The sequence below is a fragment of the Pseudomonas bharatica CSV86 genome, from assembly GCF_000319305.2.
Taxonomy (GTDB): domain Bacteria; phylum Pseudomonadota; class Gammaproteobacteria; order Pseudomonadales; family Pseudomonadaceae; genus Aquipseudomonas; species Aquipseudomonas bharatica.
This window is the reverse complement of record NZ_AMWJ02000001.1, coordinates 1,147,612-1,205,282: the sequence shown is the minus strand read 5'-3', so window position 1 is coordinate 1,205,282 and position 57,671 is coordinate 1,147,612. Positions and strand designations below refer to the sequence as shown.

General features: G+C 55.6%; 46 protein-coding genes and 4 pseudogenes (1 of these 50 running past the window's edge). 20 read left to right on the top strand and 30 right to left on the bottom strand.

Annotation, left to right across the window (positions count from 1 at the left end; genetic code table 11):
* The 3 genes from CSV86_RS05330 to CSV86_RS05320 form a co-directional block, all read right to left on the bottom strand.
* Window positions 1–2,673, bottom strand: partial view of a CusA/CzcA family heavy metal efflux RND transporter gene (locus tag CSV86_RS05330; protein ID WP_009395913.1) — the 5' portion only. 489 nt of this gene lie to the left of the window's left edge; the window shows 2,673 of its 3,162 coding nt (coding positions 1–2,673); its start codon is at window positions 2,671–2,673; the stop codon falls past the left edge of the window.
* Window positions 2,674–2,697: 24 nt separating this feature from the next.
* Window positions 2,698–3,948, bottom strand: coding sequence for an efflux RND transporter periplasmic adaptor subunit (locus CSV86_RS05325; RefSeq protein ID WP_009395914.1), 1,251 nt, complete (start codon window positions 3,946–3,948; stop codon window positions 2,698–2,700).
* Window positions 3,949–4,016: 68 nt separating this feature from the next.
* On the bottom strand, window positions 4,017–5,288 hold the full coding sequence (locus tag CSV86_RS05320; protein WP_158487699.1) for a TolC family protein: 1,272 nt from the start codon (window positions 5,286–5,288) through the stop codon (window positions 4,017–4,019).
* A 403-nt stretch (window positions 5,289–5,691) separates the two neighbouring features.
* Here CSV86_RS05320 and CSV86_RS05315 point away from each other — a divergent pair, with 403 nt between their 5' ends.
* The 3 genes from CSV86_RS05315 to CSV86_RS05305 all read left to right on the top strand — a co-directional run bounded on the left by CSV86_RS05315 (window position 5,692) and on the right by CSV86_RS05305 (window position 8,781).
* Entirely contained in the window at window positions 5,692–7,035 is a 1,344-nt protein-coding gene (locus tag CSV86_RS05315) for an OprD family porin (protein ID WP_009395919.1), read from the top strand.
* 488 nt (window positions 7,036–7,523) lie between these two features.
* Window positions 7,524–8,198: a heavy metal response regulator transcription factor gene (locus tag CSV86_RS05310; protein ID WP_003253420.1), complete on the top strand. Its 675-nt coding sequence runs from the start codon at window positions 7,524–7,526 to the stop codon at window positions 8,196–8,198.
* A 49-nt stretch (window positions 8,199–8,247) separates the two neighbouring features.
* Window positions 8,248–8,781 (top strand): hypothetical protein, encoded by a 534-nt coding sequence (locus CSV86_RS05305; RefSeq protein ID WP_009395920.1) that lies wholly within the window; start codon window positions 8,248–8,250, stop codon window positions 8,779–8,781.
* Here CSV86_RS05305 and CSV86_RS31695 read toward each other — a convergent pair.
* The 9 genes from CSV86_RS31695 to CSV86_RS05270 all read right to left on the bottom strand — a co-directional run bounded on the left by CSV86_RS31695 (window position 8,774) and on the right by CSV86_RS05270 (window position 19,344).
* Window positions 8,774–9,670, bottom strand: coding sequence for an alpha/beta fold hydrolase (locus CSV86_RS31695; RefSeq protein WP_009395921.1), 897 nt, complete (start codon window positions 9,668–9,670; stop codon window positions 8,774–8,776). The genes CSV86_RS05305 and CSV86_RS31695 overlap by 8 nt on opposite strands.
* Window positions 9,667–10,041, bottom strand: coding sequence for a hypothetical protein (locus CSV86_RS31690; RefSeq protein WP_240160381.1), 375 nt, complete (start codon window positions 10,039–10,041; stop codon window positions 9,667–9,669). The genes CSV86_RS31695 and CSV86_RS31690 overlap by 4 nt, the downstream gene beginning before the upstream one ends.
* Window positions 10,007–11,044, bottom strand: a complete 1,038-nt coding sequence (locus tag CSV86_RS05290) for a hypothetical protein (protein ID WP_009395923.1) — start codon at window positions 11,042–11,044, stop codon at window positions 10,007–10,009. The genes CSV86_RS31690 and CSV86_RS05290 overlap by 35 nt, the downstream gene beginning before the upstream one ends.
* Before the next feature lie 446 nt (window positions 11,045–11,490).
* Window positions 11,491–13,851 carry a hypothetical protein gene (locus CSV86_RS31685; RefSeq protein WP_240160380.1) on the bottom strand — a complete coding sequence of 787 codons (2,361 nt, stop codon included), beginning with the start codon at window positions 13,849–13,851 and terminating at the stop codon, window positions 11,491–11,493.
* Entirely contained in the window at window positions 13,830–14,945 is a 1,116-nt protein-coding gene (locus CSV86_RS31680; protein ID WP_240160379.1) for a hypothetical protein, read from the bottom strand. The genes CSV86_RS31685 and CSV86_RS31680 overlap by 22 nt, the downstream gene beginning before the upstream one ends.
* 304 nt (window positions 14,946–15,249) lie before the next feature.
* Window positions 15,250–15,804, bottom strand: coding sequence for a hypothetical protein (locus tag CSV86_RS31675; RefSeq protein WP_240160378.1), 555 nt, complete (start codon window positions 15,802–15,804; stop codon window positions 15,250–15,252).
* 364 nt (window positions 15,805–16,168) lie between these two features.
* Window positions 16,169–17,008, bottom strand: a complete 840-nt coding sequence (locus CSV86_RS05280) for a KAP family P-loop NTPase fold protein (RefSeq protein ID WP_170394432.1) — start codon at window positions 17,006–17,008, stop codon at window positions 16,169–16,171.
* Entirely contained in the window at window positions 17,005–17,631 is a 627-nt protein-coding gene (locus CSV86_RS05275; RefSeq protein WP_170394429.1) for a P-loop NTPase fold protein, read from the bottom strand. The genes CSV86_RS05280 and CSV86_RS05275 overlap by 4 nt, the downstream gene beginning before the upstream one ends.
* Window positions 17,632–18,147: 516 nt before the next feature.
* On the bottom strand, window positions 18,148–19,344 hold the full coding sequence (locus tag CSV86_RS05270) for an IS256 family transposase (protein WP_009395869.1): 1,197 nt from the start codon (window positions 19,342–19,344) through the stop codon (window positions 18,148–18,150).
* A gap of 340 nt (window positions 19,345–19,684) precedes the next feature.
* Here CSV86_RS05270 and CSV86_RS33270 point away from each other — a divergent pair, with 340 nt between their 5' ends.
* Window positions 19,685–19,951, top strand: coding sequence for an antitoxin Xre/MbcA/ParS toxin-binding domain-containing protein (locus CSV86_RS33270; protein ID WP_080604703.1), 267 nt, complete (start codon window positions 19,685–19,687; stop codon window positions 19,949–19,951).
* A 174-nt stretch (window positions 19,952–20,125) separates the two neighbouring features.
* On the opposite strand, the gene CSV86_RS05260 is transcribed toward CSV86_RS33270, so the two are convergent.
* Window positions 20,126–20,761 (bottom strand): DUF6088 family protein, encoded by a 636-nt coding sequence (locus CSV86_RS05260; RefSeq protein ID WP_009394818.1) that lies wholly within the window; start codon window positions 20,759–20,761, stop codon window positions 20,126–20,128.
* 691 nt (window positions 20,762–21,452) lie between these two features.
* Between CSV86_RS05260 and CSV86_RS05255 the strand changes: the two genes are divergently transcribed.
* The 5 genes from CSV86_RS05255 to CSV86_RS05235 all read left to right on the top strand — a co-directional run bounded on the left by CSV86_RS05255 (window position 21,453) and on the right by CSV86_RS05235 (window position 29,279).
* On the top strand, window positions 21,453–22,715 hold the full coding sequence (locus CSV86_RS05255; protein WP_004574340.1) for a TolC family protein: 1,263 nt from the start codon (window positions 21,453–21,455) through the stop codon (window positions 22,713–22,715).
* Entirely contained in the window at window positions 22,712–24,172 is a 1,461-nt protein-coding gene (locus tag CSV86_RS05250) for an efflux RND transporter periplasmic adaptor subunit (protein WP_009394816.1), read from the top strand. The genes CSV86_RS05255 and CSV86_RS05250 overlap by 4 nt, the downstream gene beginning before the upstream one ends.
* Window positions 24,169–27,318, top strand: coding sequence for an efflux RND transporter permease subunit (locus CSV86_RS05245; protein ID WP_004374632.1), 3,150 nt, complete (start codon window positions 24,169–24,171; stop codon window positions 27,316–27,318). The genes CSV86_RS05250 and CSV86_RS05245 overlap by 4 nt, the downstream gene beginning before the upstream one ends.
* A gap of 145 nt (window positions 27,319–27,463) precedes the next feature.
* On the top strand, window positions 27,464–27,796 hold the full coding sequence (locus tag CSV86_RS05240) for a DUF2790 domain-containing protein (RefSeq protein WP_004574339.1): 333 nt from the start codon (window positions 27,464–27,466) through the stop codon (window positions 27,794–27,796).
* Window positions 27,797–27,953: 157 nt separating this feature from the next.
* Entirely contained in the window at window positions 27,954–29,279 is a 1,326-nt protein-coding gene (locus CSV86_RS05235; RefSeq protein WP_009394815.1) for an OprD family porin, read from the top strand.
* Between the two features lie 177 nt (window positions 29,280–29,456).
* Here the strand turns inward: CSV86_RS05235 and CSV86_RS05230 are convergent, their stop codons facing one another.
* The 8 genes from CSV86_RS05230 to CSV86_RS05195 all read right to left on the bottom strand — a co-directional run bounded on the left by CSV86_RS05230 (window position 29,457) and on the right by CSV86_RS05195 (window position 36,912).
* Window positions 29,457–29,900, bottom strand: coding sequence for a DUF411 domain-containing protein (locus CSV86_RS05230; RefSeq protein WP_004574337.1), 444 nt, complete (start codon window positions 29,898–29,900; stop codon window positions 29,457–29,459).
* On the bottom strand, window positions 29,890–30,732 hold the full coding sequence (locus tag CSV86_RS05225) for a c-type cytochrome (RefSeq protein ID WP_023662988.1): 843 nt from the start codon (window positions 30,730–30,732) through the stop codon (window positions 29,890–29,892). The genes CSV86_RS05230 and CSV86_RS05225 overlap by 11 nt, the downstream gene beginning before the upstream one ends.
* 9 nt (window positions 30,733–30,741) lie before the next feature.
* Window positions 30,742–31,833, bottom strand: coding sequence for a copper resistance protein B (locus CSV86_RS05220; protein ID WP_009394813.1), 1,092 nt, complete (start codon window positions 31,831–31,833; stop codon window positions 30,742–30,744).
* A complete protein-coding gene (locus CSV86_RS05215; protein ID WP_003246749.1) occupies window positions 31,823–32,134 on the bottom strand; it encodes a hypothetical protein in 312 nt (103 codons plus the stop codon). Before CSV86_RS05215 ends, CSV86_RS05220 begins: the two co-directional genes overlap by 11 nt.
* A gap of 12 nt (window positions 32,135–32,146) precedes the next feature.
* Window positions 32,147–33,961, bottom strand: coding sequence for a copper resistance system multicopper oxidase (locus CSV86_RS05210; protein ID WP_009394811.1), 1,815 nt, complete (start codon window positions 33,959–33,961; stop codon window positions 32,147–32,149).
* Window positions 33,962–34,154: 193 nt separating this feature from the next.
* A complete protein-coding gene (locus CSV86_RS05205) occupies window positions 34,155–34,361 on the bottom strand; it encodes a co-regulatory protein PtrA N-terminal domain-containing protein (RefSeq protein ID WP_003139535.1) in 207 nt (68 codons plus the stop codon).
* Between the two features lie 256 nt (window positions 34,362–34,617).
* Window positions 34,618–35,895 (bottom strand): ISL3 family transposase, encoded by a 1,278-nt coding sequence (locus tag CSV86_RS05200; RefSeq protein ID WP_000610830.1) that lies wholly within the window; start codon window positions 35,893–35,895, stop codon window positions 34,618–34,620.
* 12 nt (window positions 35,896–35,907) lie between these two features.
* The gene (locus CSV86_RS05195) at window positions 35,908–36,912 is read right to left on the bottom strand and encodes a permease (protein ID WP_040363373.1); all 1,005 of its coding nucleotides are present in this window, start codon (window positions 36,910–36,912) and stop codon (window positions 35,908–35,910) included.
* A 141-nt stretch (window positions 36,913–37,053) separates the two neighbouring features.
* On the opposite strand from CSV86_RS05195, the gene CSV86_RS05190 reads away from it, so the two are divergent.
* The 5 genes and pseudogenes from CSV86_RS05190 (at window position 37,054) to CSV86_RS05170 (ending at window position 39,938) form a co-directional block, all read left to right on the top strand.
* Entirely contained in the window at window positions 37,054–37,368 is a 315-nt protein-coding gene (locus CSV86_RS05190) for an ArsR/SmtB family transcription factor (protein WP_000349485.1), read from the top strand.
* Window positions 37,369–37,644: 276 nt separating this feature from the next.
* Window positions 37,645–37,905, top strand: coding sequence for a BufA2 family periplasmic bufferin-type metallophore (bufA2, locus tag CSV86_RS05185; protein ID WP_004577564.1), 261 nt, complete (start codon window positions 37,645–37,647; stop codon window positions 37,903–37,905).
* A gap of 44 nt (window positions 37,906–37,949) precedes the next feature.
* Entirely contained in the window at window positions 37,950–38,786 is an 837-nt protein-coding gene (bufB, locus tag CSV86_RS05180) for an MNIO family bufferin maturase (protein ID WP_003139536.1), read from the top strand.
* Window positions 38,783–39,573, top strand: a pseudogene (locus tag CSV86_RS05175) (HvfC/BufC family peptide modification chaperone). Before bufB ends, CSV86_RS05175 begins: the two are co-directional and overlap by 4 nt.
* Before the next feature lie 200 nt (window positions 39,574–39,773).
* Window positions 39,774–39,938 carry a hypothetical protein gene (locus tag CSV86_RS05170; protein WP_170394426.1) on the top strand — a complete coding sequence of 55 codons (165 nt, stop codon included), beginning with the start codon at window positions 39,774–39,776 and terminating at the stop codon, window positions 39,936–39,938.
* A 19-nt stretch (window positions 39,939–39,957) separates the two neighbouring features.
* On the opposite strand, the gene CSV86_RS05165 is transcribed toward CSV86_RS05170, so the two are convergent.
* The 8 genes and pseudogenes from CSV86_RS05165 to CSV86_RS05130 form a co-directional block, all read right to left on the bottom strand.
* Window positions 39,958–40,158, bottom strand: a complete 201-nt coding sequence (locus tag CSV86_RS05165; protein WP_003139539.1) for a heavy-metal-associated domain-containing protein — start codon at window positions 40,156–40,158, stop codon at window positions 39,958–39,960.
* 98 nt (window positions 40,159–40,256) lie between these two features.
* Window positions 40,257–41,684, bottom strand: a complete 1,428-nt coding sequence (locus CSV86_RS05160; protein ID WP_037058566.1) for a UvrD-helicase domain-containing protein — start codon at window positions 41,682–41,684, stop codon at window positions 40,257–40,259.
* Window positions 41,674–43,401 (bottom strand): annotated as a pseudogene (locus CSV86_RS05155) (ATP-dependent nuclease). Before CSV86_RS05155 ends, CSV86_RS05160 begins: the two are co-directional and overlap by 11 nt.
* 173 nt (window positions 43,402–43,574) lie before the next feature.
* The gene (locus tag CSV86_RS05150; protein ID WP_023662984.1) at window positions 43,575–45,935 is read right to left on the bottom strand and encodes a heavy metal translocating P-type ATPase; all 2,361 of its coding nucleotides are present in this window, start codon (window positions 45,933–45,935) and stop codon (window positions 43,575–43,577) included.
* A 5-nt stretch (window positions 45,936–45,940) separates the two neighbouring features.
* Complete coding sequence (locus CSV86_RS05145; protein ID WP_003246761.1) at window positions 45,941–46,189, bottom strand: DUF2933 domain-containing protein; 249 nt, start codon at window positions 46,187–46,189, stop codon at window positions 45,941–45,943.
* 79 nt (window positions 46,190–46,268) lie between these two features.
* Window positions 46,269–46,801 (bottom strand): annotated as a pseudogene (locus tag CSV86_RS05140) (cupredoxin domain-containing protein).
* Window positions 46,802–46,948: 147 nt separating this feature from the next.
* Window positions 46,949–47,506 (bottom strand): cupredoxin domain-containing protein, encoded by a 558-nt coding sequence (locus CSV86_RS05135; protein ID WP_004577570.1) that lies wholly within the window; start codon window positions 47,504–47,506, stop codon window positions 46,949–46,951.
* Window positions 47,507–47,673: 167 nt separating this feature from the next.
* The gene (locus CSV86_RS05130; protein WP_009394801.1) at window positions 47,674–48,033 is read right to left on the bottom strand and encodes a co-regulatory protein PtrA N-terminal domain-containing protein; all 360 of its coding nucleotides are present in this window, start codon (window positions 48,031–48,033) and stop codon (window positions 47,674–47,676) included.
* 207 nt (window positions 48,034–48,240) lie between these two features.
* Between CSV86_RS05130 and CSV86_RS05125 the strand changes: the two genes are divergently transcribed.
* Both CSV86_RS05125 and CSV86_RS05120 read left to right on the top strand, forming a co-directional pair.
* Window positions 48,241–48,918: a heavy metal response regulator transcription factor gene (locus CSV86_RS05125; RefSeq protein WP_004577572.1), complete on the top strand. Its 678-nt coding sequence runs from the start codon at window positions 48,241–48,243 to the stop codon at window positions 48,916–48,918.
* A gap of 2 nt (window positions 48,919–48,920) precedes the next feature.
* Window positions 48,921–50,296, top strand: a pseudogene (locus CSV86_RS05120) (heavy metal sensor histidine kinase).
* Between the two features lie 36 nt (window positions 50,297–50,332).
* On the opposite strand, the gene CSV86_RS05115 reads toward CSV86_RS05120, so the two are convergent.
* A complete protein-coding gene (locus tag CSV86_RS05115) occupies window positions 50,333–50,947 on the bottom strand; it encodes a DUF6088 family protein (protein ID WP_004374692.1) in 615 nt (204 codons plus the stop codon).
* A gap of 309 nt (window positions 50,948–51,256) precedes the next feature.
* On the opposite strand from CSV86_RS05115, the gene CSV86_RS05110 reads away from it, so the two are divergent.
* The 4 genes from CSV86_RS05110 to CSV86_RS05095 all read left to right on the top strand — a co-directional run bounded on the left by CSV86_RS05110 (window position 51,257) and on the right by CSV86_RS05095 (window position 54,748).
* A protein-coding gene (locus CSV86_RS05110) for an IS3 family transposase (RefSeq protein ID WP_100228077.1) occupies window positions 51,257–52,413 on the top strand; the annotation gives its coding sequence in 2 pieces (ribosomal slippage) (window positions 51,257–51,515 and window positions 51,515–52,413; 1,158 coding nt in all).
* Between the two features lie 55 nt (window positions 52,414–52,468).
* Complete coding sequence (locus tag CSV86_RS05105; protein WP_170394261.1) at window positions 52,469–52,873, top strand: beta-propeller fold lactonase family protein; 405 nt, start codon at window positions 52,469–52,471, stop codon at window positions 52,871–52,873.
* On the top strand, window positions 52,771–53,688 hold the full coding sequence (locus tag CSV86_RS05100) for a lactonase family protein (protein ID WP_311985787.1): 918 nt from the start codon (window positions 52,771–52,773) through the stop codon (window positions 53,686–53,688). The genes CSV86_RS05105 and CSV86_RS05100 overlap by 103 nt, the downstream gene beginning before the upstream one ends.
* An 802-nt stretch (window positions 53,689–54,490) precedes the next feature.
* Entirely contained in the window at window positions 54,491–54,748 is a 258-nt protein-coding gene (locus CSV86_RS05095) for a helix-turn-helix domain-containing protein (protein ID WP_310649543.1), read from the top strand.
* Window positions 54,749–57,671 lie beyond the last annotated feature (2,923 nt).

Genomic DNA, 57,671 nt, shown 5'->3' with positions numbered 1-57,671 from the left:
GGCGACTGGAACAACGATCTGCAGGCGTTTGGCAGCCGACTGCAGCTGCTCGAACTGGCCACCCCAAGTCGTCCAGTAGCCCGCAGGGATTTGCACCTTCTTGTCCAGCGAAGCGGTCGCCTCCTCAACGAAGGACCCCAGGTCGCGGCCTCGAACGTTGGCGCTGACGATTACCAGACGTTTGCCGTTCTCGCGGCTGATTTGGTTCGGGCCCAGTTGCAGGTCCAGATTAGCGACCTGGGACAGCGGGATGAAACCGATCTGATTGGCACCCTGAGCCGCATTGGCAGGTACTGGGATCAACAAGCTGGACATACCCGCTACGTCGGTGCGAACGGTCTCTGGCAGTCGCACTACCATGTCGAACCGACGGTCGCCCTCATACAGCGTGCCGGCCTGACGGCCACCCACGGCGATAGCGATCGAGTTCTGAACATCCGCGATGTTCAGGCCGTAGCGTGCTGCTTTTTCGCGATCGATGTTGATGGTCAGCACCGGCAGGCCGGATGTCTGCTCAACTTTCACTTCCGACGAGCCCGGTACCGCTTTGAGCGCTGCCGCGATCTTGTTGGCGGTGTTGTTGAGCACGTCCATGTCATCGCCGAAGACCTTCACAGCGACGTCACTACGCACGCCCGAAATCAGCTCGTTGAAACGCAGTTGGATTGGCTGCGACAACTCGTAGTTGCTTCCTGGAACACCCGCAGCGGCCTTCTGCACTTCAGCAATCAGCTCATCACGAGGTTTCTTGGGGTTAGGCCACTGATCCTGAGGCTTGAGCATGATGTAGGCGTCAGAGGCGTTCGGCGGCATCGGGTCAGATGCAATTTCTGCGGTACCCGAGCGTGCGAACATCCGCTCAACTTCAGGCACCTGCGCAATCACCGCTTTCTCCAGACGCTGCTGCATCTCGACGGACTGAGTGAGGCTCGTTCCAGGCACCCGCATGGCCTGCATCGCAAAGTCACCCTCACTGAGGCTTGGGATAAACTCGCTTCCCATACGACTTGCCAGCACACCACTGAGCACGACCAAAGCTACTGCGGCCGAGAAAGCGATGTTCCGATGTCCCAGCACCCATTGCAGAACAGGCTCGTAGCGCAGTCGAGCTGTGCGCATGACCACGCCTTCCTCTTCCTTCACCTTGCCAGTGACGAACATGGCAATAGCTGCAGGAACAAAGGTAACGGACAGGATCATTGCACCCAGCAGCGCCATCACAACGGTGAAGGCCATCGGATGGAACATTTTGCCTTCGACGCCGGTGAGGGCGAAGATCGGCAGGTACACCACCATGATGATCAGCTGACCGAAGATCAGCGGCCGGCGAGCTTCTCGCGCCGCGGCAAAGACCTCGTGGAAGCGTTCGGTTTTGGTGAGCATGCGGCCATGCTTGTGCTGCGCATGAGCCAGTCGACGGATCGCGTTTTCTACAATAACCACGGCACCGTCGACGATGATGCCGAAGTCGAGTGCCCCCAAACTCATTAAGTTGGCACTGACCTTGTTGTTGAACATGCCTGTGAAGGTGAACAGCATGGACAGCGGAATCACCATCGCGGTGATCAGTGCCGCACGGATGTTGCCGAGGAACAGGAACAGAATGGCGATTACCAGGATCGCGCCTTCCACCAGGTTCTTCTTCACCGTCGCGATGGCTTTTTCAACCAGGTTGGTACGATCGTAAACGGTCACAGCCACCACGCCCTTTGGCAGGGTGCGGTTGATGTCCGCCAGTTTGGCGGCGACAGCTTGAGACACGGTACGGCTGTTTTCACCAATCAGCATGAACACGGTACCGAGCACGACTTCGCGGCCGTTCTCAGTAGCAGCACCTGTACGGAGCTCTTTGCCGATGCTGACGTCAGCAACGCTGCTGATGCGAATCGGTGCACCATCCACGCTGGTGATCACGATGTTGGCGATGTCTTCGATGCTGCTTACCTGACCCGGCGCACGGATGAGCAACTGCTCACCATTACGCTCGATGTAGCCGGCGCCAACGTTGGCGTTGTTACTTTCCAACGCTGCGACCAGGTCATTAAGGGTCAGCTTGTAGGTAGCCAGGCGCTTTGGATCCGGCGCAACCAGGAACTGCTTGGCATAGCCGCCGATCGTATTGATCTCGGCCACACCCGGGACGTTGCGCAGCTGAGGCTTGATGATCCAGTCCTGGATCACGCGCAGGTCGGTCGGGGTGTACGGCGTACCGTCCTCTTTGACCGCGCCATCTTCGGCTTCAACAGTCCACAGGAAGATCTCGCCGAGGCCGGTAGATACCGGACCCATGACGGCCTCTACGCCTTCGGGCAGCTGTTCCTTCGCAACCTGCAGCCGCTCGTTGATCAACTGGCGGGCAAAGAAGATGTCAGTGCCATCCTTGAAGATCACGGTGACCTGAGACAGGCCAGAGCGAGACAGGGAACGGGTCTGCTGAAGGCCCGGGAGACCGGCCATGGCCGTTTCCACTGGAAACGTGATCCGTTGTTCGGCTTCCAAGGGCGAATAACCAGGCGCTGCAGTGTTGATCTGCACCTGGACGTTGGTGATATCGGGTACCGCATCGATGGGCAGCTTTTGATAGCTGTAGATACCAATACCCGCCATGATCAGAACAGCGATCATTACTACGATGCGCTGCTCGATGGCGAATCTGATGATACGTTCAAACATGAGAAATCATCCTGTCAGTTCGCATCAGTGACCGTGTTCGGCAGAAGCTTTGCCGAGCTCGGACTTGAGTGTGAAGCTGCCACTGGTTGCTACCTGGGCGCCGGCTTCAATACCGTCGATGATTTCCACGTACCCATTGTCGCGGCGACCCAGTTTTACTGGGCGGGTGTCAAAACCTTCTGGGGTGCGTACGAATACCGAGGGCTTGTCTTCAACGGTCTGCACGGCGTGCTCAGGGACCGCTACGGCAACGCGATCGGTTTGGGAAGTGACCGCAATGTTCACGAACAGGCCTGGACGCCAGGCGCCGTTGGGGTTGGTCAAGGTGACGCGGACAGTAGCTGCACGGTTTTGCTCGCCCAGCAGGCTGCCGACATAACCCACCTTCCCTTCGACCTCGACGTTCATGTCAGGCGAAGAGACTTTCACCGCACGACCAGTCGTGACCTTGCCCAGGTCTGTAGGCGGGACAGCGAAGGTTGCCCAGACCTGGTTCAGGTCGGAAAGGATGAAGGCGTTGGTTGCCTCGCTGACAACTTCGCCAACGGTCAGGTGTTTCTCCACTACCACGGCGTCGAAGGGAGCTCGGAGTTCATAACGATTACCGCCAACGGAGTTAACCGAGGCACCGATCGCGCCGACCTTCTGCTTGGCGTTGGCCAAGGAGATCTCCGCTTCTTGCAGCGCTTGGCGTGCTTGGAGGTAGTCTTGCTCTGCAGAGATCTTGTCCTGCCACAACTGTTTTTCGCGCTCGAAGGTCACACGCGCCAGTTCGACCCGACGCTGTGCGGCCTGTTGTTCGCTGCGCAGGTCAGAGATCTGCTGGCTCGCGATTACAGCGAGGACCTGACCTTTTTTGACCGTCTCACCCAGGTCGGCTTGGACAGTCTCGACAACGCCAGGAACACGAGGAACCACGTGGGCAGTACGGTCTTCATCGAAGCGGATTTCGCCCGGGAAGCTCACGACTGTACCCAAGTCACGGGGCGCTGCAGCTTCCAGGGCAACACCGGCTGCCTTGATCTGTTCAGCGCTGAGCGTCAGCTTGCCCTCTTCTTCACCGCCCTCCTCGCTGTGGCCTTCTTCACCATGGCCCTCATCACCTTCCTCTTTGGCGGCAGATGCGGCTTTCTTTTCGTCGCCATGGCCATCGTTAGCGCCATGCTCGGCGGTACTGGCGGCCTGCTGTCCGGAACTGTTGTTCCAGGCAAGGCTGCCAAATCCGAGGGCTGCCACAGCGGCTACCGCGAGGGCGATCTTGCGTTTGTTATCCATTGCTACTCCTGCTGATCGTAGGCACCGGCTTGTTCAAGGCTGTGTGCCGAAGAAAATGTTTGGCCCGTTCAGCGAGCGCCGGCAGTTGAGCCGACTTCGCCATAAACCCTTTCCACCTGCGCACGCGCATTGGTCGCCGCTGCCAACGATTCGAGGTATTGGCCACGAGCGACGATCAAGGTGCGCTGGGCATCCAGCACTTCGATGAAGCCGAATTTGCCCATCTCGAAGCCGCGGGTTGCGGTATCTACGGCTTGTTGGGCTGACGGCAGAATGGTCTTGTCGTAGGACTCGACCTCCTGCATGGCGGTGGACCACTGGTTCAACGCGGTTTGGGTTTCGGTGCGCAGGCGCAGCTCCACAGCATTGCGCTGGTCTCGGGCCTGATCTGCACGTCGAGAAGCGGAAAGAATGTTGCCCTGGTTACGATCGAACAGCGGCAAAGGCATAGACAGGCCCACAGTGTTGACTCGCTCGCGCACAGAGCGGTCGTACTGGCTACCTACGCTGACGGTAAGGTTCGGGATACGCTGAGCTTTCTCTGAACCGAGCGAGGCATCGCTCTTGTCGATCTGCACGACGGCCTGGCGCATTTCTGCGGTCTGATCGAGCTTTGCCAGCAGCACTTCTGTCTGCGGAGGAAGTCCCGGGGAGAGGGTTGGCGATTCGAGTCGATCAAAGACGGTGACCGAGCTCCCGGTAATTTGAGCGAGCTGCTGGTAAGCAGTCGTCTTTTCCGTCTCAGCACGTCGAACTTGCAGCTTGGCTTCGGCCAGTTGTACCTGGGCGCGGGTGGCCTCTACTGGGGACGATTTACCTGCGCGAACACGGCCATCGACGATACGGAGACCGCGCTCAGTCAGTTCGAGAGATTGCTTTGCCAGGTCAAGGCCTGTCTGGGCCCGCAATGCGGCGTAGAAGGCCTGCACGACGTCTGCACGCAGTCCGTTCACGCGACGGTCCAACTCCAGCTGTGCGGCGGTCTGCCCGTAAGTGGCGACGTCAACACGAGCTCCACGCTTACCACCCAGCTCCAGGGTCTGGCTAAGCGACACGGTCGTCGTGCTGGTGTTACGACGGGTGTCTTCCACGTCGTACGAAATAGTGGGGTTGGGGATGAGCCCGGCCTGCTTGCGAGCACCATCAGCGATCCCAATCTCTTGCCTGGCCGCGGCCAGGTCAGGGTTGGCATCCATGGCCGTCGAAAGCGCCTGGGGCAAGCTGATGCTTTGGGCAAGAGCTGCAGGTGCCATCAATCCAGAGATGACTGCACAGAGTGCAGCGATCTTCCAGGGCGAGACGGAGGTCTTGGATAAGACATTGCGGTTATACCGGGGCACTTTGATGGTCCTCGTGCACAAACTTCGATAAAGCTTGGCGAGAACGCCGAAACAGCTGCCAAGCCCCACTTGATTAGGTGATGGCACTCTAATGAGCGGTAGCTATCAGAGGGGTGGCTAGAAAATTACAATTTCGTAAGAAAGTCCTGTAATGCCCGTAAATACTGGGAAACCAACCCGATACGATGATTTCGTTACAAGCAATGGAGATGGCAAACACGCGGTGCGAAGGCACCGAATAACAGGTAGATGACGAAATTGTAATTGTCCTATCACCCTCCCGTTATCTTCGGCCTGCAAATATGAGCTCGCGCTACGCTAGGCGCGCCGCCGGGTCAGAACAATTAACGACACCCGCGCCGGTAAACATAATAAAAACTGCCGTGAATCAAAGGAGCATCGGATGAAAATCAAAGTACCACTGTATTTGGCGGCAGTTTCTGCGCTGTCTGGGAGCTATGCTATTTCGGCACAGGCTGAAGACAAGCCAGAAGGCTTCATTGAAGGCAGCAGCCTTACAGTGTTGAACCGTAACTTCTACTTCAACCGTGATAACCGCGACAGCACCGCCCCCACTTACAACAGTGGCAAGGGCAACACCAATGGCTACTCCGAAGCCTGGGCGCACGCGATCATCAGCAAATTCAACTCTGGGTTTACCCAGGGAACAGTTGGCTTTGGCGTTGATGCCTTCGCCATGATCGGCCTCAAGCTCGACACCGGTGATGGGCGCAACGGCGGCCGTAGCTCCTTCGACGTGCTACCCGTTGATAACAAGGGCGAAGCTCGCGACGAATACACCAAGGTCGGCGGCGCAGCCAAAGTCCGCTTGTTCGATACCATCGTGAAAGTGGGTGATGTTTTCCCATCGACCCCGGTGGTTGCATCCGGCGATTCTCGCCTGCTGCCAGAAAGCTTCCGCGGCGTGACCGTTGAGAACACCAGCATCCAAGGCCTCACCCTGCAGGGTGGTCGACTGCACGCCATGAGCCAGCCAGTCTCCAGTGACCTGAACGACAACTTCGTGACCTTCTACGGCGGCCCGGTCAACTCGCCATGGATCGGTTACGGTGGTGGTGACTACTCGATCAACGACAACTGGACTGTGAGCGTCTACGCCAGCCAGCTGAAAGACGTCTGGAATCAGTACTACGCCGGCACCAGCGTGGTTTACCCGCTGAGCGACGATCTGGCGCTGATCGGTGGCTTCAACTACTACAAAGCCGTAGATGAAGGTAAGAAGCGCCTGGGTGAATTCGACAACAACATCTGGAGTGCCAAGGTCGGCGTGCGTTACGGGGCCCACACCCTGGCCCTGTCGCACCAGCGCAACAACGGCGACGACGATTTCGACTACCTGCGTCAGTCGGACTCGATTTTCGTCGACAACTCCATCCAGTACAGCGACTTCAACTCTCCGAAAGAGCGTTCCTGGATGCTGCGCTATGACCTGAACTTCACCAGCTACGGCATTCCAGGCCTGACGTTCATGACCCGCTACGCCAGAGGCTCGGGCGCGGATTACTCGAACGCTAACCAGTTCTACATGCGCACCGACGACAACGGCAACCCGCTCGACAATCAGAAGCGTTGGGAGCGTGACGTCGAAGTCAAATACGTTGTACAAACCGGTCCGGCAAAAGACTTGTCCTTCCGGTTGCGCCAGGCAACCACGCGTGCCACTGCTTTCGAATCGGATCTGGATGAAACTCGTGTAATCATCGAGTACCCGCTTTCGATTCTGTAATTCGCTAATAGGACCAGTTATTCATTAGCTGGTCCTATTAGTAAAACGAGCATTACGAATTCACCTTGAGTGGCTTAAGTGCTCCTTTGGTAAAAGGTGGATATTTGGCGCCCATTGGGCGCCTTTTTTTTGCCTAGAATTCAAGTAGGCGTTCGATTGTACGCATCGCATGCCGGTGAAGTTCATGACTACACCAATGACCAGTTTCCTCAATGTGAGCAACCTCGCCGTCATCTGAGCGGAACGAAGCCAGCACAAAGAAGAAAATAACCCAGTACTTCATAAGGTCAAATCACCTACTGGAGAGAGGGCCCGCAACTGTCAAACCCAAACCGCGACAAGATATACCGCCAGACTATCAACTGTATTACCTAGAAATTACAAATCCGTCATTTGAGCCCCGGCACGCTCATTTTGATTTACCATCCCTTTCAATAATGCCGGCGCGCGTGCGCGGTTAATTGCTCAGTGATATCGAGACAAATCCCATGCGAATTCTGGTAATTGAGGATGAAGTAAAAACTGCGGAGTATGTGCGTCAAGGTCTGACGGAATGTGGCTATGTCGTAGATTGCGTCCACACCGGGTCAGATGGATTATTCTTGGCTAAGCAGCACGAATATGAGCTGATTATCCTGGATATAAATCTGCCAGAGATGGACGGTTGGCAGGTCCTTGAGTTGTTGCGTCGTAAAAACTGCCCTTCCCGTATCATGATGCTGACGGCGAGAAGCCGGCTGGCGGATAAGGTCCGGGGGCTGGAGAACGGCGCAGATGACTACCTAATCAAGCCATTTGAGTTTCCTGAGCTGCTGGCCCGGGTTCGCGCCTTGATGCGCAGGTCAGATCACCCTGCATCCGTAGAGGTCATTCGCGTCGCTGACCTGGAGCTTGATCAGAGCCGGCACAGGGCATTCAGGGATGGTCAGCGCATTGACCTGACCACGAAAGAATTCGCATTACTGCATTACCTGATGCGTAATACCGGTGTGGTGCTGAGCCGTACGCAAATTATCTCGCAGGTTTGGGATATGAACTTCGACTGCGACACAAACGTTGTAGAGGTGTCGATTCGAAGACTCAGAGCCAAGATAGATGACCCCTTCGAAACCAAACTGATACATACACTTAGAGGTGTAGGATATGTACTTGAAAAGCGTTAACTGCCAATAGACTGACGCTTGATTTATTTCTCAGCCAAGGAGAAATCTGATGATTTACGATTCTGAAGATTGGAAGAAGCCACTTCTTCGTACAGCTAATTGGCTTGAGAAAACTCGCATAAAAGAGTATTCTGCAGGGCGCATTTATGCGAAAGCAGAACGTGAAATTTTTGTCAGTTTTTATACAGTGCGCAAGCTAATCGAGACCTACAAGATCTCTGAATCAACGAAGAAAATTAAGCTCCATCTATCGTACTACCCCATCACCAGCGGCAAGACAGTAGACTACCTCAATCGGCACAATATATTGGAAAACTACCAAACTACTAAAGTTCAAAAAGAACTGCGGGATATGAATTTTGTCGCCAACCAGGTGATACACTCGTACGTATTCGAATTCGCGACCAGTGAGGAAGGACGGATTGACGGGGTATTTGTGGCCTCTGACAAAGCACGACATCAGCGACTCTATTACTACTCTATGACGCTAATGCTCAGTATTTTTAGGTCCGTAGGCTTGGATGTCGCCTCAGAGCAGCATTTGATACGAGACTCTGAAACTGGGCAATGGAAGATCAGGTGAGTAGCCACCAAGCCAAACCCGCTACAGCAGCTGTAATTAGCCCAACGGTTGCATAGAAGGCAGGCCTGCCGATCCAGGGGTGACACGCCATCATGATTCCCAGATGGGTCTTCGGCTTTTTGCTATCCCACTCAGACTCGACGATGGTCCCATCTAGTATATAAGGCTTCCAATATTTGACGATATGGTCCTTGTCGGGCTCAAAAAAATCGCTATGGCCATAATCGAAGTAACGGTCAGCAACGCGTGTATTTTTAAATCCGTTTCGACCAGTCCCGCCGTAGCCAACTGTCGAAAATGTAGCTAGTACGGGGTAAAAATCACGCGTACCGACATCGTTGACGATGTTGCCAGCAGCCATGTGCCGGGCATGCTTCTCCCAGGCATAATTGCCTTTTATTATGGAGCCGCAGAGAACAATTCTCTCAATGTTGATGTCAGTGTATTTTGCGAGGATCCGGCTAATGATATAAGTGCCAAAGCTGTGGGCAATGACCATGATGCGTGCAGTCGGCTCCATAAGCCGTGCGTCTCGGAAGTCATTTGCGATCTTATTGATTGGCGTGGATCGGAACGGGCAGGCAAGCTGCAGCGCGGTCACACAATGGTAGCCAAGACCCTTGACTCTGACATGAGCAACATCTCGGAAGGCCGCTTTTACCAGCTCGTGCCAAGAACCATCAGTTTGAATACCATGGACAAGCATGAGCGTGATGGCCTGAGCATCATCTTTGATACTAGAAATTTGCAAATCGACTAAAGAGTCAAATAGCTCCAGATGCTCGGCATCCAGAGTTGCCCTAATTGCCTGCAGCTGAGCCAGTCTTTTGGTCTCAATCGTATTTTCCCAAGTCGATCGAACAAGGGTAACAATATCAACAGGTTTCAATCGAGCACCAATCTATAGGTTGGTTCCACGTTGGCGGCAAGTACTTCAAATTCGGCATCCATTCCAGGATCACGAACAATCTCTGGGATATCGCCGTAAGATTGGAATGGGAGACCTTCGCCGCTGGGGCACCTAACAATAAGGAATCTCTTGATAATCTGGCCCGTTACCAAGATATTGATCAAGATTGCCAGGTGCGCGGAAGTACCGGCTTGCATAATATCGAACATGCGATTCGGGTTTAGCCGAATTCTTGGCAAAGCTTCGCCACCCTGGGATTCATAGCCCTGGATAAAACTAGCCAATCTTCGGAGGCCTTCTGCCTCGTCTGGATGGTTACGTATTAAAGGCGATAACTTTTCCGCGAACATATTCGTATTCTCCGGCGGAGCACGCTACGGTCACCGCAAACTCGTTTCTCTCACCCGAAATCAAAAGTCTCAGTTCACGGGGAGGATCACTGTCTGGTAGTTTAACGTAAATATTGGCTCCCGTCACTTCGCCATCACGTTCCAAGAAGCGATCCAATGCAGACATCGACCCCTCATCCGATGAAAGGTTTTCATCAACCGATGCGGAGGTAATCTGCATTTGGGCCCCGAATTCATTCCGAGCCGTTGAATTGCTATACCTGATTTCTTGGGAGAGGTTATCGCGCTCGCGCAGAATTTTATTCTTAGCGGGGCTAAGCGAAACTTCAGCGAACCCATCGTCCGGTAGAAATTTTCTTACTTTGTTTTTTAATACCCACAAGAGCTCGGAATATTTCTTTGCCTGATTATCTTGAGAGGCAATTCGAAACTCCAACAAACCTGTGTGATCCAAGTGAACAATATTCACCGCACGCTTTTTTGTGGTCGCATAGCGTCGAATCAGTTCGCCAGTGGCTGGATCCGTCTCCACAGCGCTGAGACGATTGATATCACGGCTTTCGACGACTTTGATCGTAAGCGAAACCGGTGTCTTCTGTGGGTCGGGACGGTACAGGCGGATGTCGACGATTGTGGCCTCGTCGGGCATCTCAAGATCCAGCGGGTGAGTAAACAGCCCCGAAAGGCCCTCAGCTGCTGCGATTGAAGCGATGCGAGCAGGAGACAGCAGACCGATTGCCCGCTCTTCAGTGCACTGGAAAAGGAACGAGTGCTGCTTGCCGAACTCCTCCACCTGCTGCAGTAGATCGCGGAGGTCTTTCAGTGCAAGCTTTTTATCCTTGAGGGCAGGCTCGATCCGCTTTTCATAGAGATCATCCCAGTTTTGCGCAGAAACGGGGATGCCCTTCGTCCGGAGAAATTCCTTGACGACGGCTTGGCTAGTCGCATTTTTCAGAAGGCCAAAAAGGATCTTGGCTAGCTTTTGGTCGTCGTCACTCAGCACATCACTCTCCACAAATTGGCATTAAGCTTAAAGGCTCGTGCGAGCCTTGGCTGTGGAGGCATGAAGCCGGTGACATCCTGCCACGAGAGCGCCGACCTGCGCGCATCATGCCTTCCATTGCGCGCGCATTCTCGCCTTTTTATCCAGCGGTACACAATGAGTGGAACAAGTCAAAATGCCATTAGCGATGTACGACCCCTTGCCCCCGTAGTGGGGGTTCGATCAGATTTTGCCGGAATGTTCAGCTTTTACGGGAAGATGGGTTGGAATTTCCAGCTTTTCTGTGAAACGCGGGCAATAGCCTGAGCCTTGCTGATCCGGGACCTAGCATCACAGTTGTTGGTGAAGCTGAAAGCTGTGGTGGCCCCGCTTGGGCCTAAAATCGAATTTGCTATGCAACACTGAATATGGAACATCAAAATCTGACGAAGCATCATGGAATGCCTCTATTTCAAGCACTTCAGCAGATTGCAACATTTGAGTTGACAACATAATGGCACTGAAGGTGCCACACGAGACGTTTCTGGATTGCCAAACATGCTGTAGGTCGTCTCCGCTACAAAATCGTCGCAGCGCCGCGGATAACGTCTTGCGACGAGCTCCAACCTAGACAAGGTTCTCTCCTCAGGTTCAACGAAGCCTGACCATGCGCCGTTCCGGATGTGTGCTTGCACAAGATACTTCCATGCTGAATTTAAGCCACTCAGCTTTCGTCGTGTCTCAAAGGCCAGATCCGACAGCGCAAAAACTCCGCGTCGGCGCCCTTCGTCAGATAGCAGTAAATCGTCGAGGGCAATCAGCAATTGCTGACCTTGACCAGCCTTCTCCCAGTGCTGGTACCAAGCACGAAGAACACGCTCTTGCTCGTGGTAGCTAGAACTGAGGCTATCGAGCAAGTCATCGAGTCTTGCCGGCTCGTACTTTGTGAAATCGTCCGTGTAGGGTTTGCTTTCTGTTTTGCTCCCAACCATTTCTGGTCGCATCAGAGAACCAAGGTCCCAGCCAGCGTGCTGTTCCAACACGGTAAGCCGTTCTACAGCGGTAGTTATGCCTTCTTGGTCAAGCTGTTTGATTGCCTGAGATATTTCAGGGTGGAGTCCGGTTCGCAGCACCGCATCCAAAGGCCAACTGTTTCTGATGCCCTCCATGATGTATTCCTTGAGACTATCCTCAGCCAGCGACCAGTCTCCAGCATGAATGTGCTCTTCGTACTTGATGACCAGTGCTGAAGGCTGCAGCTTAGCTAACAGGCGATCAGCAGAACTAAGAACATGCCTCGTGCCCTTCCCGTCGGTGTAATCCAATACATGATGGACTTGCGGTGCAACGAGGCTGAGTAGGCGGCGCGCGTCGTCCTGGGCAACATCCGCCAAGTAGCGGATAGCGTCCAAGGTGTTGTTGAGGGTGGGGTCTTTCCGATGTGCATAGCCAGTAGTCAACTCCCACGTCTGCTTGCACAACTCACGGGCACTGGAGATTACCCCATGCCGTAGTGCAATCGCGCACAATTCCAGAGGTGTTTGAAGATGAACGCTTGTCTCATGGCGCACTTCTGCATCGAGCACTTGGCGTTGATCCTGAACAAATGCCGCTGCCGCATCGGCATCCATCGTTGTAAGCAGCCCCGCCGCGTAATCTGTACGAAATGATCCACTTTCGAACCAAGCACACCGAGAGGCCTCAGTTAGCGTGGAGTGGGTCAGGGATACATTGATGCCTGATCCGTCCAGAAGTACGCTAACTGTACGAATATCGCACGCGACTTGGTGCAATGCCCTTCGAAAATCCTCAGCTGCAGCAGTCTCATGATAATCTTGCTTCAAAAACTTGAACTCAACGGTCTCAAGCCGCTTGTACAGTTCATGGAAATCTACAAACTGCCCCTCCCACCACAACTGCGCAATCTCATCTGCAACCAGAGCGAGCTCGCTGAGGAATGCAGTAATGTTCGTTCTGTCTTTGAACACTAGGGCCGGGATGAACTCAAAAGCGGTAGCACCGGCCGCGAGCATGCTTAGGCCCAGGTGAACTGAGGAGAAAAACCAGTGGTGGACCAGCCTCGCCAAGTTGTCTTTATGCTCGTAATACTCCCCACTAAGCCATTTGATGGGAATAGGCTTGATCAATAGGCTGGCTGTGCGTGTCCAAGCTACTTCCAAAGTTGCAACCAAAGGCGTCTTGCTCAGGCAATGAAAATCCGTGCGCTCGAGGATACTCGCTCCTGCACCTGCAGCAGCGCGAACACAGGCGTCGCTGACGAGATCCTTGCTGTGGTTGTCCGGAAGAAGGGCTGCCACCTGCATCAACTCGTCCAAATTGGCTTTTTCAACCAAAAGCTGAACCCGCGGCAACCAGACAATGGGAGTGTTTTCCGTTACAAGCCGAGCCAGCGAGTCGGCAGTGGCTCCAATAATGCCAAGCCGTGCGAACATATCTACCAAGAACTTGAACTCGTCTGCGCCGCTGGTGGAGGAATAACGATTAGAGAATCGACTCAATCCTCTGAACCGGCGAAACGCTTCCTCCGCGCATATCTCTGCCTGAACCGGGTCACCCCGGGTTTGCAGCGCCAAGCCGAGCGCCGCAAGATGTAGAACATCCGCTTCGTGCCTAGAAGCAACAGCTTCACGCACTACACTCTCCTCCCCGGTCAGAGCCAAGGTGTAGGAGATTAGGCGCGCGATGTCGTCGCCCTGCATCTGGTACTGACTGCCGCCCACCATGCGATCTTTCAGGTGCGCCAATCTATAAGATTCGGCGAATTGCTTCGTCGTCAAGGCGGCTATCAGTGCATCGGACAACAACATGTCAAAGAGCGACTCCGGGTATCCCTCCTCCAACCGCGACATGATCCAGTCACGTGTGAGGCCGCTGATAAGATTTTGGGGGCACCTAATCGAGCCTGGACTGTCCAAAGCCAGTTGACACGCAGAGAGTTGGGGGCATCGCTCTCCAGCCAACTCGCCACTATCGGCATTAACTCAGTAATGCGAAGCATGTAGTCCGTAGTCGACCGTACAAAAACGGCCAAGCTTTCGTGAAAGACTTTCAAGCCAGCTGGAGAGGAGTGAAGCAAATGCCCGACTTTAGGGACGTCAGGTTCTGCTGAACCTACTCTACGGGCGATCTCAACAAAGGCGGTTTTAGGCCAAAAAAATGGAAAAGCACAAACTAGCCTCAACGTATCCTTCAGGCTAGGAGGAAGCCGTTCCCACAGCGATGCGTAATAAAATCTCGCATCGCGACCGAGATCTCCTTTTAGCTGGTCTACGTCGCTCTTGGAAAGCATGCCGCCCGCGTGTTCAAGCTCGGCAACGGCGTAGATTACATGCAGCGGATGGCCATTGGTTTTCGTCCGAAGCGCGGATGCGGCTTCTTGTAGTTGTCGCTCAATCTCGTGCTCATCATCAAAACCAGTTGCGAGCCTCCCTTCCTGATACACCTTCCGCAGGTGCGAAAGGACAGCATTCTCAGACATCGCGGGTAGCGTACGCCATTCCTCCTTGGGCACATAAGCGAGCAGATCTGTCGGCAACTGGGCGTCGTCGACGGGCTGGGTACCAACAAGCAGCACCATGTTCTCAGGACAGGGTATTACTTGAGAAAAAAGGTCATCCAGAGGCCGCTTATCTTCAGCGTTGTCGCGCCATACATGATCCAGCCCGTCGAGGACAACAACGAATGGCTTTCCAAGATCCTTGTAGTATGTGGCGCAGGCCTCCAGGATTGAGCGCAGATCACCTCCTCCAAACGATACGTCAGGATGGAATCGCTTCACTTGATCTTCAATCGATTGCACCACCGCATAGCTGTTGACTCGGTCACGCCCTCGCTCAGTGACAGAAAGGAAGTAATGATGCCTAACCGTAGGTATCCCCTGCTCAGCGAGGGCGTCACACAAGGCGCTCAAGTAAGTGCTTTTCCCCCGACCTGGAGGCCCAGTTAGCACCATCGCCTGCCCCGTAGTCGAAACGGCATCACGGAGAAAAGCTTCGTGAAATGTCTCATCGGGACTTCGTAGCCCTCGGGCACGACGAAGTCTTCTGGTAACGGAGTAGGTGGCGTGGAGCGAAGGATCGCCTGTATTTGCTCTAACTTTATCCAACCGTCCGGAGGCGGAGAATTCAGTCGAGTTGCCCAATTCAGAGCAAGATTTTTAAGAGTGGCAATACCTTCGCCAGTACCGTGCTTACGCAAGCGCGCATCTATCTCGTGTTCAAGGTTGTCGAACCCTTTGTCACTATGTATGACCTGAAGATGACTGAAAAATGCCTCGCACTCCTGCTCGCCCCCAGAGCAGCGACGATCTGAGAGCGTCTGGGTTCTGGAATTTTGATGAATGCAATCCGACCGTGCTCCAAGCAAGATTCGATTTCTGCGTCTGGACGGCGATTGGTCGTGAGTGAAAGCACGCCAATTCTGGCCGGGTCCAACGCCTGAAAGGCATCAAACCACTTCCGCAACATAGATCGAGCTTTCTCAGTCTTACCGATTTTCTCCAAAAGCCAGCTCCAACACAGCGGATGGGCATCTGAATCTGGAGTAAACTTGACCTGTTGCAGATCAAACAGGCCGTCGGCGCGCTCCACCACGATGTCATCCAGTCCTTTAGGGGCCACTACCTCCTCATCACATTCAAACTTCACACGAGTGTAGCGAGCTGGGGCATCAAGCCAGTCACAAAGGACCCTGATCCCTTGTCGGGTCTGATAGATGTAGCCTGATGCTGTGATGGCGGTGTTCTTGATACCTTCAGACATGGAGCAACTCACTGGTTTGCCTGGTTATGGTCGGTCACGAGCTAGACATCAGCACTGGCTTATTCTGCTCAACGTGGCGATTTGTTTAAAGTACCTGCTTTTGGCTCCCTGGGCAGCGTGTAAGCCACCCATCTATCCATGGAACCGATGCGACTGATGATGCCCTTGTCCTTAATGATAAGCGAATGCAAAGACGCAACGTGAAGCACGTTGGTCCGCCCTACATTTCCAAGAGTGGCCTAGTACGCGACATTGAGTCTGAGCAATCAGGAGGTGGCATACGAGCGTGACCGTGATGAGCGATTGTCATAAGATAACGCTTTCCCCACGGATGCCGTTAGACACCCATGGGTTCAGCGAGGAGTTATGAAAAATTAATTTCTCCGGCTAGTTCGATTCGATTGAAGACCACCGTGCTTATACCTCTACGCCCCCTGAACTCACGATCATCAGTGGCAAACTCCAAAACCGCCTTAATTGCGCGCTGGAATTCTGATGGATATGAAGTTTTTTCCATTTCCGCGACTTGACCATGCCATTCTTTCCAGGGAGCTAGTATTCTTTCCACACCTTCTTTTGACTGCGAGTCCATAGCCGGCCTTAGCAGATAACCAAACATGACCGCGATCCGATGCTCAAATGTGCCCTGTCCGATTCGACTGCCCGCCAAAAACTCAATCACTTCATTCGCACAAAATGGATCTTTTGAATATCGATTGTAGAGTGCCGGTGCCTCTTGCCTCAGCACTAGAAGCGGTATCATGATCGACTCATCAAGGTAATGATTGGCAGGAATGCTACGAAATATTAATTTAAGCCTTCCAACCAACTGATTAACATCACGAGGTGTGTACTCAAAGCGAGACGCCAAATACGCCATCAGCTCAATGATATGCTCATGATCATACTGTCCATCTCGGCGCGACTTAAAATAACTTTCAATTTCCGGCTCATGCAACCTTACCGAGATATATTCCTTTATGGAAGGCGTCCGCAGATGGTAGTCAACGTCTATAAAGCGCTTTAAATAATGAGCCCCATTGAACGACGAACCATAGACACCCTGAATACTCTTACCTAACTGATCGCGATTCATTGAAATTATGAAAATAATGCGATCGAGATCAAAAAGATGCTTCACACGCTCTAAAGTCTCGATCGCATAGTTAGGTCGACACCTATCAAGCTCATCAATAAATATCACGAGGTTTTTTTGGCCGTCAGGCAACCCTCCAAAGCGATAGAAAGCTGCTTCTTAAACTGTTCAAGTGATTTCTGTTTAACATTAAATCTATCAACAACATCACCAACAGCGGCTCCGACTACATCGGCCGCCAGCTTCTCAATTTCTTTGTCTATGTCTAGCAGACCAAATGAAGCGGCCTTAGCCGCAGCGACAGCTGTCGACTTAAGTATGCCAGGCACCACCTTCTTCGCTTTACTCCAGGCAGCTTTCGCTTTGGATTCATCTAGCTCAGCTGAAATCCATTTATCCAGCGTTGAAATCAGAGGCAAAAGAGGGTCTTCGGCGAAATCACTCTCCCACGCATTTAAATATAAATTAGCCACATTAATCGTTCGGAGATATTCTGACCAAAGCCTAACGAAGGTTGTTTTTCCCGCACCCCACGGAGCATCCAAGCAAATAACAAGCGGGGCTTGCGCATTAACCAAGAGCGGCGTCAGATTCTCAATCTCCTTTCGCCTTGAAAGCTTGTCCTCTCCGCTCGGCCAACCGCCATCTTCTATGTCTAGCTCTTTATACCTAACAGAAAAATTTTTGTTTGCATCCGTACTACCCTGCTCCATCTCGTCATCCTTAATCATACGAAACTCATAAGTTATGCTCACCCAGGCAAGATAACACCACTTCGATGGCCAGTGGCTACTAGCATCTAGAAAAGGGGCGCGATGCATGAGGTAAGCGGCCACATAGGTGCCGCCAGCAGTACCAGCATTTCGAGTCATCCAAGACGGCGCGCCGCTACCGACGGTAGATGTGCGTGCATTACCCAATCAGATTTGTGTGGGAGGATCTGTTGCGTTACAGCAAGGAGGCCAGTGCATTAGGCATGTCAGGCATCTCATAAGCAGAAGGCGACCTAGGTAGCTAGGCTAAGAAAGGGTGCCATCCATAAGCCGTACCGTCACAGCCAATACACGGGCATAGCTGTCATACCCATATTGAATGGAGCCCACTGCAGGAGCCGAGCTATTCTGGCTGGCGTAACCAGGGTTTACGAGGTCCTTTCAGTTGTAGCTGGTGCCCCCAGGCCCTACGGGCGGGATCGTGTCCCGGGAAGTGGTGTAACTCATCATGGCTCTGGCCACTGAGTTTGCCGTTTAGTTGATCACGGCCGACAGCTTGGCCTGTGGATTATCGCTGACTGCTTCAAAGGCCTCCAACTGCATGTAACGTCGTTGCAGGCACCACTCGTCGTTCTGCTCCAGCAGCATTGCGCCTACCAGACGCGTGATGGCCGGATCGTTGGGAAAAATCCCTACAACATCGGTGCGGCGTTTGATCTCGGCGTTGAGCCGTTCGAGTGGGTTGGTGCTGTGCAACTGCTGGCGGTGTGCCTTTGGAAATGCCATGTGCGCCAATACTTCATCCTCACAGCCATCCATGAGCGTCGCGATCTTGGGATATTTTTCGCGCAGCTGATCAGCGACCAAACGCCATTGCTGATGGCATTCGGCACGGCTGTCTTGGGCGAAAACCGTACGTAGCAGCGCCGCGACCATGGTGCGCTGACCTTTGCCGACGTGGGCCATGGCGTTTCGCATGAAGTGCACGCGACAGCGTTGCCAGGTTGCATTGAAGACCTTGGAAACGGCCGCCTTCAGACCTTCGTGGGCGTCGGAGATGACCAGTTTCACGCCCCGCAATCCACGTCGCATGAGGCTACGCAGGAAGTCTGTCCAGAACGGCTCGGCCTCCGATGGCCCAACCCGCATGCCCAGGACTTCGCGGCCACCGTCAGTGTTCACGGCCACGGCGATTATTACGGCGACCGAGACGATGCGCCCGGCCTCCCGCACCTTGACGTAGGTGGCATCAATCCAGAGATAGGGCCAGTCACCTTCAAGCGGGCGATCAAGGAACGCGTGAACGCGTTCATCGATCTCGCCTGCCAACCGTGACACCTGGCTTTTGGAAATGCCGATCATGCCCATGGCCTTCACCAGCTCGTCGACCGAGCGTGTAGAAACGCCTTGGATGTAGGCCTCCTGAATGACCGCCGCCATGGCCTTCTCGGCGGTGCGTCGAGGTTCGAGGAAGCCAGGAAAGTAGCTGCCTTGGCGCAGCTTGGGGATCTTCAGGTCGACGTCGCCGGCGCGGGTCTGCCACAGGCGGTCACGGTAGCCATTGCGGCTGTTTGTCCGGTCGGGGCTTTTGACATCGAAGCCGGCACCGCACAGGCCTTCGACATCGAACTCCATCATGCGCTGGGCAACGAACTGGATCATTTGCTTGAGCAGATCAGCATCTGCCCCTTTCTCAACCAACTCGGTCAATGCGATAGTGGGCTTGGTCATCGTGGTTTCTCTGGTGAAGGTTAAGTCCGCAAACTCAACGTTAGCCAAGAACCACGATGACCATCCTCTTTCGCCCGCAGGGCGCCTTCGGCTGGTTCAGTTACACCACTTCCCGGGACACGATCACGGGCGGAGATATGCGATGAAGGGTCGACGGAAAATAAAGACTGACAGATGGCTTCTAAAGTCGACAATTGAAGACGGCGCACGAGAGATTCTGCTTGCTCGGTCTGAGAAACAAGGAAGATTGCTCGACATTGCCGCGCAAAGCGGCAAAAAAATGGAGCCCGCTGGGCGACTGTGTGGCTGAAAGGCAGGATTCACCTTTAAGGGGTGCAACATGAACAAAACTGAAATAATCGCGTTTTGCCCCATTGCACCATTGGGTTGCTGGAGCCTCGTCCATCGGTGTTTCGTTGGAAGGTGCCAGCAGGCATTAGCACTAGCTACTCATGTGCTTGGATCTCGAACGCTTGCCGTACTCTGGCTATACAAGCCCGCCATCGGACTAGCACATCAAGTACCTTGCAGCATACTGACGACCAGATCGGGCTACGAGCAAGTGAGCACGCTTTTGGGGCGAATTGATCATTGTGTATACCTTTAACGCCTTCAGCCCAGGGCAGACGCGCAATGAGCTGTTCTATGGCGCCGACTCGTCCGGCGGCAGCCTATAGCCTTAACCAAGGGAATCAATGGATTGAGCTCAGTCATTTACAAATTTCAGCAATCGACACGTAGTGCACGTCCGCATCATTACGACATCAAACTCCCACACATGTCACACGCTTGCGGGGTACGTCGAGGTGCTATCTCGGCACGCATGATCCTTCGCGGATCTGGCCAAAGCCGACCGCATCCAGTCAGGCATTTTGCAGTCCATAAGCTGGTTGAATTCCTCAACGCTAAGTGAGTTGGCGATCTTGCTTAACGCCAGTTCAGTCAGCTCTGCTTTGCCAAGGTGCAGCAATGCCGTCAAGGCCACACCTACGTTGGTACCAGCCTGCTGGAGTCGTAACCGAGACACATGACGCAAGCGAACAACCGCGTTGCCTATCTTGATTTCGCGCGTCGATCCACTGGTGTAGTAAGTCGGTAAAACCTGCATCTGGGTGCTCAGACCCAAGCGTCGAACTGCTTCTGCGCCATGGATCTGGATAATCTCACCTTTTGCCTTGGCGACCGCCTCCATGACTGCCAGCGGATTAGCTCGAACCCTTCTGCCCGTGTATTGGCTGTGCTTAGGCCGCATGTAGACGCCGCGAGCAACGCGCTCTAGGAGGCCACTGAGCACCATCCGGGACAAAGCTTTAGCTACCGATGTACGGGAGCCCGCCTGAGCGAATACTGCCCCAACAAAAGGCTTGCCCTTGGGCATGCGCCTGATACGCCTCAATATGCATTCCGCGATAGTCATGCCAACTCCAATCAGGCCAGATGAGTTGTAGCCTTTTCTGAGACACCGAACGGCGAGTGATTATAGAATCCTCTTTGGCCTGAACTCTATCGCTTGCTCGATTGAAATCTCACCCGCTACAAAATCAGCTCCCCCTTTGAGATTAGACACTCTATTTGATCCAAATCAACGAAGTGCTGTTATCGTCAAAAGGAGCGCTCATGCCTCGAGGCAATCTGCTATAGTCGCCCTATAGCCCCGCTTGGTGAATTGCTGTGCGTCGGATTGGATTGATCCTGGTAATGATTGCTAGCCTCGTGCTGCCGACCTTCGGCGGTATGGCTTTCAGCATGCCGGCACAACCTTGCCCGATGCAGAGCGCCGATCATCAGGGCCATGCAACGGCCGATGCTCCGTGCTGCGAGCAAATGGACACGTCTGATGGGGTGGCCAATAAGTCTCCCTGCAAATCCGGCCAGGAATGCAAGACCGGAGGACTTCTCCAGACCAATGTGATCAAGAGCATATCCCCTCTTCCCTCACGCCCCGAAATATTGCTGACACAGTCGGTGATTAAGCGAGAGCCAGCAGGACTCTGGCGCCCTCCTCGTTTCGTCTAATGCAGTGATCATCCCGCGCCTTACAGTCAGGCGCATCGTCGCGGCCACGTTTCGTAGCTGCGACCTCGATCAATCGCATTGGAGGCGAAAGCATGTCCGCTTTCCTTTTTCCACGCCGTGGCTATCTCGGTGTGTTGGCTGCCGCATTCTGGGCAGCTCCCTGGCTTGCCGCGCAGGCGCAGCCCCTAACCTTCGAACGAGCCCAAGCTCTGGCCGAGCAGAGTGCCCCTGAGAACCTCGCGCGCCAGGCGCAGGTGGCTTCGGCACAACAGGCTGTAGGGCCCGCAGACGCCCTGCCCGATCCCAAGCTGATTCTAGGCATCGACAACCTGCCGATCGAAGGCCCTGACCGTTACACACTTAATCGTGACTCCATGACCATGCGCCGCATTGGGCTCATGCAGGAAGTCCCCAACAGTGACAAGCGTCAGGCTCGGCGCCAGGTGGCCGAGGCTTCAGTTGTCCGAGCCGAGGCCGAGCAGCGTGCCATGCAGTTGGAGATCAAGCGCCAGACAGCAGTGAGCTGGCTGGACGTGTACTACGCCGAACGCAGTGTTGGCCTCTTCGATCAACTGGACCGTCAGATCGAGATGCTCCGCTCGACCGTGCAATCGCTGATTGCCGGCGGTAGTGCTCAGCCTGGCGAGCTGTTGCAGGCCGACCAGGAAGCTTTGGCGTTACAAGATCGGCGAGATGAACTGAATCGCGATGTGGCAGTAGCTCGTGCCAAGCTGCGCCGCTGGATAGGCAACGAGGCTGACCAGCCTTTGCAAGGAGGTGTTCCCAATCTGAACCTGGTGGTACCGCACCTGCAGCAACGCATTGCCTCACACCCTGAGTTGCGCGCTGCCTCCGCCCGAGTCGGCGAGGCTAGCGCCGAGCTGAACGAGGCCATCGCCGAGAAGACCCCCGACTGGGGTGTTGAGTTTGCCTACAACAATCGCGACAACCAATTCGGCGATATGGTGATGGTGCAATTTACCTTCGACCTGCCGTTGTTCGTAGGCACACGTCAGGGGCCCAAGATCAACGCCAGACAACAAAGCGTGTCGCAGATGGAAGCCGAGCAGGAAGCATTACTGCGCGCCCATCAGGCTGAGCTGGAAGGCGGTATTGCCGAGCTTGAGCAACTGCGCAGGACCTTGTCACGCACCGAAAAAACCTTGATCCCGCTTGCAAGCAAACGTGCCGATCTCGAACTTGCCGCTTACCAGGCCGGCAACAGCCAGCTGACATCCGTCCTCACCGCCCAGCGCGACCTGATCGAGGCTCAGCTACGGCAGATTGAACAGCAGCGCAAGCTGAGCCAGCTCTCCGCAAGCCTGTACTACGCCTATGTGGAGGGACTGAAATGAAGATATCGGCATTTGGTTTTGCGGTCGCCTTGCTGGCCGTGGGCATTGGCGCGGCGGGCGGTGGCTACTGGCTGGCCCAGCGGCAAGCCAAACACGAGATCCTGCCTAGCTCCGCACCGACGGACGAGCGCAAGGTGCTCTATTGGTACGACCCGATGCAGCCTGAGCAGCGCTTCGATAAGCCGGGCAAGTCACCTTTCATGGATATGGAACTTGTCCCTAAATACGCAGGATCCGAGCAGGATCCGTCTGTCCTGAGCATCCCCGCTCAAGCCGTGCAGAACCTCGGAATGCGAACCTCGATGGTGATCCGAGGTGTACTGCCCTCGGATATCGAGGCGGTGGGTTCCCTGGCCTATAACCAGCGAGAAGTGGCGAACCTCCAGGCCCGCGCCGGCGGATTCGTCGAGCGGGTTTACGGTCGCGCCCCGGGCGATGTGCTGCCTGCCGGAGCCCCCCTGGTCGACCTGCTGATTCCCGAATGGTCCGCCGCGCAGTTGGAGTTCCTGGCGGTTCTGCGTACCGCTGACACTCGCTTGATAAGTGCGGCCCAAGAGCGCCTGCGCCTGCTTGGCATGCCTCAAACGTTGATCGAGCAGGTCCGCCGCAGCGGCAGACCACGGGCGGTGCAAACCCTCACCACACCTATCAGCGGCGAGCTCCAAGCCTTGCAGGTACGCGCCGGGATGACCGTCGAAGCCGGGCAGGATCTGGCGTTGATTAACGGGCTATCCAGTGTCTGGCTCGATGCGGCGATACCCGAGGCCATGGCCGGAAGTATCCAGGTCGGGGACGAGATCCGCGCCAACCTGACGGCCTTTCCTGATCGACCGCTGCTGGGCCGCGTCATAGCCTTGCTGCCGAGTGCCGATCCGCAAACACGCACGCTCACGGTACGCAGCGAGCTACCCAACCCTGCCGGTAAGTTGCGCCCCGGCATGTTCGCCGCCGTACGCCTGAACAGTGCCGTCGAACAATCCACGCTTCTTGTGCCGAGTGAAGCCGTGATTCGCACCGGGAAGCGTGCGTTGGTGATGCTGGTAGAAGGCGATGGGCGCTACCGCCCCCTGGAAATAACCTTGGGCCGCGAGGCTGATGGGCGTCTGGAGGTGTTGTCCGGTCTTGAGGAGGGTCAGGCGGTCGTTATCTCCGGCCAGTTCCTCATCGATTCGGAGGCCAGCCTACAGGGTGTCATGGCCAGCCATGCCGAGCAGGACAATAAGAAGGAACTACATGAGGCCCATGGTGTAATTCGTGCTCTGGACGCGGAGTCAGTCACCCTGGAGCACGGGCCCTTCGAGAGCCTGAATATGCCAGGTATGACCATGGCTTTTCCATTGGTCAGCTCAGAAGTAGCTGTGGGACTTAAGCCAGGAGATCACGTACGTATCGGCGCCCGCCAGAAAAACTCCGGCCTGATGATCGAGCAGCTCAGCAAGGAAGGAGACCAGCCATGATCGCACGCCTGATCCACTGGTCTATCGGCAATCGCTTTCTGGTGCTGCTGGCGACCCTGTTCATCACCGCCCTGGGCATCTGGTCGCTGCGCAACACGCCGTTGGATGCACTGCCGGATCTGTCCGACACCCAGGTCATCATCCGCACAAGCTTCCCCGGGCAGGCACCGCAGATTGTCGAGAACCAGGTGACCTACCCGCTGGCCACCACCATGCTCTCGGTGCCGGGGGCGAAGACAGTGCGCGGCTACTCGTTCTTCGGCGACTCCTTCGTTTACGTGCTGTTCGAGGACGATACCGACCTCTACTGGGCACGCTCGCGGGTGCTGGAGTACCTCAACCAGGCGCAGGAACGCCTGCCCGAGGGTGTTACCACCACCCTTGGGCCGGATGCCACCGGCGTGGGCTGGATCTACCAGTACGCCTTGGTCGACCGCAGCGGCCAGCATGATCTTGCCCAGCTGCGGGCACTGCAGGACTGGTTCCTTAAGTACGAACTCAAGGGCCTGCCCAACGTAGCCGAAGTGGCCACCCTCGGCGGCATGGTCAAGCAATACCAAGTGCTGCTCGATCCCCAGAAGCTGGTGGCTTATGGGGTAACTCAGCAGGAGGTCGAAGCGGCGCTGAAGAGCGCCAATCAGGAAACCGGCGGCGCCATCCTGGAGCTGGCAGAGCGCGAGTACATGGTCCGGGCTTCAGGCTATCTAGAGAGCCTGGCGGATTTCCGCAATGTGCCGCTGCGGGCTTCGGCCAGCGGAGTTCCGGTGCTGCTGGGTCAGGTGGCCACCATTCAGCTGGGGCCAGAGATGCGTCGTGGCATTGCCGAGCTGGATGGCCAGGGTGAAGTTGTAGGTGGCGTGGTCATCTTGCGCTCCGGAAAGAATGCCCGCGATACCATCGCCGCGGTGAAGACCAAGCTGGACAGCCTGAAGGGCAGCTTGCCGGCCGGCGTCGAGGTGGTCACCACCTATGACCGTTCGCAATTGATCGACCGCGCCATCGATAACCTCAGCTACAAGCTGCTGGAAGAGTTCGCGGTGGTTGCCCTGGTTTGCCTGATCTTCCTCTGGCACCTGCGCTCGTCGCTGGTCGCGATCATCACCCTGCCCCTGGGCATCCTGATGGCCTTCATCGTCATGCGCTACCAGGGCGTCAATGCCAACATCATGTCGCTCGGCGGGATCGCAATCGCCATCGGCGCCATGGTCGATGCCGCCGTGGTGATGATCGAGAACGCGCACAAGCACATCGAGGCCTGGAAGGCTCGACACCCCGGTGAACCGCTTCAGGGCGAGGCGCACTGGCGGGTGATCGGCGAAGCTGCGGCCGAGGTCGGGCCGGCGCTGTTCTTCAGCCTTTTGATCATCACCCTGTCTTTCCTCCCGGTCTTCACCCTGGAGGCCCAGGAGGGTCGCCTGTTTGGCCCGCTGGCATTCACCAAGACCTATGCCATGGCTGCCGCTGCTGGCCTCTCGATCACCTTGGTACCGGTGCTGATGGGCTATTGGATTCGTGGGCATATCCCCAGCGAACAACAGAACCCCTTGAATCGTTGGCTGATCGGTGCATACCGGCCGGTGCTGGAGTGGGTGCTGGCTTGGCCTAAGGTGACCCTAGCGCTGGCCTTGCTAGTGTTTTTGTCCAGTCTCTGGCCCCTCAGCAGACTCGGAGGAGAGTTTCTACCGCCGATGGACGAGGGCGACCTGTTGTACATGCCATCAGCCCTGCCCGGCTTGCCGGCCAGCAAGGCCACCCAGCTGCTGCAGCAAACCAACCGGATGATCCTCACGGTGCCCGAAGTGGCACGGGTATTCGGCAAGGCCGGGCGAGCAGAGACCGCCACCGATCCAGCACCGCTGGAAATGTTCGAGACCACGGTGCAGTTCAAACCACGCGATCAATGGCGCGCGGGGATGACACCCGAAAAGCTGATCGAGGAACTGGATCGCGCGGTAAAAGTTCCGGGGCTGTCCAATATCTGGGTGCCGCCCATCCGCAACCGCATCGACATGCTGGCGACGGGGATCAAGAGCCCCATTGGGGTGAAAGTGTCCGGAACCTCCTTGGTCGACATCGAGCGCATAACGCGCGATATCGAGGCCGTGGCCAAAGAGGTGCCTGGGGTGAGTTCGGCCTTGGCAGAACGCCTTACTGGCGGCCGTTACGTGGACATCCAGATCGATCGACTGGCCGCGGCGCGCTATGGCCTGAGCATCGCCGATGTGCAGGCGGTGGTATCGGGCGCCATCGGCGGCAGCAATATTGGTGAGACGGTTGAAGGACTGGCCCGCTTCCCGATCAACCTGCGCTATCCCAAGGAGTGGCGAGACAGTCCGCAGGCACTACGGCGTATGCCGATCCTCACGCAAGCCGGCCAGCAGATCACCTTGGGCACCGTCGCCCAGGTTAGTCTGACCGAAGGGCCGCCAATGCTGCGCAGCGAGAACGGGCGTCTGTCCGGTTGGGTCTATGTCGATGTCCGTGGGCGCGACCTGGCATCGACCGTGCGCGAGTTGCAGCAACGCGTAGCTGAGCAGGTACAACTCGATGCTGGCATGACCGTCTCCTACTCCGGTCAGTTCGAGTTCCTGGAGCGCGCCAATGCACGGCTGGCCTGGGTGGTACCGGCGACCTTGTTGATCATCTTCGTGCTGCTTTACCTGACCTTCAGCCGCTTCGGTGAGGCCCTACTGATCATGGCAACCCTGCCCTTCGCCCTATCGGGCGGCATCTGGCTGCTCTACTGGTTCGGCTTCAACCTGTCGGTTGCCACTGGGGTCGGCTTTATCGCCTTGGCCGGCGTCTCGGCGGAATTTGGGGTGATCATGCTGCTGTACCTGAAGAATGCCTGGCATGCACGTATGGATGCCGGGCGCAGCGGTGACCCGGCACTACTGGAGGCAATTCGTGAAGGCGCAGTGCTGCGCGTGCGGCCCAAGGTGATGACGGTGGCCGTGATCATCGCCGGCCTGTTGCCAATCCTCTGGGGCGGAGGTGCCGGATCTGAAGTGATGAAGCGCATCGCCGCGCCCATGGTCGGCGGCATGATTACCGCGCCGCTGATGTCCATGTTGGTTTTGCCGGCCGCGTACTGGCTGATGCGAAGGCAGCGTACACAGAAGGTTCGCGCACCGCAGGAGCTATAGCTTTACAAACCCGGGCAAGCCACGCGCCAAGCTGACTCGCCCGGGTAACGCGGCAGGAAGCATTACGGCGATGTAACTTTGACTTCATTTTTATGACAGGTTGAGCGGATATATTTTAATCACCACCTTGAAGGAGTGATTAAACATGAAAAGCCTCAAAGTTATTGCAGCCCTTGCCGCTATGGTTGTTTCCTCTGCCACTCTGGCAGAAGGCGGCGCTGATCGTGTTTATGGTCGGATGATTCAGGCCAATGAGCAGGCCATGCAAGAGTATGCTGCCGCTAACGGAAAGAATCCGCCTGAAGTTATTCATTACCGCTACGGCATGAAACTCGATATCGCCAGGGTCGTGGCCACTACCCCGACGGACTCTAGCTGCGGTGTGATGCCGGCCCAGATGACCTACGAGGACTCCAATGGCGATCTGAATATTCTTGAATACCGGGCAGCCGGGACAGGTTGCCGTAATCAAAACTAGATAAATGACATCGCGCTGACTGAAATGTAATTTCCAAGTCACCCTGACGTTATTTGGCATGTGGAAATATGACCAAGGCGTGCCTGGCTATGCCCGGCGCGCTTGGCACATATATGCGACCACACAATGACAACTGCCAATAACATCAGGAGCATTTATGAATAACAGAACCCTGTTAGGACTTTCTCTGCTCACTCTGAGCGTCAGTACCGGGCAAGCTGCGATGGCCGCCGGCGAGAAAGGCGAGGGATTTATCGAAGGCAGCAGCCTGACCATTCTCAATCGAAATCTCTACTTCAACCGCGATTTCCGTAAAGGCCAGTCCAGCAGCTCGGGTAATGGCTATTCGGAAGAGTGGGCGCATGGCGTGATAGGCAGATTCGAGTCTGGTTTCACCGAGGGCACCATAGGCTTTGGTGTCGATGCCTTTGCCATGCTAGGGCTCAAGCTTGACACCGGCGACGGCCGTTCTGGAGCAGGCGGCTCAGTCGACGTGATGCCTTACAACAGCCTCGGGCAGGCTGAGGACAACTACTCAAAACTGGGGGGCGCGGTGAAAACTCGGTTCATGGATACCGAGATCAAGGTAGGCGACGTCTTTCCTGTCAGCCCTGTCGTCCAATACGGTGATGCGCGGCTTTTACCGGAGAGTTTCCGAGGTATCACCGTGCTCAACAGCAGCGTGGAAGGACTGTCGCTTCAAGGCGGTCGCCTCCACTCGATGAGCCAACCCAATACCAGCAGCATGCGCGACGGCTTCGCTACCTTCTACGCAGGCGAAGTGGACTCGCCATGGATCGCCTATTTCGGTGGTGATTACACGCTTAATGACAACGTCGGCTTTAGTCTCTACACCAGCCGCCTCAAGGATGCCTGGAATCAATATTACGCGGGCACCACGCTGAGCTACCCGCTTGCGGACGATGTCGCCTTGATCGGCGGGCTGAACTACTACAAGGCGGTCGATGAAGGGAAGCAGCTCCTCGGGAGCTTCGATAACAACATCTGGAGCGGCAAGGTCGGCATCCAATTCGGCGCTCACACAGTACTGGTGGGTCTCCAGCGCAACAATGGCGATGATGACTTCGATTACTTGCGCCAATCGGACTCCATCTACCTCGACAACTCCATCCAGTACAGCGACTTCAACTCGCCGAAGGAGAAGTCATGGCAAGTGCGCTACGACCTGGATATGGAGTCTTTCGGTGTGCCTGGGTTGAGCTTCATGACTCGATATGCCCAGGGCTGGGATGCCGACTACAGCAAGGCCAACGAAGTCTATATGCGCCGTGATGACAACGGCGATCCGTTGACCAACCAGAAGCGCTGGGAGCGGGACATCGAGGCCAAGTACGTTGTGCAGACTGGATCACTGAAGGATATGTCTTTCCGTGTTCGCCAAATGACCACTCGCGCGACCGATTACGAGTCGGATCTGGATGAAGTCCGCCTGATTGTCGAGTACCCGCTGGAAGTTCTCTAACCCTGGCAAGCGGGCGGGTTGATTGCCCGCTCGCGCCTTGGTCCTGCTGTCCCCTCGTAGTGCTCCTTTGGTTTGGAGACAGCCCTTGGCGCCCTCGGGCGCCTTTTTTACTTAGGTTAAAGGGCGTATGAAAAAGAGTCGGCCACTACACACAAGCGGCCGTGCTGGCAGGCAGTACTACTGAGCGGGATATTCTGCAACGACCTGATCAGACCCCGCCTTGGTCAAGCCAATGACCTGGTAGGCATGCTGTACGCCATCGACTTCCATACCGGGGGAGCCCGCCGGCATCCCGGGAACAGCGATGCCCACGAGATCATCGCGCTTGGTGAGCTCGATGACCTGAGCCGCCGGCACATGACCTTCGACGAACTTGCCGTCAATCACCGCGGTGTGACAAGACGCCAACCGCGGCGCAACGCCCAGACTTTGCTTCACTGCCGACATGTTGCTTTCGACATGGTCGACGACTTTGAAGCCATTCGCTTCGAGGTGTGAGATCCACTTCTTGCAACATCCGCAATTAGCATCACGATGGACATCAATCGTCAGGGCATCAGCGGCTTGAACTCCAGTTGTGACGGAGAGAGCGGCCAGCAAGGCCAGATATTTAGCTTTCATGCACGTGCTCTTTGCCATCGGCGTGGGTGTGGGTCTTGGGCGAGGCATTCGGAGTTTGCTCGGAATGATGGTCTCCGCCGCTTGGGGCGGCCTCATCCCCGGCATGGTGATCATCGCCACTCATGTCCGAATGGTGACCTGCCTCAGGTGCGGAGCCACCCTCGCTATCAGTAGCCGCGGCATCGTGATGGCCAGGCTCTCCGGCATCACCTGTTCCATGATGGTCTTCGCCACCGCCGCTATTGCCATGATGGCCAGGCTTGTTGTCGCCGTGCTGACCTTCATGATTGTGCATTTGCGTTTCCCCACCACCATGCTGATGGCCGCCACTGGATGCGACGAGTGCTTGGTATTGCTTGGCATCCATCGTCGGCAATTGGTCAATGAAGGCAACCATGCCCCAGATGTACTCATCGCCCATGCTCTTGCCCCACGCAGGCATACCCGTTGCCTTGATGCCATGCTTGATCACCCAGAACGCTGCTGACGGATTGCCATCGACACCGATCTTGGCGAGGTTGGGAGGCGCAGGGTAAAGCGATTGGCTTAGCTCGGTCTCCGCCACACCTGGCGCCAAATGACAGCCGATACACATGGAGTTGTAGTTGCCCGCACCGGCGCGAATAAGAGCTTGATCATCCAGGTTGGGAACCTCGATGTCCTGCGAACGGACTTCGATAGAGCGGTCGCGGGCCATCGTGAGAAACGCATGCACTGCAGGAAAATGGGGATCATCGGCCCCCACGTTGACCACGCCAAAGTAGGCGCCGGCCAGGACAGCTGTGCTACCGACCACGCCGGCCGCCACCAAAGTTTTAATTGTTCTTTTCATGTCAGGTTCTCAAAACCACATCCGGATACCGGCGACAAAACGCGCCTCGTCTACATCACCGCCCTCGTCGCGCACCATGTCTGCCGTGTTGCCATAGGAGCGGCTCCAGGAAACCCCGACATAGGGAGCAAACTGTCTGACAATCTCGTAACGCAGACGCAAGCCGAGCTCGGTATTTGCCAACCCAGACCCCACACCTCGCTCAGGATCGTTCTTGCCGTAGAAGTTCATTTCGGCAGTTGGCTGGAGAATCAGCCGGTTGGTCAGCAGAATGTCGTACTCGCCCTCCAGTCGGGCAGCAGTTTGGCCATTCTCGCCGACGAAGGCCGTGGCTTCGGCCTCAAAGGCGTAAAGCGCCATGCCCTGGATACCGAAGGCAGCCCAAGTCTGCGGCGACTCCGGTTTAAAGTCCTGGCGAACGCCCGCGACGACATCCCACCAAGGGCCGATCGAGCGGCCGTACAGCAGCTGTAATTCAGCGTCCTCGGTAACGCCGTTGGTACGCTCGCCTTCGGAGCGGAACCAGACCCGGTTGATATCACCGCCTACCCAACCCGACGCATCCCAGGCCAGGGTGCTGCCCTCATCTGCGTCTTGGTATTCGAGCTGATCGAGCAGGAAAAAGCTGTTGATGGCGCTGTCATGCACCTTGTGGCCAGGCAGTGGCGGGAAAGCCGCTTGGCGATCAGCATCCGTCAGAACGGGAATCGGCGTACGACTGGTAGTTCTCGGGGCTTCAGCGGAGCCATGGTTCATCTTCGAATGATCCATGCCCTCCATCTGTCCCTGCATGGTGCCGTGTCCCATCTTGCTGTGGTCCATGGCTGGGGCCTTCTCTTGGCTCTGGCTGTGGCCCATCTGGCTATGGTCCATGCTGCCCGATTCGCTCTGCATGGCACCATGATCCATCTTGCTGTGATCCATGCCCTCCATCGGCGTTTTGGCGGAACCGTGGCCCATCTGGCTGTGGTCCATCGACATGGAGCCGTGCCCCATTGCCGAATGATCCATTTCTTCCGCAGCCTGGGTAACGCCGCCGCTGAGTGCACTCAGCGACACGGCCAGCGCTATGAGGGACGGGCGTGAAAACCTAGTGGTCATGGTTCGAACCTGCTTCGGCTTCGGTGCCGCCATGCTTATCCATCATCTTCTCGTGCCCCATATCGTCATGGTTCATACCCTCATGATCCATGGCGCCATGATCCATCTGATGGCCAGCGGCCTTGCCTTTCGATTGATCTGCAGGCTTGTCACTGGCGTCGGGCGCAGCCGACTCGGCAGCATGTTGTTCGTGCTCGCTGTGCCCCTCACCTGCCAACGACGTCGGCGCGTGCAGAACAGCCAAAAGACTGAACATCGCTGCGCTGCCAAACAGGGCATTACGCTTCATAAAAGTACTCATCAGAAATCTCCTTTACTCATCCACACGGACTTCACGGAACATGCCCATTTCCATGTGGAGCAACAGGTGGCAGTGATAGGCCCAACGCCCCAACGCATCGGCGGTCACCCGATAGCTGCGCTTGGAACCTGGCGGCATGTCGATGGTGTGTTTACGCACCAGGAAATTGCCGTTCGCATCCTCCAGATCACTCCACATGCCATGAAGATGGATCGGGTGAGTCATCATGGTGTCGTTGACCAGCGTGATGCGAACACGCTCGCCGTACTTGAGGCGCAGAGGCTCGGCGTCAGAGAACTTGATTCCATCGAAGGACCAGGAGAATTTCTCCATATGCCCGGTGAGGTGCAGCTCGATGGTGCGACTTGGCTCACGCCCGTCCGGATCAGGGAAGGTGCTGCGCAGGTCAGAGTAAGTCAGGACGCGCCGGCCGTTATCACGCAGGCCGATACCTGGGTCGTCCAGCTTGTGCGTCGGCGTCATGGTCTGCATGTCGACCAAAGGATTGTTGGTCTCTGAGGCCGGGTGTGCCTGCATGTTGCCAGCCATGCCAGCCATGCCAGCCATGTTTGAATGATCCATTCCGGCCATCTGGCTGTGATCCATACCAGCCATGCCACCCTGCATGCTGCCATGATCCATTCCCGCCATATTGCCCTGATCCATCCCGGCCATGCTCCCATGATCCATGCCGCCCATGCTGCCGTGGTCCATGCCCATGTCACCCATGGCAATCAGTGGGCGCGGGTCAGGGCTTGGTACCGGTGCACTCAACCCTTCCTGTACCGCAAGGGTGCCGCGCGCATAGCCAGTGCGATCCATGGATTGAGCAAAGACGGTGTAGGCTTGCTCGCTATCGGGCTCGACTATCACGTCGTAGGTCTCGGCTACGGCGACACGGAACTCATCGACGCTGACTGGTTTGACGTGCTGGCCATCGGCCGCGACTACCGTCATCTTCAGGCCGGGGATACGCACATCGAAGTACGTCATGGCCGAGGCATTGATGAAACGCAGACGAATCTTCTCGCCCGGTTTGAATATGCCGGTCCAGTTGCCATCAGGTGCCTGGCCGTTCATCAGGTAGGTGTAGGTGTAGCCACTGACGTCGGCGAGATCAGTCGGGCTCATCTTCATTTCGGCCCACATCTTACGGTCGGCTACGGCGGCGGACCAACCCATCTCGCTTACGTCATCGATGAAGTCACCAACGGTGCGTTTGTGCTGGTTGTAGTAGTCCGACTGTTTCTTGAGCTTGGCCAGTACCCGCGTTGGATTTTCATCCGTCCAGTCGCTCAGCAACACGACGTAATCACGGTCGTAACTGAAGGGCTCGGGCTCCTTAGCATCGATGACCAGCGCACCGTATACGCCGACCTGCTCCTGGAGCCCAGAATGGCTGTGATACCAGTAGGTGCCGTTCTGGTTGACCTTGAACTTGTACTCATACATGCCATCAGGGGCGATGCCATGGAAGCTCAGGCCAGGAACGCCATCCATGTTCGCCGGCAGGATGATGCCGTGCCAATGGATGGAGGTGTCCTCCTTGAGGCGGTTGCGCACGCGCAATGTGACGGTATCGCCTTCGCGCCAACGAAGAATCGGCCCAGGGAGCGAGCCGTTGATGGTCATGGCCGTGCGCGCTGCGCCGGTGATGTTCACCGGGGTTTCACCGATGAATAGGTCGAATTCGTTACCAGTCAGTACGTTGGGCTGGCCGGGGCTGTTCACCGCCCAGACCGGCGTGCGCCACAGGCCAAGTCCGCCGATAATACCGGTGGCTGCCAGGCCTTTGACGAAGGTGCGCCTTGTGGTTTTGCTTTGCATGCCGTTTTGTCCAATCCGTCAAATGAGCCGGTGATGGTGTGCCCGGTCTCGGGTTCATGGCTGCTTCAATGTCGGGTATTTACCCCTCAACTTTCCACGTCGGTGCATTGCACAAGCCTTACCGACGATGAGCAGTATGAAACTGCCATATCCCAACCATCCGGGTGATTACATTTCTGTAAGGTAGATGACTTCAGCAGTTGGTGTGCTCTGCTTGCTCGGTTGGACTGCTGGCTACAGGAGCCTCAACTTTCTGCTGCTGGGCCACCCGGTAGGCCTCCAGAGACGTCTGGCGTGCCTGCTCCATGCGCGCGAAGGTTCGGTCAGCACCACCTTCAGCCATTGCCAAGCTGGAGATGCTCAGAGCAGTAACTACAAGCAGAGCTTTGATCGATTTCATTTTGGGTATTCCTCGTAAGTTAAGTGGTCCCTGCAACTGCAGAGGCCGAGCTTTAGGCTCGATGTCACGTTAACTAAGAGGGCCTGTCAGCAACCTGAGCCGAACATTACAGTTCTGTCAGGTTGCTATTTCTTTCTTGTAGCCCATCCAGAAGGCTCGGTACTGTCTTTCATGCCCTCATAAAGCCTTGCGAATTTCGGGTATACGGATTTAATGGTTGATGGGGCACCTTTACCCCACCAACCTGATACCATTATCAGATGGTTGATAGATCGACTCCGTAGTTGAGTTCCTCTGCGAAGTCCGGCAGTCCGTAACCGATGGTTTTCTTGTAGAAAGGAGAGACCTTCGCAGTCGGTGCCTTCTTCTTGTGCTTCGTGGTGTAGAGCATTCGTGCCCGCATCACCTCGAAGGAGTAACCGCGCCCTTCACGGTTCTTGTCCTTGGCCAGTCGGTTGATGGACTCCGTGTAAGCGTTGGTGACGGGCATGTCCGTCTCGAAGTAGGTCATGGTCTCTTCGCGCCAGTTTCCCACTGCCCTGACCAGATCGCTCCAGACTTCCTTTTGGCCCTTCGGGATGGTGGCTATCCACTCGTCCAGGGCGGCTTCTGCCTGGAGCCGTGTGGTGGCGTCCCAGATGCCGTAGAAGCGCTCCTTGTGCTCGTAGGCGGCCAGCAGTTGCGGGAACGCGCCTGTCCAGGTCTCCATGATGAGGCGCTCCCGGTCTGAGACTTCGTGAGCGCGTTTCAGCAGGATTTTCCGGTCTCCCTTGAGAGTCCGGCTCTGGGACGGTTTCAGCTCCTTTCTGAGGCCCTTGCGCACTCTCTCTAGGGCATCGTTGGCCATGCGCACCACATGGAACTTATCGACCACGATACGGGCCTGGGGCAGCACAGCCTTGACCGCTGCCCGGTAGGGGTTCCACATGTCCATGCTGACGATCTCGACCTTCTGCCGGTCTTTCAGCTTCATCAGGTAGTTGGTCACCACGTCCTGGCGGCGGGTGGCCAGCAGGTCGAGCAGGGTTCGCTCCTCAATGTTGGTCAGAATGCAGCGGTAGCGCTTGTTCAGGTATAGCTCGTCAATGCCCAGGATGCGGGGCGTCTCGAAGCGGTGCCAGCGCCCCAGGAACTCGGCGCGGGCGTTGAAGATGTCGCGCACCGTCTTCTCGTCCAGGCCGGTCTGTGCCGCCACAAAGGTGTAGGGGTGGTTGAAGGATTCCTTCTCCACGTACTCATGCAGCCGCAGTGTCATACGGAATCCGTCCACCATCTCCGGTAGCTGGGGCCTGAATGTTGTCTTGCAGGCCCGGCAGGTGTATCGGCGGCGGACCACCCAGAGAGTGACCCGCTTGCCGTGGATGGGCAGATCACGATAGGGAACGTCACGCTTGCCGAACCGCACGAACTCACCCTGCACGCCGCACCCCTCGCAGGCTACTGGTGTAGGTGCTTCAAGCCGAAAATGTATGTCTTCATTCTGCTCATCAGAATCCACCAACTGGTACCCAGGAAGGCTTAACGAATTAATCATCTCCCGCCTTGATCAGAAAAACAGGTAGGTGGCGTAACCGGCAATCATCGCCATAGCAAAAATGACTGCTAAAAACGCCGCTAAAAGCTTCAGCGTGAACAAAGAGCGCAACAGAATGAGCTCAGTCAGGCTGGCTCCGGCACTGCCGATGATCAACGCTAGCACCGTCCCGGCACCCACGCCTTTGGCCATCAGAGCCGCTGCCAGAGGTATGACGGCTTCAGCGCGAATATACAACGGCACGCCGATGACAGCGGCAACTGGAATGGCAAAGGGATTATCTGGGCCTGCATACTGCTCCAATAAGTCAGTGGGCATGAAACCATAGATCACGCTGCCAATCGCAATACCGATGAGCAGGTAAGGCAACACATCGATAAAGTCCGACCAAGCTTCCCGCCACACACCACTGTACTTCCCTTCTTTCTTAACCGTGACAGTGGGTTGACTGTCACAGCATTCGCTAGACGTAGAGACTGTTGTCTTCCTATCAGCCCCGCAAGAAGCCGTCTTCGGAGTGGTGTCGCAGCTGTTGGTGCCGCAACTCGATGCGGTCGATGTAGCACTGCACGGGCTTGCTGATGAACTACATCCACTGCTCTCTTGTGTCGCCGTCCGGCGCACATAACGCTCGAAGCCAAGCGTGTGAAGCAGCCATCCGGCACCTACCGCGACCACCAAAGCGGCGAGCACATAGATAGCAGTAAGTGTCCATCCAAACGTGGCAACCAGCAGGCCGACGACGATAGGATTCAGCAACGGAGATGAGAAAAGAAACACCATCATCGGCCCAAAACCGGCCCGTGCCCGAATCAACCCTTTCAACATGGGGATAGTCGAGCAACTACAGAAGGGCGTTATAGCTCCTAAACCAGCAGCAAGAAAATAGCCTCGCTTCCCACTGGAAGTCAGTAACGCTTCCACCTTGGATGGTGGGATGTGACGTTGAAGAACTCCGACCAGCAAGCTAATGCCAATGAATAAAACCGATAGCTCGATAGCGAGAAAGGCGAACATGCCTAGAGCGTCTTGGAGTTGAGATGACATTCAATATTACTCCTATATTTCTAGTATTGTCGAAATGATGTACGCAGCCTACTTGCGTTTATCCGACCTGTCAACTATAATTCTAGAAACATCGAATTATTGGGGCGTGCTATGGATCACGAAAAGGTTGCAGCCAGCTTAGCTGAGCTAGGGAATAGTCACCGACTGTCCGTGTTCCGCTTTCTGGTCAAAGCTGGCCATGATGGGGCTTCGGTCGGAGATATCCAGAAGGGGCTGGGTATTCCTGCTTCGACGCTATCACATCACCTTGCGCGCATGGCCAAGGTAGGGCTGATCCGGCAGGAGAAACATAGCCGCACGATTGTCTGTATACCCGAGTATGGGCACCTAGAGAATTTGATCGGTTTCTTACAAGAGGAATGTTGTGCAGGTGTCCGGATTGCGCATGAACCAGAACCGCTTTGACGCTTGCCCAGCTCTCGCTGTCCTCCCTAGTCAGCATCGCTATGAAGACTCAGGCGAAGGTGGAAACAGAAAATTGGCAGTAGAGTAGGCTGAAGAGGATCAATCAGATAATCCGCTGAGAAAGATTTTCTTCTTTACATCTTTGGCATTTTATCAACCAGAAATTCCGGATACCCCGAATTTCTTGAGAGGGCATGCTCGGCAGCGATGCCTAAGCTACTCAGGGTCATTCGCACCCGCGGATAAGACCACCAACAATTAAGAGAGATTGTCACTATGTCGAATAAATCCAACGTCGCTACCGGTGCCGCTCTGGCTCTCGTGGCCGCCAGCCTGTTTGCTACCCTGCCTGTCCAGGCCGCCCAGGACACCAAAGCAGCTGAAGTGAAGTGCTTCGGCGTCAACGGTTGCAAGGGCCAGAACGACTGCATGACCGCCAAAAATGCCTGCAAAGGCCAGGGAGAATGTAAAGGCCAGGGTTTCAAGCTGATGACTCAGGCCAAGTGCGATGAGGCCGGTGGCAAGACCAGCGAATAATGCCGTTGCGGGGAGTGCCTGCCACTCCCCTGCTGGAGTCTTGAATGAGTAAGCGCAAAACACTGGGTTTCGGTCTTGGCCTTCGCAGTGAGTATTACCAGCAGATTCTTGAACAGCGACCTGCGGTCGACTGGTTTGAGATCATTTCCGAGAATTACCTGGTGGGCGGTGGCAAGGCCCTCTACTTTCTCGATGCGATTGGCGAGCAATACCCGTTGGTGATGCACGGAGTATCGCTGTCGATCGGCGGTTCGCATAACCTGGACATGGGCTACCTACGACAGCTCAAGCAACTGGCGGACCGGGTACAGCCCCAGTGGGTTTCCGACCACTTGTGCTGGAGTCGCGGCAACGCCCATCAACTCCACGACCTGCTGCCGCTGCCGTTTACCCAAGAAAGCCTGCTGCATGTCGCCGCGCGGGTGCGTCTAGTGCAGGATGTTCTGGAACGTCCCATTGTGCTGGAGAACGTTTCTTCTTACGTGCAGTGGAAGACGTCCAGCATGAGCGAATCGCAGTTTCTCTCGGAACTGAGTTTCCTGACCGGTTGCGAATTGCTCCTTGACGTGAACAACGTCTACGTCAGCGCACGAAATCAGGATTTCGACCCATGGCAGTTCATCTTGGAATTGCCGCACGAGCGGATTCGTCAAATTCACCTGGCCGGGCATAGCGATTACGGGCAATACCTCATCGACACCCACGACCAGCCCATCGCTGACCCGGTTTGGGCGCTCTACAGCAAGACTTTGAGCTACTTGGGTCCAACGTCGACGTTGATCGAGCGGGATGATCATTTTCCACCGTTCGAGGATCTGTTATCCGAGTTGGAGCATGCCCGAGCTATCGCCAATGGCGTGATATCGAGGGCAACCCTTTGAGCCTAAGCGCCTTACAGACTGCATTTGAAACTTACCTGACAGATGGTGCCCTGCCCTCCAACGAGCTTTTGGAGCAAGTCCGGGGTTGCACTGCGCTGAGTGCCCTCGAAGGCCTGCGGATCTACCATAACGCCTATCGCTCGCGCCTGCTGGCGGTGCTGCGCGAGGATTTCCCGGCGCTGCAGCAATGGCTGGGAGAAGAGTCGTTCGAGCAACTCGCACTGGCCTATATCGCCGCCTGGCCACCGCGGCATTTCAGCATTCGCTGGCTGGGTGAAAAGCTGCCCGAGTTCATTCGCAGCTACATTGCGGAACCTCAACTTTCACCGATGCGCGAACTCGCGGAGCTGGAGTGGGCTTTTACACTGGCTTTCGATGCTCAGGATGTCGAAGCGCTTTCACTGCAGGCCATCAGTGAGTTTTCGGCTGAAGACTGGGTTTCATTCAGGGTTTCCCTGACTCCATCTGCCAGATGGCTGCGATTGCAGTACAACACCCTGGCGCTGTGGAAGGCTGCCAAGTCTGGGGATCTGCTTCCCGTTGCCACCCAACCAGCCGGGAATCGAGACTGTCTGGTCTGGCGTCATAACCTCGTATGCCATTACCGAAGCCTGGAGCCAGAAGAGGCGTCAGCATTGCGGTTTTTCGTCGAGGGTGGATCGTTCGCCGAACTCTGCGAGTCATTGAGCGCAACACATGGAGAGCAAGCCCCCTGCAGGCCGCAACTTGGTTGAAATTGTGGGTCAACGAAGGTTTGCTAAAGCTCAGGGCAACTATTCACGAATGACCCGGAACCTATAGGCTAGCGGCTTCTCTTTGGCCACTCCCGAGCGCGTCTATGACACACCGCATCATTCATTTCAAACAGCAAGCCTTGCTGGACCCAGAGACTTACCAGGCGATGCTGGCCGACGGCGTCGGTCATTGGGGGCGCTTGTAGGAAAAGTCGTCGGAATAGAAGACGAGAAAAGCCACGAGTTCGCCGCATTGAAAAGCCTGTTCAAGCGAAAGCGCTACTCCTATGACACGCTGGAAATGCGCGAGCCAGGCGATCACTCAAACTGGCTTCGCGGCCGAGATGGGGATGAAGGTATTACTAACGAGGTCACCAGTATTCACGGGCTGAAAGAGCTCTCAGAACTGGAGATTTAGTCGGTCGGCAGGCCAGCGCTCAAGCGCTGACCTGGGCCGCATAACCAAGCTCCTGGATCAGCTCGCGGATCGATTCGGCACTTTCTGTGCTCTCTACAGTGACCTTGCCGGCTGCCCGATCCACCTCTACGCGTGCGTCCTGATCCAGCGTCTGGATGGCCTTCGTGATTTTGCTGACACAACTGCCACAACCCATACCCGAAACATTCAGGCTGAACATCTCTCTCACCTCATTTCGTCCGCGGCTCAAGTTACCGCACAGACAGCATCGACCTTGACACGATGGCAAGGTCAAGTGCGCAAACGCAACAGTAAGGCTCAGCCGTTGTTCACAGGCATCAGGATGGGGTTCGATGAACACACCACTACGTGCCTTGCGCCCCTCGTAAGGGCGACATACAGATTCTGAGCGGTCATAAGTTCAGGATGCAGAACAACCGAGACATCCGCCTCGAGCCCCTTGAGAAGTAATGTGCTGCCTACCGAGCGTCTTGCGATGGGGCGGGCAAGGTGTCGATTGCGTTCTCGCGCTTGAATGGCTGCACTCAGAAAGTCGGCTGTACCTCCCGCCACAGCTTGCATAGCGGACCGGCAGCAGTGCAGAACTTCCGGTCGGTACACCCGTGCCCCCGGCTGTTCGGCGAGGGCGTTGAGCACAAGGAGTGCTCGCTGCGGTGTTGGCTCCCCGACGAATGCGACGGCCTCGGCCTCGGCTGGGGTCGGTGGCGTTCGGGCACGTCCTGTGCGCAGAGACTCCACACGCGTTCGCAGGTTTGCTGCACCTACCCCCGTCATCACGCTTGAAGCAAATTCCGCAAGTTGTGCCAGAGCATTGGCACCCTGCAGGTTAAAGTTCCTGGCGAAGTTGACGAGGTCCCTTAGGTCGACGGCTTCGACGGCCATGGCGCCGGGTGTCTGGCTCGTGAGCTGATGGCGACCTTGCACGTTGATGGAGTCCCCGATGATGAGGACGCTGCCCCGAGCGTTGGGTGACTCGGTTCTAGCGGCCACCAGCCGCTGCTGGACTTCGGTCCCGGCGTTGAGCTGCACCCAGCGCACTTCTGCCGGAGCCGTGCGCAGATCCACCGGCTGGCCAACTTGAAGTTGCTGCCGTATGGCGAGTAGCCACTGCCCAAGGTTCTCAGCTCCGGCCAGCCGCCAGCGCCAGGGTATCCTCAGCTCTCCTGCCGCGGGGAACAGGGGCTGCACCTCATTCGCCCAATGCACCAGTCGATTGCCACGAAAGTCGAAGATGGCTTGCATTGGGTCACCGAGCACGCAGGTCGGTAGCACCTGGGCCAAACCTGACACGATGGCGTGCTGGACGACGTTGCAGTCCTGGTATTCGTCGACAAGCAAGCGCGCGTAAGTGGCACGGAGAGGCTGAGCAAGGTGGCCTGCCTGCAGTAACAGCATGGCGGCGTGCCGAATTGCAGGGTAGTCGGTGTTGGGCTGGTGGAGCTGTAAGATCTGTGGGTTATGGCCGCTTCGCGCTGGGAACTTAGCGATGAGGCGCATCGAGAATCCATCAATGGTGGAGACTCGATATGCGGAGTTAGGAACGCCGGCTCGTCTCAGGCGTGCCCGTAAGGCCGCAACGCCTGCGTTCGTGTGCGTTAGTACGAGTATGGGTTTGCTCTGCCTATGCGCGATGAGCGTCTCGGCAATCAATTGCGTTTTTCCACAACCTGCGGGGGCTGTTATGGAGCCACGCTCGATAGCGAAAAGATCGATCTCAAGGGGCACTTGTAAACGTCCAGAGCTGATTCGTGACTGCCATGAAGCCCTGGTCGGCGTTCTGTAGAGACGGGCCGACGATGTCCCTTGCAACCTCCTGATAGGTTGTCAACGACTTGAACCACCCGCTGTTGCGGATACGAGATGCAGCTCCCAAAAGCTCTCGCGTCGCGGGCAAGTAGCCCTGAATAAGTCTTTCAGCTTTGATGTCATGTAGTGTCATACGTCCTTGGGACTTCGTCTGGATGTGCGCATTCATCAGCTCTGCACCCACTATTGTTTCGGCTTTCGCCAGAAGTGCATCGAGTGCTTGGTCACTGAGATGGCGGAAGATCTCGTCCTCCAGAGTGAGACCTGGTCGCCATGTCAGAATTTGTCCGCCTGCGGCCAAGAATGCTTCAGGTAGCCCTGCGGTCGAAGGTTTGTCGGCGTCTACAAAAACCATCACGCGATAGCCTAGGTTCTGAAGTGCCGTTCCGCGGATAAGACTGTTATCGGGACTTCCCCCGCCGGCGTCCACATAAGCGCCACCATGAGCCAGGAATGAGGTACCGCCAAGGCTGCCCCACCATTAGTCAAGGCCACGCGCGAAGCCAACCTCGCTGGCACCCTCGCAAACGATAATGGATTTGGCGAGGAATGCCTCTGGGTCCTTCCGAAGGGTACTTTGTACTTCGTTGGCCTCCCCTGCCGCCATAACGCTGTGGCGTTGAGGCCCAGACCGAACAACGAATAACTGGCTGCCGGACAATTCGCGCAGCGCGACCGGTGAGTGAGTCGTCATGAAGACCTGCAGCGGAGCGGCAGCGTCCTTTGCGCCCAGGGAGTCCAGGAATCGCATGAGCCGATGAGGTTCAAGCCCATATTCCACCTCATCGACAAGAGCAATTGGCGCGGCGCTAGCTGCAGCTCTTTGCAACCCTGCCACTAGCAATCGCGACGAGCCCGTGCCAAGGGAGCGAAGGGGAATGCCTGTGTCGCTGTGCAGCGCGATCGCACCCTCGCCAATCGACACAGAATGTGCGTCAAGGAGTGCTTGTGGCATCGCTCCAACCGAAACCCCAAGATGCTGAGCCGTGCGTTGCACCACCTCAAGCGTCTGAGTTAGATGTCCGACGGCTTGATTGCCAAAGTTCGCTCTTGCTTGCCTCGCGGCGCGCGCAAGTTCGGCACCTAGCTCTGCACGCTCGTCAGTAAGTCGATTGAGCACTGAGCCACGACTCCACGACAAGTTCGAACTCGCAAAGCTGCCGATACGGGCGGGTGCTAGTGCCGCTCGTTCCTTCCAGGGAAGAGTGCGTTCGAGTTGCTGCTGCTCCGCACGCTCAGAAAAAAGTGTCCAGGTAGGTTCCAGATCGGCACCAACTTGCAGAAGCAAGGTGATAACGGTCTCCAGCCCCGCTCGCGGTTCGTCTTCGACTTCTCCCGTTCCTGGATTGAATCCACGCAAGAACTCGCCGTAAACATCGATATCCATCAGCGATACCTGCAAATCGCCAAGCGTCACACTGATGGTGATGGGTGTTTCGACGTTCAGAGCGAAGAAGTCCATGTCGCCGAACGTGCCGCCCCGGCGGGCACCGACGCAAAGGTCAATCGCATCTAGAATGCTGGACTTTCCACTATCGCCAGGACCTATGAGGCAGTTAATTCCTGGGGCCGGCACCCAGTCGAGCGCCTGGATAGATCGGAAGTTGCTGATAATCAGTCTGCGAATGCGGGCCACGGAGAGTCCTCATGGGTTAACGACGACCAGTCTCCTACCCGCAGCGGCAACAGTCCATCGAACGTCACCTCGTCACTATGTGTTGCGACAGATAGGTCGGACCGGAAACTACCGTACGGCATTTTCCGGTCAGATGCGCTTCTGAATAATCACCTGGTCGGTGGTATGGAAGCCTATCCGATGTCCGTTGATTTCAACCTCAGAGCATTGAAGACCACCGACGCCGAGCTGACACTCATCGCCAGCGCAGCAATCAAGGGCGACAGAAGATGCCCCGTCAGCGGGTACAGCAGCCCCGCTGCTAGCGGGATTCCCATCGCGTTGTAGAGGAACGCAAAGGCGAGGTTCTGCCTCATGTTTTTCACGGTTGCCACTGACAGGGTGCGCGCTCGCAGGATGCCCATCAGATCTCCCTTGACCAGCGTCACTTGGGCGCTGTTCATCGCCACATCGGTACCGGTGCCCATGGCGATACCTACGTCAGACCTGGCCAGGGCGGGCGCATCGTTGATGCCGTCACCCGCCATGGCGACACGACGGCCATAGCCCTGCAAATCGGCGACCAGTTTCTCCTTATCCTGCGGTTTGACCTCACCATGCACTTCCTCGATTCCGAGCTGCTTCGCCACGGCTCTTGCTGTGGTGAGGCCATCACCAGTGGCCATGATGACCTTTACGTCTTCGCTTTGAAGCTTGGAGACAGCCTGTTGAGAAGTAGGCTTGATCGGATCGGAAACGGCCAGGAGTCCCGCCAGGCGACCATCAACGGCCAAATAGATGATGCTGATGCCTTCCAGACGCAGTTGCTCGGCGCGATTGCGCAGTGGGGTAATATCGACGCCCGCCTCGTCCATCAGTGCGGTGTTGCCGAGCTGCAGCTGATGGCCATCGACCTGACCGCGCACGCCAATACCCGAGCCCGACTCGAAAGTGTCCGGCTTGACCAGTGCAATGCCTTGACCCCGCGCATGATCGACGATGGCATGAGCCAGCGGGTGCTCACTACCCTGGTCGAGACTGGCAGCCAGGCGCAGCACTTCATTGGAGTCGTAACCGCCTGTCCCTTCCGCACTATGGAATACGGGGCACCCCTCAGTCAGGGTTCCGGTCTTGTCGACGATGAGCGTGTCGATCTTGCATAGATTTTCGATGGCGCTGGCATCGCGGAACAACACACCGCTGCTAGCGGCCTTGCCAGTCGCAACCATGACGGACATCGGGGTTGCCAGACCCAGGGCGCAGGGACACGCAATGATCAGCACCGCCACCGCATTGATCAGGCCAAATACCCAGCCAGATTCCGGCCCGAACAGCCCCCAGCCGAAGAAGGTCAGAATCGCGATCAGGATCACCCCGACCACGAAATACCCCGCAACGGCATCGGCCATACGCTGCATGGGTGCCTTAGAGCGCTGGGCCTTGGCCACCATCAGCACGATCTGCGACAGCATGGTTTCGGCACCGACTTTCTGCGCCTCCATAACTAGGCTGCCGTGGGTGTTTAGGGTGGCACCGATAAGGGCATCCCCTGCCCGTTTGGTCACGGGTAACGGTTCTCCAGTAAGCATCGATTCGTCGACTGCGCTCTCACCCTCCAGCACAGTGCCATCTACAGGAACCTTCTCGCCTGGCCGGACACGCAGATGATCGCCCTGATGGACATGGGTTAGAGGAATGTCCTCTTCTACTCCATCGGGCATGATGCGCCGCGCTGTCTTTGGTGCCAGTCCCAGCAGCGATTTGATAGCTGCGGACGTCTGCGAGCGGGCCTTTAGTTCGAGCATTTGGCCCAACAGCGTGAGTGAGATAATCACCGCGGCTGCTTCAAAATAGACGCCGATACGTCCGTCCTGGACAAAGGCCGCCGGAAACGACTGCGGAACCAAGGTAGCGGCCACGCTGTAGAGGTAGGCAGCTGCAGTTCCCAATCCGATCAGCGTCCACATGTTGGGGCTGCGGTGCCGGATGGAGTCAATGCCGCGGGCGAAGAACACCCAGCCACCCCATAGCGTCACGGGCGTCGCCAGAGCCAGCTCGACCCAGTTCTGGGTCGTGCCATGAAACAGTTGCAAGGAATGGCCAGCCATCGCCAGCACGGTCACGATGACGGTCAGCGGTAGGGTCCACCAGAATCGCCGAGAGAAGTCCTTCAGCTCCGGGTTTTCCTCCTCTTCCAGCTCCGGGATGACAGGCTCCAGCGTCATGCCACAGATCGGGCAGTTGCCAGGGGTCGGTTGGCGAATCTCTGGATGCATCGGACAGGTATATGCGGCTCCTTCTGGTGCCGATATCGTAGGGTGACTCGTATGCTGATGTGCTTCATGAGACGAGTGGCCCATGTACGAGTGGGGATCAATTTGAAACTTCTGCAGGCATTTGGCACTGCAGAAGCGATAGGTCTTCCCTTCAACGCTCTCGCGGTATGGGCTATCAGATTTCACCTCCATGCCACACACCGGGTCGCGCTGGCTCTCGGAGTGGGCGTGCGAGTTATGTGAATGATCCTGGTCATGATGGCAGGAGGTCTTTTGCATGCGATCTATGTCCTTTCTTCGTCCTTGGAAACAGCGGTGCTGCTGGAGTGGGAGTGCCCGCCGTGATTGTGGCCAAACAGATGCATCAGCGGGCATAGCAGCAGGATGAGGTACGGCAGGGCCTGCGAAAGATGACCGTAATGCTCACGCGCTACATAGAAGATGCCGATTACGGCCAGCATGATCAGCGCAATGCCAATCTTGCTCTTCCAAAAAGGCGGCTCAGTGGTACTGGTGTGATGGGTATGGTCCACGACAATAGCCTCGTTTCAATGGCGGCCGGATCAGTATAGGTGTCTCAGACTGGACGGAGTTGGCGAGTATCAATAAACGTCAGCGTACGGTCACCTTACCGACCATTCCCGACTGATAATGTCCTGGAATATTGCAGGCGAACTCCAGTTCGGTGGCGGCGGAGAAGGTCCAGATCAACTCTTCGCTTGCTCCAGGTCCGACAAGAACACTGTTGGGGTCATCGTGTTCCATACCGACCATCTTCATGCCGCCCATGGCATGGCCCATATTGCTCATGTCATGCACACCTGTAGGGGACAGCGTGCCGTTCTGAAACATCGCGGCCATCTCTTTCTGGTGCGCGGCATGGGATGCCGCTTTGCCAAGATTGAATTCGTGTAGCAGTGCACCGTCATTTTTCAGGACGAAGCGAACTGTCTCGCCTGCTTTGATCTCCATTGCTTTGGGTTCGAAGAAGATGTCCCCATCCGGACTTCGATGGTGCGATCTACTGCCTGACCGTCTCCCGGTTGCCCAATACTGTCTTTCTTGTGGCCCGGGCTGGCCAGCGCATTGGCAGCACTGAGCAGCAAGCCAAGGGTGGTGATTATGAAAGCGGGTCTGAGTTTCATGGTGTGCCTCTGAGGTGTTGAGGAGGGATGAGTCCCGATGCTAATGAGGTGCAGCTGGCGGTACGCTGACGTGAAAACTACATCGCAGTAAGGTTCGTCAAATCGGTGCTACCCAGCTCGCGGCCAACGGGTAGCACCGGTGCCGGACTAACGCAGAGCAAACTCACCGACCATCCCCGCCTGGTAATGCCCAGGCAATGTACAGGCGAAGCTCAAACTGCCCGCCTTAGGGAAGGTCCACACGAACTCTTTGGTTGTGCCGGGCTCGACGAGAACCGCGTTCGGGTCGTCATGCTTGGCTTTGATGACTTTCGGATAGCCTGGAGGGTTGGAGTCTCCCGTGCCATAACGCTCATGCCAGACAATGCGCTCGGCCATGCCGGTCGGGGTCAGTGTGCCGTCCTTGAACAAGGACGCCATCTTGCGCTGGTGCTCCAGCTGGGACGCTGCCTGCCCGATGTTGAACTCGTGCATCAACGCGCCCTCGTTCTTCAGAACGAAGCGCACGGTTTCACCTGGCTTCACATCGATCGTTTTCTGGCTGTAGTTGATGTCGTCCATCTTTACCAAGATGGTACGAGTCGCTGGCGTCGCCTGGGCCTGCTGCCCAATGCCATTGCTACTGCCGCCGGCCTCGGCAAATGCCGGAAAAGTGGTGCTGATGAACAGAGTGCTGATCAGCAGCTTAAGGGGTATGCGTTTCATGGTGAGACCTCGCGATGGATGCTGGAAATCTCATGCTATTCCCCGCTTGCTGCCAGGCCGCTGACCCCAAAACTACAATTGCGTCAGCTGGGAAAAAGCACGGCGCCATAAAGGCGCCGCTAGGCCAAAGGAGCAATCACGAAAGGCCTGGAAGATGGGGGAAATCTTTACTGATGGCATTCCTTGTCGGCCATCATCAGCTTGTGCTCTCGAATCATTTGACCCAGCACGTCGTCTACCAGCTTGTCATGCTTTTCCATCCAGGCTAGATGCTCTTCGGCTGACATGTCTGGCGCGGGATGTTCGTTGTGCAGCTGGCTCATGATGTCTTCGAGCATGTTCATATGCTCCTTCATGTGCACATGCCGCTCGCCGACCGGGGCCTTCTCCGCCTGGATCAGCACGGCTTCTGCTTTGTCGCGCATCTGCTGGATGCGCTCGAATACACGGTCGCTGCCCCCTTCGGCCCAAGCCATAGAAGACAGCAGTAGCGAACCAACCAGAAGCAAAGGTTTCAGCGATTTCATAGGGCAGTCTCCATCAGTGCAAACTATGGCCGGCACCTCTGCTTTTGGTCTGTCGAGGGCCGAGAGCACAACCTAATGCTCATGCTTGCACCCTAGACAAGCCACCCTGTCAGAGACCTGAAGTCAGAATTACATTTTCGTAAGCTTCTGGTTGGGGCCGCGGTTTGCCTGCAAACTCAGGCCACCCGATTTTTGGAGTCTGCTCGCATGAAACTACTGGTAGCTGAAGATGAACCCAAAACCGGTGCATACCTGCAGCAAGGCCTGAGTGAAGCGGGCTTCAATGTCGATCGGGTTATGACCGGTACAGATGCTCTACAGCACGCGCTGAGTGAGTCCTATGACCTCCTGATCCTGGATGTGATGATGCCTGGGCTGGACGGGTGGGAAGTGCTGCGCATGGTGCGCGCCGCAGGAAAAGACGTTCCCGTATTGTTCTTGACGGCACGCGATGGTGTGGAGGACCGCGTTAAAGGGTTGGAGCTAGGTGCGGACGACTACCTAATCAAGCCATTTGCTTTTTCAGAACTTCTGGCCAGGGTCAGAACGCTGCTGCGTAGAGGCAATGGCTCACCCACGCAAACAACGATGAAAATTGCCGATCTGGAAGTCGATCTGATGAAGCGGCGTGCGATCCGTGGCGGGAAAAGAATTGACCTGACCGCGAAGGAGTTTTCACTGCTGGAACTGCTACTGCGCCGGCGCGGCGAGGTGCTCCCGAAGTCGCTGATTGCCTCTCAGGTTTGGGACATGAATTTCGACAGCGACACCAATGTCATTGAGGTTGCGGTACGCCGGCTACGCGCAAAAATCGATGACGATTTCGATCTCAAGCTGATTCATACCGCCCGCGGCATGGGATACATGATGGATGCGCCGGAGTGAATATGAAGCACCTTTCGCTGACAGCACGCATGAGCCTGATGTTCATGTCCGCGGTAATTGCAGTCCTGACGGTAGCAGGGCTGAGTTTCAATATGCTCAGCCAGCACCACTTCAAGATGCTGGATCGGCAGGCCCTGGTGGAGAAACTCGAATCCGCCAAACATATCCTCAACAATGCTCGCGGTGAAGCGAGCCTTTCGGAAGAATTACCGCAGTTGCGAGCCTTGCTGGGAGCCCATCAGGATCTGGCGGCCACTATCCTGGCCAGTGACGGTTCTGTACTGTTCTCCGACCCCAGAGCAGTCGAAGTACCAGAGCGTTTCAGACGTGAAAATGAGCAGAGCATGTGGGAGTGGCAGAACGGCCAACACATGTACCGCGGCATGACGGCGCAAATCTCGGTAGCCGATCAGGCTGAGCCGCTCACAGCTTTGCTGATTCTTGACGTCACCAATCACACACACTTTTTCGACACGCTGCAACGATGGTTCTGGATTGGATTGGTCATCAGTGCCCTATTCAGTGCCGCGCTCGGCTGGGTGGTTGCTCGCAGCGGCCTTAGGCCTCTGCGGCAAGTCACTCATGTGGCCTCCGGGATGTCCGCTCGCTCGTTACAGGAACGAATCCCTCTCGAACCAGTGCCGCGGGAACTTCAGCAACTGGTTCTATCCTTCAATGCGATGTTGGCTCGGCTAGAGGATGCCTTCGTTAGGCTCTCCAATTTTTCGGCCGACATTGCCCACGAGCTACGCACGCCCGTTAGCAACCTGATGACCCACACCGAGGTCGTGCTGAGCAAGAAACGCGATATCAATGCCTATGAAGAGAATCTCTACTCCAACCTGGAGGACTTGAAGCGCATGTCTCGGATGATTGATGACATGCTTTTCTTGGCCAAGGCTGATAATGGCCTGATCATCCCCGAGCAGGCCAGGATCGAACTGGCTGACGTAGTCTTCAAGCTGTTTGACTACTACCACCTTCTGGCCGAAGAACATGGCATTGAACTATCGCTCACAGGCACAGGCCAAGTGCTGGGAGATCGGCTGATGCTTGATCGTGCACTTTCCAACTTGCTGTCCAATGCACTGCGCTACACGCCGGTGGGACATACAATTTCGGTTTTGATCCGCGAGACAGCGGACTCCACAACCTTCAGCATCGAGAACCCAGGGGACACAATTAGCTCAGAGCATTTAGAGAAGCTCTTCGACCGCTTTTACCGGGTCGACCCCGCTCGGCGGAGGGAAGCCCGAGCAACGCCGGGCTCGGACTTGCCATCACCCGATCCATCATTGAGGCTCACAAAGGCCGCATCTGGTGCACCTCAGCCGCCGGCCTCACGGGCTTTCACATCGAATTGCCCCATTCCAGATGATGCCGATCTGGCGGTAAGTAGGCTACAGCTAAACCGCTAGCCCAACTTGACAGGGTGGGTGCAACTCGACTGAGCGCAGATTGCATTCGCCATCCAGATAGGTAACGAGCGGTGAGCTGACACCAGATCACCCCATTCGCTCTCGGGTAGTAGTTTATGAAGTTTGAAAACGGCATACCCCACGCTTGCCTCGCCAATCCAATCCAATGCTCGAATGGCTTCCCCCGCTCCAGTAGCGCCTAGAGCCATCAACCATCGAGGCGCATACCGAATCGACACGGTGGTCTTGCCTACCTGAAGCTCCCTAGAGCGTCCGTCGGTTAGAAAGACATAGCGAACTGGAACCTGTGTGCTCAGCCCTAATTTATTCGCGGCACGAGCCCCGTGGTCGACCAGCACTTCACCCAGCGCATTAGCCAGCGAGTGGACAACCTTCTCCGGTGCCGGCGGGCGCACGCCGAACCGAGTTTCGACTGCGGCAACATAAATGCCCCGAGCAACGCGAAACAGCTTTCCACCTTCGACCAGGCGAGAGAGTCCTCGCTGCACAGCATGGCGAGAACCATGATGCAGGAATCTGCTAGGTGTCAGAACCTCACCTTCTGGAAGCTGTTGAATGATGTCCAGGATTTTCTCGGGAAGAGCCTTCATTGTCCTGTCAAACCTCGTGAGTGGCCCTGCCAAGAGCCACCAGAGGTGGCGACCATCTCATGCGGGACACATCATCGAACAATAGACCTGGTGCTTGGCTCCGTCCTGTGAGTACAGGCAATCTCTGTGCGAGTAGGTCTGGCCTGATGCCGTTTGGAAGTCGTAGCCCAAGACTCGTTCGTCCCGGTCATAGACCCTTATCAGCTCGGTCAGCTTCTCCATCGTCCAGTCATTGGATCCATTCAGCCTTGATCTTGCCCAGTCCCAGTGGACACCCCCGTTAAGCGATAAACTGCAACGAGGTGAATCATGGCAAGACAAGCAACCCCAATGAAACAGACCCGCACCCGCCATTCCCAAGCCTACAAGGACGAAGCGCTGGCTTTGGCCGAGCGCATTGGCGTCAGCAAGGCTGCCGAACAGCTCGGCCTGCATGCTTCCCAGCTCTACGGCTGGCGGAGCAAGAAACACCAGACTCAGGCCGGCAGCGAGCGCGAGCAGTCGCTGGCCGACGAGAATGCCCGACTCAAGCGGCTGTTGGCCGAGCACGCCGAGGAGCTGGCCATCGTAAAAAAGGCCGCCGCGTACTTTGCCAAGAGCCTCAAGTGAAGTACGCCTTCATGAGGACTCATACCGCGCATTTCTCGATCCAGGCCATGTGTCGCGTGTTGGGCGTTGCCCGCAGCGGTTACTACGCTTGGTGCTCTCGCAGGCCGTCAATGCGCCAGCGGCGAAGAGCCGAACTGGATCGGCAGGTCGCTCAGGCATACAGCGCACGCAAGGGCCGCAGCGGGGCTCCACGGCTGTGCCACGACCTGCGGGAAGCCGGCCTACCCTGCAATCGCAAGACGGTAGCCGCCTCGATGCAACGGCAAGGACTGCGTGCCAAGGCCGCCAAGAAGTTCAAGGCCACGACCAATTCTCAGCACTCCCTGCCAGTGGCAGAGAACTTGCTCAAGCAGGATTTCAAGGCATCTGCGCCAAATCAGAAATGGGTGGGTGACATCACCTACCTGTATACGGAGGAAGGCTGGCTGTATCTGGCAGTGGTCATCGATCTGTATTCACGGATGGTGATCGGCTGGGCCATGAACGAACGCATGACGGCCGACTTGGTTTGCGATGCCTTGCACATGGCGCTGTGGCGACGCAGGCAGCCTAATGACGTGATCGTGCATAGCGACCGCGGCAGCCAGTACTGCTCAGCGGCTTACCAGGAGCTGATCCGCGCCCATCACTTGCGATGCAGCATGAGCGCCAAAGGCAACTGCTACGACAATGCCTGTGCAGAGAGCTTCTTCCACAGCCTGAAGGTCGAGTGCATCCACGGCGAGCGCTTCACGAGCCGCGCCCAGATGCGTGAAACCGTGTTTGAATACGTCGAAACCGATTACAACCGCCAGCGGCGACACAGCACGCTGGGGCACATCAGCCCAGAGGCCTTCGAGGCGAGGATGTGTGCTTAAACCCGTGGAATCGGTCGAGTACTCATCACAACAAAAACAACGATGAGATTTTGCTATGCGCCCATCACCGTTCTTACCCGCCATTACTCGACGCACGCTGCTCTCTTCTACTTCCATCGTCGCTGCGGCAACCATTCTGGGCCTCGGCGCGGGAGCGGCAGATGCCAAATCAGGACCTGAGAAGAACTCCATGCAGCCTGCCATCTCGAACAAAACCCAAATTGTCTATGTGGGCTCCAGAACCACTCGCGAGCGAAACGCCCGCGGCGCAGGCATCACGGTTTATCGACATGACCCGCAGACAGGTCGCTCCGAATTGGTTCAAACCGTCGGCGATCTGACCAATCCATCCTTCCTGTGCCTCGACCAAACCAGAGCCTGCTGTTCTGCGTGCATGGCGACCAGTCCACTGTCAGCTCATTCCAAATTGAGCCAGCCAGCGGAACGCTCACCAAGGTGAGTTCGGTTGGTTGCGAAGGGAACAACCCCGTCCACCTTACCGTGGACAAAAGCAACACATTCCTCGCTGTGGCCAACTATGCCACCGGCAGCATTGTCATTCTGCCGTTCGATAAGACCGGCCACCTGCAACCCGTCATCAGCAAATACGACCTTCCGGGCAACCCTGGCCCGCACAAGATCGAGCAGGCGAGCTCCCACCCCCACATGATCCCACGCGATCCATCAGGTCGCTTCCTGGTGGTACCGGATAAAGGGCTGGACAAGGTCTTCGTGTTCGATCTGAAGCAGGACGGCATCGCGCTGAAGCCTGAACTGGCCCATGAAATCAAAGCACGCGAAGGTGCCGGCCCTCGGCATGTGGTGTTTTCTCCGACCGGTTCTTTTGCCTACGTGGTGAACGAGCTGGATAGCACGATCACTAGCTACCGCTACAACCAGAAGGACGGCTCCCTGGTTCCATTCCAGATGGTTCCAGCACTGCCTCAGGAGTTCGTTGGCGATAGCCGTGCAGCAGCATTGGTCATGGCACCGAATGGAGAACATTTGTTCTCTTCCAACCGGGGGCATGACAGCGTGACCATTTATTCGATGGATCAGCCTACCGGCAAGATCAACCCGATCGGCAACGTACCTAGCCAAGGCAAGAAGCCACGCTTCATGACGGCATCTCCTAACGGGCGGTTCCTGTTCGTCGCTAACGAAGACAGCGACAACATCAAGACCTTCTCCATTACCCCGAAAGGCGAACTGGCTTTGCTGGAGCATCAGATCGAGACCGGCAGCCCGGTCTGCATGATTTTCCGCACCGCTTGAACCTCTTTTTTCCTGATCTTGGCGTGCTGGGAGTCACGCCTACCCTGTCCGAAACCCTATTAGCTTGGTGGCCAGTGGAGCTGAGTTAGAGGACAGTGCCGCTGAATAACCCATTTCGCCGGAAAGCTGCTCCGAGATCGTCAAGTTTAATGCCTGCTAGCATGGCAATCCGCGTTCTACGCCAAGGAAAGCGAGTGGCCGCCATGCTCGCGAAAGCTAATCACATACCAATTATTGTGTTTTTTTGAGATGTACTGCGGCATCAAATAGCACTTGCAGCAAGGTAGCGCCTTCCAAGACCCGGGGGCCGCCGGATGTGTAGAGCCGTCCGCTGGTCACTTCAAAGCACTCGCAGACACTGGCTAAGGCCGGCGACTCAAGAAGAGTGATTCTGCGAAGAGGCTCCATCTGCCACCGATCAGTCCCATTCATGCGGGCTGGAGTAACGATTTGGACCTGCTGAATACACCAATTTGGGGTTTCGCAATCAACCATGGCAGCGATGTCCTTCGCGCATGGGAGCATCAGCATCGAGAGGTCTGTGTCGGTCGATCCGGGTCGTAGCACCTGGACGTAGAACCACGGACACATCAGTTCCTGCTCAACGTAGCGCCAGATCTGAGTTCCGCTATAGCGAGGATCCCCATGCATGAGAACTCAACCTCGGCGCTTCGATAGGTAGTAAACATTGGTCACCCCCAGAAAATGAACACTATAGATTGTAGCCCTATAGGGCGCAAAAAAGGCTTGATCGTTCCTTTTGTGGGTATGCAAATTGGAACTGAATACGGCATTTGGATTGGTGCTACGGGAGATACGGAAGCACAGACACCTCACACAGGAGGATTTCTCAAACGTGAGCAGTCGAACCTACCTCAGCACACTGGAGCGGGGTCTTAAGGCCCCTACGATCGAGAAAGTCGCGCAGCTTGCAGGAGTGCTTAACGTCCATCCCGCCACACTCCTGCTTGCAACCTTCATCCATCAGGAGGAACGGATTGATACGCCCGACCTTATCCAGAGAATTCAGGATGAGCTCATGGAATTGGGCATTCGTTAACACAAGTGAAGGTGACTTGGGGCGCTGGCAGAACTCCCTTGCAAAAGGTGACCAATCGATATGCAGCTACCTAACGCCCATTGAAAATCAACAAAAACTATCAATCAATATATTTTAATATTTTCAGCCTATTTGCCATTTCAGGGTAAAAATGGCTAGTCTCAAGTTGAAAAGCACGTAAGGCGGCTCCCACTAGAGGACATAGACGACCTTACTTTCCAGATACTTTATGGAGAGTAGGTATGTCTGTGTCATTCCATTTTTCACGTCAACTCCAGCCCCGGCAGTTCCCAATCCTATACGGAAAAGGAATTTCAACTGCATCTGCAAAAAAACGATCAAAAAACAAGGGCAGTTTAAAACACTTGCAGCCATGTTGATCGCCCCAGAATTTATCCAGCCTCACACTTACCAAAAAAGCGCTCCATTTAGCAAAAAACTTAAAACGACCTCATAAACTTGCCTACCCTTTCACGCAAGATAGTTTGCAATCACAAACCTTAATTTTACAACCCACTCACACCTCAATTACTTCTCCTCACGCCATACTTTTGACAGCATGAAATCAAGGCAAAGAAAATGACTGATAGTAATCATAATAAGTTTGGCAAAAAAACTCACTATAACTCCAATGCTCGACGCGTACTCATTCGCGAATTTCGATTTCAACATATCAATTTTCACACCCCCTCTTCACTTACAAACTCTGGCAGCGGACTGAATTATACATTTACACCAAATAGCGCCAACTATTTTCCAAATTTCCAGTCCTCATCCAAAGTGACGGAACCCTTGGGAGATTAGCATTCTTTACCTGACGGCAAAAATTAAGGAATGCGGCACTTACGAACACCGGACCATACGAGGATTAGCAGACCACTTGCTTGACTACCTCCGCTTTCTCGAAGATTTAGGGCTCAATTACCTATACCTCCAGAAAATGACCGCCTGAAAGTTACATTCCGCTACAGAGAAGAACTTATTGAACAGATTTCTTCAGGCAAGATTGAGACCAGCACTGCGAAAGTCCGAATCAATGCGATTGCAAACTTCTATCGCGAGATAATAAAGTGGCGACTGTTAGATAGCACGCAACTCAAAAACTTCCTTTCGAGGAAACAGTAAAATACATTCACATAGTGTCAAAGAACGGTAGAGACAGTACCGTCATCAAAACCTCGCATAACTTAAGCATAAGAAAACCAAAAAAACAGAGGGACCCTGAATGTATCAGCGATGGTGGAGATCTGCGCCCACTTACATTCTCAGAGCAAGAAACAATGCTGGTAGCTTTGAGAAAATCATCGCGAGAATATCAACTCATGTTCTACCTTGCATTATTCACAGGCGCTCGCATCCAAACGGTATGCACCTTACGACTAACCCATCTGAAAGGGAGTCTCGACCAAGATGGAAACTTAAGGCTTCCCATCGGAGATGGCACTCTCGCAGATACAAAGCTTGGCAAGCATATGACTTTACTTGTACCTGGGTGGCTGGTTCAAGACATGAAGATTTACTCTCTTAGCCAAGAAGCAAAAAAACGAAGATCAAGATCTTTTTACGGCGACAATGATAACAATTACATATTTCTAAGTAAAAACGGCATCCCTTACTACACGGCAAAAGCGAGCTAATCGACAGATCAAACCAAGAGCACCAAACAACCCCCACAAAAGCAACCAAGCTCCAAAATACTTCCATTCAAGATGGGGCAGCACTACGGCAGCATATCCACAGCATATTGCTTCCTAGGATACGCGTTAAAAAACCCTTCGTTCAAAGATTTACTTTCCACGACCTGCGGGCTTCGTTCGGCATGAACTTGTTGAAAAGTCAACTGAAACACTCGGGCAGTGGAAATGTAACTGCTGCACTGGAATATACACAGCAACGAATGGGTCACTCCAACAAAGAAACCACTTTGCAATACTTGAACTACAAATCCCGACTAGAATGGAGAAGTAGCATTCAAAACGAATTCGAGGTGAGCCTATTCAGACATGTAAACACACCGCAAAATAATTGATCACATGAATAACAAACTTACACAACGACCAGCAATATTCATCAATGTAAAAGAGTCTGAAGTCGAAGCTATCAATCCGCACCTAGTGGTATTGATTAGCAGTAGTCCAGGAGCAAATAGCTATCTGGATATTGGTTCCTTCTGCTATACCGGAGAAGTGAAATACCACCTCCACCCAGAACTGCATGCCCAGTAGACCCCAGCTCACTGGACCACTCCAGAATACCGTTCACAAAAGCGCTTATTGCATACATAAAAGGCCTCAAAACCAGGTCCACTGCGCATAGCGTGTATGTCGGTGTCAAAGCCTTCATAGGCTGGATCGACTCCCAACCAGACAACTATCCGTTTAATGACACTGCATGCATGATAAAGGCGTATAGGGAATATACGACCTATCTGTACCATCGCATTAATACCTCATCCATTAATGGCAACCGATCAAATTGGGAACTGGAAACCTTCAAGCACAAGCACGACTAGCGGTGACACTTGCTACGGACCTCAGCGAACCAGAGATAAAGACATCAGCCACATTCATCAAAAAGAACCGTAAAGAATCAAACCAAATCAATCTTAAGCTTCAAGTGAGGACTCCCAGGCCAAAACATTTGCTGCACTGATCAATTTCATTGAAGAGGCTCATAGAATTCTCGTAGGGGGCGAAAACTCCCACTACAATTTAAATCTCCAACCGACACCCCCTACTACATGTATTCTTTAGTAGGCACTACAAGATCCACAAAAAAAGCGCCATTCAGTCCAGCATCATTATTAGTATGTTCGCCTGAGTTCCCCAGCTGGAAAGAAACTCAACGTCATTTTAATTTAAGCGGAGACAGCAATAGTCTGCGCATCGAAAGATCAATCTACGACAAGGCACATCAGCGCTAC

What these genes read in the sequence shown, in the direction of transcription:
- CSV86_RS05240 (WP_004574339.1), top strand. Translation starts at nt 27,464, where the DNA reads ATGAAAAGCCTCAAAGTTATTGCAGCCCTTGCCGCTATGGTTGTTTCC.
- CSV86_RS31685 (WP_240160380.1), bottom strand. Translation starts at nt 13,851, where the DNA reads ATGTTGTTGTCCGATGCACTGATAGCCGCCTTGACGACGAAGCAATTC.
- CSV86_RS05325 (WP_009395914.1), bottom strand. Translation starts at nt 3,948, where the DNA reads ATGGATAACAAACGCAAGATCGCCCTCGCGGTAGCCGCTGTGGCAGCC.
- CSV86_RS05205 (WP_003139535.1), bottom strand. Translation starts at nt 34,361, where the DNA reads ATGAAATCGATCAAAGCTCTGCTTGTAGTTACTGCTCTGAGCATCTCC.
- CSV86_RS05200 (WP_000610830.1), bottom strand. Translation starts at nt 35,895, where the DNA reads ATGATTAATTCGTTAAGCCTTCCTGGGTACCAGTTGGTGGATTCTGAT.
- CSV86_RS05125 (WP_004577572.1), top strand. Translation starts at nt 48,241, where the DNA reads ATGAAACTACTGGTAGCTGAAGATGAACCCAAAACCGGTGCATACCTG.
- CSV86_RS05105 (WP_170394261.1), top strand. Translation starts at nt 52,469, where the DNA reads ATGCGCCCATCACCGTTCTTACCCGCCATTACTCGACGCACGCTGCTC.
- CSV86_RS05260 (WP_009394818.1), bottom strand. Translation starts at nt 20,761, where the DNA reads ATGACTATCGCGGAATGCATATTGAGGCGTATCAGGCGCATGCCCAAG.
- CSV86_RS05195 (WP_040363373.1), bottom strand. Translation starts at nt 36,912, where the DNA reads ATGTTCGCCTTTCTCGCTATCGAGCTATCGGTTTTATTCATTGGCATT.
- bufB (WP_003139536.1), top strand. Translation starts at nt 37,950, where the DNA reads ATGAGTAAGCGCAAAACACTGGGTTTCGGTCTTGGCCTTCGCAGTGAG.
- CSV86_RS33270 (WP_080604703.1), top strand. Translation starts at nt 19,685, where the DNA reads ATGAACAAAACTGAAATAATCGCGTTTTGCCCCATTGCACCATTGGGT.
- CSV86_RS05190 (WP_000349485.1), top strand. Translation starts at nt 37,054, where the DNA reads ATGGATCACGAAAAGGTTGCAGCCAGCTTAGCTGAGCTAGGGAATAGT.
- CSV86_RS05210 (WP_009394811.1), bottom strand. Translation starts at nt 33,961, where the DNA reads ATGCAAAGCAAAACCACAAGGCGCACCTTCGTCAAAGGCCTGGCAGCC.
- CSV86_RS05225 (WP_023662988.1), bottom strand. Translation starts at nt 30,732, where the DNA reads ATGAAAAGAACAATTAAAACTTTGGTGGCGGCCGGCGTGGTCGGTAGC.
- CSV86_RS05165 (WP_003139539.1), bottom strand. Translation starts at nt 40,158, where the DNA reads ATGTTCAGCCTGAATGTTTCGGGTATGGGTTGTGGCAGTTGTGTCAGC.
- CSV86_RS05310 (WP_003253420.1), top strand. Translation starts at nt 7,524, where the DNA reads ATGCGAATTCTGGTAATTGAGGATGAAGTAAAAACTGCGGAGTATGTG.
- CSV86_RS05275 (WP_170394429.1), bottom strand. Translation starts at nt 17,631, where the DNA reads ATGATTAAGGATGACGAGATGGAGCAGGGTAGTACGGATGCAAACAAA.
- CSV86_RS05235 (WP_009394815.1), top strand. Translation starts at nt 27,954, where the DNA reads ATGAATAACAGAACCCTGTTAGGACTTTCTCTGCTCACTCTGAGCGTC.
- CSV86_RS31690 (WP_240160381.1), bottom strand. Translation starts at nt 10,041, where the DNA reads ATGTTCGCGGAAAAGTTATCGCCTTTAATACGTAACCATCCAGACGAG.
- CSV86_RS05115 (WP_004374692.1), bottom strand. Translation starts at nt 50,947, where the DNA reads ATGAAGGCTCTTCCCGAGAAAATCCTGGACATCATTCAACAGCTTCCA.
- CSV86_RS05230 (WP_004574337.1), bottom strand. Translation starts at nt 29,900, where the DNA reads ATGAAAGCTAAATATCTGGCCTTGCTGGCCGCTCTCTCCGTCACAACT.
- CSV86_RS05215 (WP_003246749.1), bottom strand. Translation starts at nt 32,134, where the DNA reads ATGAGTACTTTTATGAAGCGTAATGCCCTGTTTGGCAGCGCAGCGATG.
- CSV86_RS05245 (WP_004374632.1), top strand. Translation starts at nt 24,169, where the DNA reads ATGATCGCACGCCTGATCCACTGGTCTATCGGCAATCGCTTTCTGGTG.
- CSV86_RS05250 (WP_009394816.1), top strand. Translation starts at nt 22,712, where the DNA reads ATGAAGATATCGGCATTTGGTTTTGCGGTCGCCTTGCTGGCCGTGGGC.
- bufA2 (WP_004577564.1), top strand. Translation starts at nt 37,645, where the DNA reads ATGTCGAATAAATCCAACGTCGCTACCGGTGCCGCTCTGGCTCTCGTG.
- CSV86_RS05270 (WP_009395869.1), bottom strand. Translation starts at nt 19,344, where the DNA reads ATGACCAAGCCCACTATCGCATTGACCGAGTTGGTTGAGAAAGGGGCA.
- CSV86_RS05130 (WP_009394801.1), bottom strand. Translation starts at nt 48,033, where the DNA reads ATGAAATCGCTGAAACCTTTGCTTCTGGTTGGTTCGCTACTGCTGTCT.
- CSV86_RS05255 (WP_004574340.1), top strand. Translation starts at nt 21,453, where the DNA reads ATGTCCGCTTTCCTTTTTCCACGCCGTGGCTATCTCGGTGTGTTGGCT.
- CSV86_RS05220 (WP_009394813.1), bottom strand. Translation starts at nt 31,833, where the DNA reads ATGACCACTAGGTTTTCACGCCCGTCCCTCATAGCGCTGGCCGTGTCG.
- CSV86_RS05305 (WP_009395920.1), top strand. Translation starts at nt 8,248, where the DNA reads ATGATTTACGATTCTGAAGATTGGAAGAAGCCACTTCTTCGTACAGCT.
- CSV86_RS31675 (WP_240160378.1), bottom strand. Translation starts at nt 15,804, where the DNA reads ATGTCTGAAGGTATCAAGAACACCGCCATCACAGCATCAGGCTACATC.
- CSV86_RS05135 (WP_004577570.1), bottom strand. Translation starts at nt 47,506, where the DNA reads ATGAAACGCATACCCCTTAAGCTGCTGATCAGCACTCTGTTCATCAGC.
- CSV86_RS05150 (WP_023662984.1), bottom strand. Translation starts at nt 45,935, where the DNA reads ATGCAAAAGACCTCCTGCCATCATGACCAGGATCATTCACATAACTCG.
- CSV86_RS05315 (WP_009395919.1), top strand. Translation starts at nt 5,692, where the DNA reads ATGAAAATCAAAGTACCACTGTATTTGGCGGCAGTTTCTGCGCTGTCT.